Source organism: Methylobacterium sp. CB376, from assembly GCF_029714205.1.
GTDB lineage: Bacteria > Pseudomonadota > Alphaproteobacteria > Rhizobiales > Beijerinckiaceae > Methylobacterium.
Map to the genome: position 1 here is coordinate 5,318,437 of NZ_CP121648.1, position 55,705 is coordinate 5,374,141.

The following is a 55,705-nucleotide window of genomic DNA, read 5'->3' on the forward strand; positions in this document are numbered from 1 at the left end:
TCGGCCTCGTGCGGGCCGGCCGCGCCTGGCGGCGCGCCGCCGACGAGGTCGTCACCGCCTTCGGCCTCACCGAGGCCACCGCCCTGCCGCTCCTGATGGTCGGGCGCCTCGGCGGCGAGCCGCGCCAATCGGCCCTGGCCGAGGCGCTCGGCGTCGAGGGACCGACGCTCGTGCGCCTGCTCGATCAGGTCGAGGAGGCAGGCCTGGTGACCCGGCGGGAGGACCCGACCGACCGGCGCGCCAAGGTGATCAGCCTCACCGAGGAGGGCCGGGCCCGGGTCGGCGCGATCGAGGCGGAGTTCGACCGCCTGCGCGGGCGCCTCTTCGCCGAGGTGCCGGACGAGGACCTGCGCGCGACCCTGCGGGTGCTGAGCGCCCTGCGCGAGGGCGCCGGCGAGCGGCTCGGCCCGGCGATCCTGCCCGCCGCGAGGGCCGCCTCATGACCCTGCCCGGCTGGCGCGCGTGGCTCTTCGCGGGCAAGACCGCGGGCGCCGCCCTGCTCGCGCTCTGGATCGCCCTCTGGGTCGACCTGCCCCGCCCCTACTGGGCGATGGCGACGGTGTTCATCACCGCCCAGGCGCTGTCGGGGGCGACCCGCTCGAAGGCCCTCTACCGGGTCGGCGGCACCCTGATCGGCGTGGCGGCGGCGGTCGCCCTGGTGCCGAACCTCGTCGACGCCCCGGAACTCCTCACCGCCGCCCTCGCCCTCTGGACCGCCGGCTGCCTCTACCTGTCGCTCCTCGACCGGACGCCGCGCAGCTACCTGTTCATGCTCGCCGGCTACACGGCGGCCCTGATCGGCTTCCCGGCGGTGACCGACCCGGGCTCGATCTTCGACACCGCGGTGGCGCGGGCCGAGGAGATCACCCTCGGCATCCTCTGCGCCGCCCTGGTGTCGAGCCTCGTTGTCCCGCAATCGGTCGCGCCGGTGGTGGCGCAGCGCATCGCGGCCTGGCTCGGCGAGGCCGGGCGCTGGACCGCCGAGGTGCTCTCGGGCGCCGCCGAGGACCCGCAGGTGCGCGCCCGGCGCCTGCGCCTCGCGGCCGACGCGGGCGAGATCGACGTGCTCGCCTCCCACCTCGCCTACGACACCTCGCGGCAGGCCGCCGCCGCCCCCTGGGTGGCGACGCTGCGGGCGCGCATGCTCCTGCTCCTGCCGGTGCTCTCCTCCCTGGCCGACCGGATCGCGGCCTTGCGGGCCGTCTCGGGCCTGACCGCGGACCTGCGCGACCTGATGGCGGCGCTCGACGCGTGGTCCGAGGCCGGGGCACCGGCCGAGGGCATGGCCGCGCTGACCGCCCGGATCGAGGCCGCCGAGCGCGGGCTGCCGGCCGATCCCGACTGGACGCTGCTGGTGCGGGCGAGCCTGCTCGACCGGCTGCGCGAGCTCGTCGCCCTGTCGCGGGATTGCCGCACCCTCGAGGGGCACATCGCGCGCGGCGGCGGCCCGCTCGCCGCGCCCCTCGCCCACGGGGGCGAGTTCGCGGCCCGCCCGCCCCGCCACCGCGACCACGGCATGGCGCTGCGCTCGGTCCTCGGCCTGCTGGTCTCGGCGGCACTCTGCGTCGGCCTGTGGATCGCCACGGCGTGGCCGGACGGCGCCACCGCCGCCATGATGGGCTTCGTCCTCTGCTGCCTGTTCGCCGCGCAGGACGACCCCACCCCCTCGATCCTCGGCTTCGCGCAATGGTCGGCCGTGGGCGCGGTCGCGGCGGGCCTGCTGCTGTTCGGGGTTCTGCCCCGGGTCCACGACTTCGTCATGCTGACGCTCGCCGTCGGTCCCCCGCTCCTCCTGTGCGGCCTGCTGATGGCGCATCCGCGCACCGCCGCGGCCGGGATCGCCCTCGGGGTCAACGGCAACGCGCTCCTCGCCATCCAGGACAGGTACGATGCGGAATTCGCCGCCTTCGTGAATTCCAGCGTGGCGCTGATCGCCGGGATCTGGATCGCCGCTCTCGTCACCGGCCTGACCCGGTCGATCGGCGCCGAGCAGGGAGGGTGGCGCCTGCTGCGGGCGAGCCGCCGGGACCTCGCCCGGGCCGCCGCGCGGCGCGGGCGCGGCGACCGGGTCGCCTTCGCGGCCCTGATGCTCGACCGCCTCGGGCTGCTGGTGCCGCGCATCGCCGCCGCGGCGCCGGACAGCGCGCTGCGCCGGGTCGACACCTTGGCGGAACTGCGCGTCGGGATGGTGCTGGTCTTCCTGCGGCGCGCCCGCCACGGGCTCCCGGCCGACCACGTCGCCGCCCTCGACCGGGTGCTCGACGGCGTCGCCCGCCACTATCGCGGCGGCCCGGACACGGCCGATCCGATGCTCCTCGTGGAGATCGACGCGGCCCTGCAGCGGATCGGGGCCGATCCCGGGCCGGAGGGGCGGCGCGACGCCCTGCTCGGCCTCGCGGGCCTGCGGCGCGCCCTGTTCCCCGACGCGGCGCCCTACGGACCACCCCGCCGTCGCCTCTCCCTCCCGGAGGCCGCCTGATGCCCGATCTCGACCTCTACGGCGTCTTCCTGCCGGCGCTCCTGGTCCAGGCCGTGATCGCCTTCGCGCTCAGCCTGGTCCTGCGCCACCTCATCGCCCGGGCCGGGCTCTACCGCCTCGTCTGGCACCGCCCCCTCTTCGACGCCGCCCTCACGGTGACCTGCCTGGGCGCCGTGGTCGCCCTCGCCCCGCGCTTCGCCTGAGTCCCGCCGAGTCCCGCCGAGTCCCGCCATGACCCGCTTCCTCGCCTTCCTCGGCCGCTTCGCCGTCACGGGCCTCCTGGTCCTGGTCGCGCTGGTGGTCGGCGCCGCCCTCTGGGACTATTACCTGGAGGCCCCCTGGACCCGCGACGGGCGCGTGCGCGCCGAGGTGGTCGGCGTCGCCCCGGACGTGTCCGGGCTGGTCCGCGACGTCGACGTGAAGGACAACCAGGAGGTGAAGCGCGGCGACCTCCTGTTCCGCATCGACCCGGAGCGCTTCACCCTGGCCCTGCGCCAGGCCGAGGCGGTGGTGGCGGGGCGCAAGGCGACGCTGACCCAGGCCGAGGCCGACCTCGCCCGCTACCAGCAGCTCAGCGACAACGTCGTGTCGCAGCAGCGGCTCGAACAGGCGCTCGCCACCGAGCAGGGTGCCCGCGCGGCCTACGACCAGGCGGTGGCGGACCGCGACCTCGCCAAGCTCAACCTCGCCCGCTCCGAGGTGCGCGCCTCGGTCAACGGCCGCATCTCGAACCTCGAACTGCGCCCCGGCAGCTACGTGGCCACCGGCAAGGCCGTGCTGGCGCTCGTCGACCGCGACACGCTCCACGTGGAGGGCTACTTCGAGGAGACGAAGCTCGACCGCATCCGGGTCGGCGACCCGGTGAGCATCCACCTGATGGGCGGCGGCCGCGACCTGGCCGGGCGCGTCGAGAGCGTGGCGGCCGGCATCGAGGATCGGGAGCGCAGCGCCGGGGCCAACCTCCTCGCCAACGTGAACCCGACCTTCGCCTGGGTGCGGCTTGCCCAGCGCGTGCCGGTGCGGGTCACCCTCGACCCGTCCCCGGCGCTGGCGCAGCTGACCGTCGGGCGGACCGCGACCGTGGTGGTGCGGGGCCGCGGCGAGGGCGAGCCGCGCCCCCTCGACGGGCTCTGGCAGCGCTGGCAGGCCCTCCGGAGCACGCTCGCCACCAGCCGCAAGGGTTGACGGGCGAGAAGGGTTGACGGGTTAGGCCTTCTCGCATAGGCGGCATCTCAACCCAAAAGGGGGGGGTGCGGCCGCTCGTCGCCCCCTCGGGACAACGGTCCGGGAGGGACGCCCCATGCCTCACGACGCGCCGCAGGCGGCGTCCGACGCGCTCGGCGCGCGCGCGCTCGACCGCATCACCCGCCGACTGATGCCGCTCCTCGGCCTGATGTACCTCATCGCGTATATCGACCGGCAGAACGTCTCCTACGCCAAGCTGCAGATGGTGGGCGATCTCGGCCTCAGCGAGGCCGCCTACGGGCTCGGGGCGTCGCTGTTCTTCATCGCCTACTTCCTGTTCGAGGTGCCCTCCAACGTGATCCTGGAGCGCGTCGGGGCGCGGCTCTGGTTCACCCGCATCATGGCGACCTGGGGCCTGATCACGGTGCTGCTCGGCTTCACCCAGGGCACGGCGATGTTCTACGTGCTGCGCTTCCTGCTCGGCGTGGCGGAGGCGGGATTCTTCCCCGGCGTGCTCTTCGCCCTGACGCTGTGGTTCCCGCAGAGCCACCGCGGCCGGATGGTCGGCTGGTTCATGATCGCGAGTGCGGTGGCCAACATGATCGGCGCGGCGATCGGCGGCGCGCTCCTCGACCTCGACGGCCTGCTCGGCCTGCGCGGCTGGCAATGGGTCTTCGTGGCGACCGGGGTCCCCGCCCTGCTGCTCGCCGTGGTGGTGTTCTTCATCCTGCCGGAGGGGCCGGAGCGGGCGCGCTGGCTGCCGGCCGAGGAGAAGAGGTGGCTGGCGGACGCCCTCGCCCGCGAGGCCGCCGCGACGGCCCATACCGACCATTCCAACCCGTTCCGGATCCTGCTCGACCGCCGGGTGATGATCCTCGCGCTCCTCTACGTGGCCTTCCCGCTCGCGGCCTACGGCCTGAGCTACTGGCTGCCGACCGTCGTGAAGGGCTTCGGCGTCTCCAACACCGTGAACGGCCTCCTCAACGTGATCCCCTGGGCGGTGGTCGGGCTCGCGCTCTGGTGGGTGCCGCGCCACGCGGCGCGGACCGGCGAGACGACCTGGCACATCGCGGGCCCCGCCCTGGTCGGGGCGCTCGCCCTGACGCTCAGCGTGGTGGTGCCGGGCTCGGCCCTGAAATTCGTCTGCCTGTGCGTGGCGGCGGCCGGGATCTTCTCGGGCCAGCCGGTCTTCTGGTCGCTGCCGCCGACCTTCCTGCGCGGCGCCACCGCGGCGGCCGGGATCGCGGCGATCAACTCGGTCGGCAATCTCGGCGGCTTCATCGCCCAGAACGCCGTGCCGTGGATCCGCGACCGCAGCGGCAGCGACCTCACCCCGATGCTGTTCCTGGCCGCCTGCCTGCTCGTCGGGGCCGCGATGGTCTTCGTCGCGCAGGCGATCCTGCGCCGCCCGGCCCCCGAGGCGGCGCCCGCCGCGACCCTGGCGCGCCGCTAGGGCGGCGCCCCGTTATCCCTTTTCGGACGCGAACCGGCCCGCGAAGGGATGATCCCTGTTTTCGCAATCGCTTGCATGCGGCATCGATGATGCGCTCGGCCGCCCGGTCCCCGACATGGACGGGCGACCGGACGGCGAGACGCGCATGCGCGGTGTCATCGCGTGGAGCGGCGAGCAGGCTCGCCAACGCGCGGATGCCGAGCAGGTCTTCTGAGGATCGCGCCCCGCTCAAGCGCGCCCGCGATGCAGCCCAGGCGCGCCTGATCGCGCATTTCCTGGCGACGCGCCTGCCGGGCCCGCGCTTCGACGACCCGGCCCTCGGCGCGATGGCGCGCGCGATGCGGGACCGTGCAGGGCGGATCCTCGCGGAACCGGAGCCCGAGGGCCCGGGACGTCTCGATCCCGACGGGTGATCCGGGCTCCGCTTGATCGCAGCGGATCCCGTATCCCAATCCCGCGCGGCGCCTGAGCGGCGACGACATCCGCCATCCCGAAGGGACCAAGCGGATGTGGCATGACCCCGCCCCTCGCGCGCTCACGGCCCGGCGGCTCGCCACGCCCAGGTGCCGAGAACCAGCACCACCAGCCCCCAGAGCAGCCCGAGCGCCGTCCGATAGAGCGCGAGCGCCCGTTCGATGTCGTCGGCGCCGGCCTCCGCCCGGCCGTCGCCCATCCAGTGATCCTCGACCCGCACCGCGGCGTAGACCCGCGGCCCGGCGAGCGCGAGGCCCAGCGCCCCGGCCATCGCGGCCTCCGGCCAGCCGGCATTGGGCGAGCGGTGGCGCCGCGCGTCCCGGCGCACGGCCCGCAGCGCCCCCCCGGCCGAGCAATCCGTCCGCAGGGCCGCGGCGGCCACGATGAGCGCCGCGGTGAGGCGGGAGGCCGGCAGGTTGACGAGGTCGTCGAGCCGCGCCGCGGCCCAGCCGAAGGCCCGGTGCCGCGCCGTGCGGTGGCCGATCATGCTGTCGGCGGTGTTGACCGCCTTGTAGAGCGCCCCGCCCGCGAGCCCGCCGACCCCGGTCCAGAGGGCGGGCGCGACGATCCCGTCGGAGAAATTCTCCGCCAGGCTCTCGATCGCCGCCCGGCACACCGCCGCCGCGTCGAGGCTCTCGGGGTCGCGCCCGACGATCATCGCGACCGCCCGGCGACCGCCCGGCAGCCCTTCCCGGCGCAGGCCCTCGGCGACGCGGGCGACGTGCTGGTCGAGGCTGCGCTGCGCCGGCAGGCTCGCCGCCAGGAGGCCGCAGGCCAGGAGTCCCGCCCAGCGCCCCGCCCCCGCGGCGGCCAGGGCCAGCGCGAGCGCGGCCGCGCCGGTCGCCGCGAGCACGAGGGCGAGGGCCAGGATCCCGGCCGCCCGCCGCAGGGCCGGCGGATCCTCCTCCCGGTTCAGCCCCCGGTCGAGGGCTGCGATCAGGGCCCCGATCCAGGTGACAGGATGGCCGAGGGCCCGGTAGAGGCGGTCGGGATAGCCGAGGGCCGCCTCCGCCGCGAGGGCGAGGGCGAGCACGAGGAGGCTGTCGGGCGGATGGAGCGTGGCGGGCATGGGGGCTTTCGCGGGGATCCGGCACGGGGGCGACCTCGGCGAGGCGCGGCGGCTCTTCCCCGACGCGCCCCAGCCGTGGTTCGACCTCTCGACCGGGATCAACCCGGTCCCCTATCCGTGCCCGCCCCTCGACGCCAGCCTCCTCACCCGCCTGCCCGCCCCGGCGGACCTCGCCGCCCTCGACGCGGCCGCCGCCGCCGCCTACGGGGCGGACCCGGCCGAGATCGTGGCGGCGCCCGGCACCCAGGCGCTGATCGCGTGGCTGCCGCACCTGCGCCCGGCCGGCCGGGTGGCGGTGGTCGGGCCGACCTACGCCGAGCACGCGGCGGCGTGGCGGCGGGCGGGCCACGCCGTCGCGACCGTGCCGGATCTTCCCGCGGCGGCCGACCACGACGTCGCCGTCGTGGTCAATCCCAACAACCCCGACGGGCGGGTGACGGGGCGCCCGGCCCTCGCGGCCGCGGCCGCCCACCTCGGCGCCCGGGGCGGCCTCCTCGTGGTCGACGAGGCCTTCGCCGACCTGGAGCCGGTCGAGAGCCTCTGCGGCGGCGTGCCGGAGGGCGCCGTGGTGCTGCGCTCCTTCGGCAAGACCTATGGGCTCGCGGGGCTGCGCCTCGGCTTCGCGGTGGCCCCCGCCCCCTTCGCCGCGAGGCTGCGGGCGGCGCTCGGGCCCTGGGCGGTGTCGGGGCCCGCCCTCGCGGCCGGGATCGCCGCCCTGTCCGACCGGCGCTGGCGCGAGGAGGCCGCCGCGGCCCGGCGGGCGGATGCGGCGCGGCTCGACCGGCTGCTCGCGCGCGCGGGCGGGCGACTCGTCGGCGGCACCGCCCTGTTCCGCACGGCGGATTTCCCGGACGCGCCGGCCCTGTTCGACCGGCTCGGCCGGGCGGGGCTGTTCGTGCGCCGCTTCGAGGAGCAGCCGTGCCGGCTGCGCTTCGGCCTTCCCGCCGCGCCGGACGCCTGGGAGCGGCTCGAAGGCGCGCTGGCGTGACACGCCGGACACGCGGGCGCCATCAAAAAGGCCGAAAAAACCGGGATCCCGACCTCGGCCGACAGGGCCGGCCTCGCCCCGCGTCCGGTCCCGGACGCACCTCGTTGACCCCCGCCAGGGTTGGGCCGCATAAGGCCGGCTTGGCCGCAGGAGCGGGTCCGGGACGGCGAGGATCGGCCGGGCGAGCGGAAGCGGGGACCAGACGGGATGAGCGTGGACGAGGTCAAGCGGCGCGACAGGCTCGGCGGCGTCATCGCATTCGCGCGGCGCTCGCTGCCCGAACTGCGCCGGGACGCCGAGACGATCCTGCCGGTCGACGCGCCGCGCTCGCGCCGCGCGCTGCAGCTCCTCAACCCGCTGCGCTGGACCCGGCTCACCCGGCCGGAGGTCGACCCGCGCCCCCGCCGCATCGGCGCCGGCCTCGTGCGCAACTTCGTGATCTTCGTCGTCGCGCCGACCTTCGTGTCAGGAATCTACCTGTTCCTGCTCGCCTCCGACCAGTACGTGGTCGAGAGCCGCTTCGCCGTGCGCGGCGAGACCCTGCCGCTCGGCGAGGTCAGGATCGGCGAGTTCTCCGGGCTCATCCAGAAGAACAACAACCAGGACACCTATATCGTCGCGGAGTACATCCGCAGCACGCCGATGCTGGAGAGCGCCCAGCAGGCCCTCGACGTGCGCGCCATGTTCACCCGCCGCGAGGCCGATTTCTGGGCGCGCTACTCCGGCAAGACGCCGATCGAGGAGCTGCTGAAGTACTGGCGCAAGCACGTCCAAACCAGCATCGACCTGGTCTCGGGCATCATCACCCTGAAGGTCGCGGCCTTCACGCCCGAGGACGGCGTGCGGATCGCGCAGCACATCGTCGGCCGGGCCGAGGCCCTGATCAATGGGATCTCGGAGCGCGCGCAGGAGGACATGCTGCGCCACAGCCGCGAGGAGGTGCAGAAGGCGAGCGACCGGCTCACCCAGGCCTACGTCGCCCTGCGGGAATTCCGCAACCGCTGGGGCATTATCGACCCGATCAAGTCGGCCGAGGCGACCTACACCACGATGATCGAACTCCGGAAGGAGAAGATCAAGCTCGAGAACGACCTCCAGGTCTTGCGGTCCTCCTCCCTCGACGAGAAATCCCGCTCGATCCAGGCGATCGTCGCGAACATCGCGGCCCTCGACCAGCAATTGAAGCACCTGCAGGAGAGCCTGACCAGCGACGCGATGGCGGGGGACGCGCCGAACGCCGCCCGGGCCCTGCTCGAATACGAGCGCCTGGTGATCGAGCGGACCGTGGCCGAGCGCCTGCACGAATCGGCGGTCGGCATGCTGGAGCGCGCCCGCATCGCGGCGGGCAAGCAGTCGGTCTACCTCGCGACCTTCGTGCCGCCGGCGCAGCCCCAGTACGCGACCCTGCCGGAGCGGCCCGAGACGCTGTTCGTCATCTTCTTCTGCCTCCTCGTCGCCTGGGGGAGCGCGACCCTGCTGATCGAGGGTGTGAAGGACCACAACATCTGAGGCCCGAGGTGATGGCGGACTCGGATTTCATCGACCTCGTCGCGCGGGCGATCTCGCCCACGATGAGCCGCGAGGAGCGCGAGGCGGTCTACCAGGTCGTGCGCCAAGCGGTGCAGCGGCTGCAGGCGCGCGAGGGGCTCTGCCGGGGCGACCCGCGCACCGAATTGCAGCTCCACCTGATCGAGGAGACGATCAGCGAGGTGGAGGGGATGGTCACCCGCTTCATCGCCCGCCGCACCATCGACACGGCCGCGGCCAGGACCTGAGGCGGCACCTGACCTGAGGCAGCACCTGCGGCGGGGCGGCCTGCCCGGAGGCGCCGCAGGGGAAAAAATCCGGCCTGGCGGACCCGGGGGGCGGGCGGCGCGTTCAGCGTGCTGTCAGGCTTTGCCCCCGCGACGGATCCCCGCCCACCATGAGCAAGACCAGCCCCGCGACGCCCTCCCTGCCGGAACCCGCCGTTGCGCGCCGCCCGCGGATCCGGGAGGGCCAGCCGTTTCCGCTGGGGGCGACCTGGGACGGGCTCGGCGTCAACTTCGCGCTGTTCTCCGCCCACGCCACCCGCGTCGAACTCTGCCTGTTCGACGATTCCGGCGAGACCGAGATCGCGCGCGTCGACCTGCCCGAGTACACCGACGAGGTCTGGCACGGCTACCTGCCCGACGCGCGCCCGGGCACGATCTACGGCTACCGCGTCCACGGCCCCTACGAGCCCGACGAGGGCCACCGCTTCAACCCCCACAAGCTGCTCCTCGACCCCTACGCCAAGGCCCTGGTCGGGTCGATCACCTGGGACCCGGCCCTGTTCGGCTACCGGCTCGAGAGCGGCGACGACCTCACCTTCGATGACCGCGACAGCGCCCCCTTCACCCGCAAGGGCCGGGTGATCGACCCGGCCTTCACCTGGGGCCGGGACCAGAAGCCCGACGTGCCGTGGGACCGCACGGTCATCTACGAGGCGCACGTGAAGGGCCTCACCAAGCTGCATCCGGGCGTGCCCGAGCGCCTGCGCGGCACCTACGCCGGCCTCGGCCAGCCCGCCGTGCTCGACTACATCCGCAGCCTCGGCGTCACCGCGGTCGAGCTCCTGCCCGTGCACTCCTTCGTGCAGGACGACTACCTGCGCCAGAAGGACCTCTGGAACTACTGGGGCTACAACACGATCTCGTTCTTCGCCCCGGCCCGCCGCTACGCCGCGGTCCCGGACTTCGCCTTCTCCGAGTTCAAGGAGATGGTCGCGCGCCTGCACGGGGCCGGGCTCGAGGTGATCCTCGACGTGGTCTACAACCACACCGCCGAGGGCAACGAGCGCGGGCCGACCCTGTCCTTCAAGGGCATCGACAACGCCTCCTACTACCGGCTGCTGCCGGACCAGAGGCGCTACTACATCAACGACACCGGCACCGGGAACACCGTCAACCTCTCGCATCCGCGGGTGCTGCAGATGGTGACCGATTCCCTGCGCTACTGGGCCACCGAGATGCGGGTCGACGGCTTCCGCTTCGACCTCGCCACCATCCTGGGCCGCGAACCCTACGGCTTCGACGAGGGCGGCGGCTTCCTCGATTCCTGCCGCCAGGACCCGGTGCTGAACTCCGTGAAGCTGATCGCGGAGCCGTGGGATTGCGGGCCGGGGGGCTACCAGGTGGGCGGCTTCCCGCCGGGCTGGGCGGAGTGGAACGACCGCTTCCGGGACGACGTGCGGGCCTATTGGCGCGGCGACGAGGGCCTGCTGCCCGCCCTCGCGGCGCGCTTCACCGCCTCGGCCGACAAGTTCGACAAGCGCGGCCGGCGCCCCTGGGCCTCGGTGAACTTCCTGACGGCACATGACGGGTTCACGCTGGCCGACACGGTCTCGTACGCCGAGAAGCACAACGAGGCGAACGGCGAGGAGAACCGGGACGGTCACTCGCACAATCTCTCGTCGAATTACGGGGTCGAGGGCCCGACCGCGGATCCCGAGATCCGGGCGGTGCGGTTCCGGCAGATGCGCAACATGCTGGCGACGTTGTTCCTGGCGCGGGGCACGCCGATGCTGCTGGCGGGGGACGAGTTCGCGCGCACGCAGCAGGGCAACAACAACGCCTATTGCCAGGACAACGAGATCTCCTGGCTCGACTGGCGGGCGATCGGGCCGGACGAGCGCCAGCAGGCCGAGTTCGCGCGCCGCCTCCTCACCCTGCGCAAGGCCCTGCCGATGCTCGGGCGCGGCCGCTTCCTCACCGGCGCCTTCGACGAGGAACTCGGCGTCAGGGACGTGACCTGGCTCACCCCCTCCGGGGAGGAGATGACCCCGGAGAACTGGAACGACGGCGAGGCGCGGGCGCTCGCGGTGCTGCTCGACGGCCGTGCGCCGATGAGCGGCCTTCGCCGCCGCGGCTCGGAGGCGACGCTGCTGCTCCTCCTCAACGCCCACCACGACCTCGTGCCCTTCACCCTGCCCGAGGTGGTGGGCGGCCATTCCTGGCTGCGCCTGATCGACACCAACCTGCCGGAATCGGAGGAGGCCGAGCGCTTCGAGATCGGCGAGACCTACGAGGTGACCGGGCGCTCGCTGCTCCTCTTCGTGCTCCGGCCCGACGAGGCCGACCACGCCAGCGAGACGTGGCGCTCCTTCCAGCACGTGGTCCAGGCCTTCGAGCGGGCGACCTCGGATTCCGTCGCCTTCCCGCCCGACGAGGACGGGTGAGGCATCCGGCCCGCGCCGGCCGGGTTGCGGCGCGCCGTCGCGCGCGCCCCGCCGGCCCTCGACCGGCGTGGATGCGCATATACTTGGCGGGGAAACGAGTCGGATCGGCAGCCCGGACAGGCGCGCTTCCGTCCTCTGGGGAACGCACCGCACGGCACCGGGAGCCACCGAGACCGCGATGACGACGACGCCCGAGCTGCCGCCGCCCGGACGCGCACCGACCGTGAAGGACGGCCCGACCGTCCAGGACGGCGCGTCCGGCGAGGTCGCGGATCACCGCAGCGACATCTTCTTCGCCGCGGTCGAGACGACCCGGATGCCGATGATCGTCACCGACCCGCGCCAGCCCGACAACCCGATCATCTTCGCCAACCAGGCCTTCCGGGCCCTGACGGGCTACGACCCGTCCGAACTGATCGGCCGCAATTGCCGCTTCCTGCAGGGTCCCGAGACCGACCCGCAGACGATCGCGGAGGTGCGGCGCGCCATCAAGGAGCGGCGCGAGATCTCGACCGAGATCCTGAATTACCGCAAGAACGGCTCCTCCTTCTGGAACGCGCTGTTCGTCTCGCCGGTCTACAACGACGCGGGCGACCTCGTGTACTTCTTCGGCTCGCAGCTCGACGTCTCGCGCCGCCGCGACGCCGAGGACGCCCTGCGGCAGGCGCAGAAGATGAAGGCGCTCGGCCAGCTGACCGGGGGCATCGCGCACGATTTCAACAACCTGCTGCAGGTGGTGGTCGGCTACGCCGACATCATGCAGGCGGGGCTCGCCCATCCGCGGCCGGATCCCGGCCGGCTGCTGCGGGCGGCGGAGAACATCCGCGGCGCCGCCGACCGGGCGACGACGCTGACCCAGCAGCTCCTCGCCTTCGCCCGCAAGCAGCGCCTGGAGGGGCGCACCGTCAACCTCAACGGCCTCGTCGAGGGCATGCGCGACCTCGCCAACCGCACCCTCGGCGACGCGGTCACGGTCGTCACCGAGCTGGCCCCCGAGCTGCGCAACGCCCGGCTCGACCCGACCCAGACCGAGGTCGCGCTCCTCAACGTGCTGATCAACGCCCGCGACGCGATGCCGTCCGGCGGCACGGTCACGATCCGCACGGAGAACCGCGAGATCGGCCCCGACGAGATCGGCCCCGGCCTGCCCCCGGCCGGCCGCTTCGTCGCGATCAGCATCACGGATACCGGCACCGGCATGCCGCCCGAGGTGCTCGCCCGGGTGACGGAGCCGTTCTTCACCACCAAGGAGGAGGGGCGCGGCACCGGCCTCGGCCTGTCGATGGTCTACGGCTTCGCCAAGCAGTCGGGCGGCACCCTCCAGATCGAGTCGCGGGTCGGCGAGGGCACCCGGGTGCGGCTGATGTTCCCGGCCGCCGGCGAGGACGAGCGCCCGGCGCCGGTGCGCCTGCGGGGGACCGAGCGCCCCGGCACCGAGACGATCCTGATCGTCGACGACCGCCAGGACGTGGCCGAACTCGCGCGCACCATCCTGCAGGATTTCGGCTACACGGTCCTGACGGCCGCCAACGGGCGCGAGGCCCTCGACGTGCTCGACGGCCACCGCCGGGTCGACCTGCTGTTCTCCGACCTGATCATGCCGGGGGGCATGAACGGCGTGGTGCTGGCCCGGGAGGCCCGCCGCCGCCAGCCCCGGCTCAAGGTGCTGCTCACCACCGGCTACGCGGAGGCGAGCCTGGAGCGCACCGATGTCGGGGGCAGCGAGTTCGAGGTGATCAACAAGCCCTATCGCCGCCTCGACCTGGTGCGCCGCGTGCGGGCCGTGCTGGACGGCCCGAACGGGGTGAGCTGACGCGGGCCGGTCATCCGACATCCGACGGATCGCGTCACCATGCGGATGTCGGCTTCGCTCAGGCACCGCGCGGGCTTGGCATTTCGGCTTCGCTCAGGCGCCGCGCGGGCGCGTCATGCGCGTCCCGGACGTGATCGTCCGGACAGCGGATCAGCCGATCCGCGGCAGTCGGGCCAGGATCGCCTCGCGGGCCGCCCGCGATCCGGAGAGCCTGTCCCGGACGAGGGCGACGATCTCCGGCGGGGCCTCCCGCGGCGTTCCGGCCGAGAAGGGCGGCGCCGGCGCGTATTCGAGGGCGAGCTGGATCGCCTCCGCCTGGTCCCGGCCGCGCAGGGCCGCCACCAGTGCGAGACCGAAATCGATCCCCGCCGTGACGCCGCCCGCGGTGATGAGGGACCCGTCCCGCACGATCCGCGCCTCGACCGGCGTCGCGCCGAAATGCGCCAGGAGATCGAGGGCGTTCCAGTGCGTGGTGGCCCGCTTGCCGGCGAGGAGCCCGGCCGCGCCGAGGACCAGCGCCCCGGTGCAGACGGAGGTCACGAAGCGCGCCCCCGCGGCCCGGTCGCGCAGGAAGCCGATCACCTCCGCATCCTCCAGGAGCGCGTTCACGCCCGCCCCGCCCGGCACGCAGAGCACGTCGAGGGCCGGACATTCCGCAAGGGTCGTCGTCGGCGCGAGGATCAGGCCCGTGGCGGAGGTCAGGGGCCGGCGATCCTTCCAGAGCAGGTGGACCTCCGCGTCGCCCGCCGAGGCGAAGACCTCGTAGGGACCGGTCAGGTCGAGCTGCTGGACGGCGGGGAAGGCGAGGATTCCGAAGCGCAGGGGCATGGCGGGGCTCCCGGTTGACGCTCGCGATCTTGCCGGGCCAGGATCTGGCGCAGGCGCCATTCATCCCTCCAATCATGCCAATCCCGCGACGCCGCGTCGAGATCCTGGCCTTCCCGGACGTCCAGCTCCTCGACGTCGCCGGGCCGCTCCAGGTCTTCGCCTCCGCCAACGACGAGGCCGGGCCTGACCGGCCCTACGATCCCGTCGTGGTCGCCCGCGAACCCTGCGTGACGGCCTCGGCGGGCCTGGGCCTGGTCGCGGCCCCGCTGCCCCGGGCCGACGCCCCCCTCGACACGCTCGTGGTGGCCGGCGGCCGCGGGGTCGAGGCCGTGAGCCGCGACCCGGCGATGCTCGCCTTCGTCCGGCAGCGCGCCGCGGCGGCCGCCCGCACCGCCTCGGTCTGCACCGGGGCCTTCGTGCTCGCCGCGGCCGGGCTCCTCGACGGGCGCCGGGCCGTCACGCATTGGGACCATTGCGGCCTCTTCGCCGAGCGCTTCCCGCGGGTGCGGCTCGATCCCGATCCGATCTTCGTGCGGGACGGCGCCGTCTGGACCTCGGCCGGCGTCACGGCGGGAATCGATCTCGCCCTCGCGATGGTCGAGGAGGATCTCGGCCGGGCGGCGGCCCTCGCGGTCGCCCGGCGCCTCGTCGTGTTCCTCAAGCGCCCCGGCGGGCAGGCGCAGTTCAGCACCGTGCTGGCCCTCCAGGCCGAGCCGGGCCGCTTCGACGGGCTGCATGCCTGGATCGCCGGCCACCTGCGCGGCGACCTCTCCCTGCCGGTCCTCGCCGCCCGGGCGGGGATGAGCGCCCGCAGCTTCTCGCGCCACTACCGGCAGGCGACCGGCCGCACCCCCGCCCGCGCCGTCGAGGCGATCCGGGTCGAGGCGGCCCGGCGCCTGCTGGAGCAGGGCGCGCCGGTCGCCCGGGCGGCGGCGCGCTGCGGCTTCGGCTCCGAGGAGACGATGCGGCGCGGCTTCCTGCGGGTGCTCGGCACCGCGCCCCGGACCTACCGGGAGCGCTTCGCCGGGCCGTCCGCCTGATCCGGGATCCGCTTGCTCAAGCGGATCCCGGATCACGCGCCTGCGCGGCGCCTGAGCGCGGCGCCTGAGCGAAGCCGACATCCGGATGGCCGAAATGGGAGATGGCGACGCAACCGATCGGATGTCGTACGACGCGCCCGCCTCAGGCGAGGCCGAGCCGCGCGCGCAAGCCCTGCGGCGTCGCGCCCCGCGCCCGCAGGGACGCGAGCGGCTCGGAGCCGCGCGACTTGGCGAGCTTGCCGCCCTCCGGATCGAGGATCAGCCCGTGATGGTGGTAGAGGGGCGCCGGCAGGCCGAGCAGCGCCTGGAGCAGGCGGTGCAGGTCGGTGGCCGCGTCGAGATCGGCGCCCCGCACCACGTGGGTCACGCCCTGGAGGGCGTCGTCGTGGACCACCGCGAGGTGGTAGCTCGCCGGCACGTCCTTGCGGGCGAGGACCGCGTCGCCCCAGCGCTCCGGCCGCGCCTCGCGGTGCGTCACCGCGCCCTCCGGGTCGAAGCTCGCGACGAGGAGCGGCTCCGGGCAGGCGGCGCGGGCGCGCGCCATGTCGAGGCGCCAGGCATGGGGCTCGCCGGCGGCGATCCGTGCCGCCGCGTCCGGGCGCCCGCGGCAGGTGCCCGGATAGAGCGGCGCGCCGTCGGGATCGCGCCCCGTGCTCGTTCCCGCCACCTCCCGGCGCGTGCAGAAGCAGGGATAGACCAGGGAGCGGGCGCGCAGGCGCGCGAGGGCGGCCGCGTACTCGGCGAAATGCGCCGATTGGCGCCGGACCGGCTCCTCGAAGGGGAGGCCGAGCCAGCGCAGATCCTCGATCGTCGCGGCCGCGAGCTCCGGCCGGCAGCGCGTGACATCGATGTCCTCGATCCGCAGGATCAGGCGGCCGCGCATCCGCGCCGCGAGGGCGGCGTTGAGCAGGGCCGAGTAGGCGTGACCGAGATGCAGCCGGCCGTTGGGGCTCGGGGCGAAGCGGAAGACCGGAGGGGACACGGGCGCGATGGGGCGGGTCGAGCGTGAGCCTGAGATGGGGATGGCGGGCCCCCGCGTCGATGCCGGCGGGCCGCCGACGCGGCTCCTCGACTCGGAGGCCGTGCTGCGGGAGGGGGTCGCGGCGCTGACCCGGTGCGACCCGCTGATGGCGCGCCTCGTGGCGGAGGGGGCGACCCCGCCCCTGCGCAAGCGCCCGCCGGGCTACGAGGGGCTCGCCGGCATCATCGTGGCCCAGCAGCTCTCGACGGCGAGCGCGGGCGCGATCTGGGGCCGGCTCAGGGCGCTGCTGCGGGACGTGACCCCCGAGACCGTCGCGGCGGCGGCCGAGGCGGACCTCAGGGCCGCCGGCCTGTCCGGGCCGAAGATCCGCACCCTGCGGGCGGTGGCGGAGGCGGTCGCGGCGGGCGACCTGCCGCTCCCCGCGCTCCACACCCTGCCGGCCGACGAGGCGCATCGCCGGATGGTGGCGGTGCGCGGCATCGGGCCCTGGACCGCGGACGTCTACCTGCTGTTCTGCCTCGGCCACCCGGACGCCTTCCCGGCGGGCGACCTCGCGCTCCAGGAGGCGGCGCGGCTGGCGGAGGGGCTCGACGCGCGCCCGAGTGCCGCGGCGCTCGCCGCGCGGGCGCAGGCGTGGCGGCCCTGGCGCGGGGTCGCCGCCAAGGTGCTCTGGGCGTATTACCGCGTGGCCAAGGCGCGCGACGGCGCGCCCCTCGCTCCCTGAGGCGCCGCGGCGCGCCGGTCACCACCCGACGCGCGACGGCGCGCCGGTCACCACCTGACGCGCGACGGCGCGCTCCTGCTCCCGAGGTGCCACCATGACGACGCTCACCGGCCCGCGCCTGCCTCCCCGCTCCGGCCGGGCGCCGCGCCAGCTCGTGGTCCTGCTGCACGGCTTCGGCGCGGACGGCAACGACCTGATCGACCTCGCCCACGCGTGGCAGCCGCTGCTGCCGGACGCCGCCTTCGTGTCGCCGCACGCGCCCGAGCCCTGCATCCAGGGCTTCGGCCGGCAATGGTTCTCCCTCACCTTCCGGGACCCGCACGAGCGCTGGCGCGGGGTGAACCGGGCGGCGCCCACCCTCGACGCCTTCCTGGACGCCGAACTCGCGCGGGCCGGGCTCGACGAGAGCCGCCTCGCCCTGGTCGGATTCAGCCAGGGCTGCATGATGGCGCTGCATGTGGGGCTGCGCCGGCCGCGCCGCCTCGCCGCCGTGGTCGGCCTGTCGGGCATGCTGGTGATCGAGGAGGGCAAGGGTAGCGAGAGCCTGGGTCCCGAGAGCCTCAAGCCCGCGATCCGCTCCGTGCCGCCGATCCTGCTGGTCCACGGCGACCAGGACGAGGTGATCCCCGTCGAGGCGCTCTTCCTCTCGGCCGATCTCCTGGCGGCCGCGGAGGTGCCGGTGGAGTGGCACCTCTCGGCGGGCACGGGGCACGGCATCGACGAGGGCGCCCTGCAGCATGCGGGGCTGTTCCTCGCGAGCGGCTTCGCCGGAAGGTAGGGAGGACGCGGGAAGTCCCGGTCCCCGCCCGTCTCACCCCCGCACCTCCTTGAGCGCCGCCTGGGCGCCGAGCCGCAGCAGCGCCCCGTCGCCCATCAGCGCGACGAGGTCGAAGCCCTCCTGCACGTTCTCGCGCCCGCGGGCCGGCGAATGGGCGTAGACGCCGATCCGCTTGCCGGCCGCGCGCGCCCGCGCCTTGGCGTGGTCGAGGGCCGCGCGCACCACGCTGCCGCCCGGATCGAGGGCGGCGCCGCCCGAGAGCGCGATCGAGAGGTCGGAGGGGCCGATGAAGATGCCGTCGATGCCCTCGACCGCCAGGATCGCGTCCACCGCGTCCAGGGCCTCGCGGGTCTCGACCATCGCCAGCGTCAGGCAGAAGCCGTTCGCCTCCTTGAGGTAGTGATCGCCCCCGAGACCCGACAGGGCGAGGGCCGGCAGCGGTCCCCAGCTGCGCGCGCCGAGCGGCGGGTACTTGGCGAAGGTGGCGAGCATGGCCGCCTCCTCGGCGCTGTTCACCATCGGGGCGATCACCGCCGAGACGCCCGCGTCGAGCACCCGCGACACCGTGTTGAAGGCCGCCACCGGCACCCGCGCCAGGGTCGGCTTGCCGCGGGCTGCCACGAGCGGAACCGTGCGCGCGACCGCCGCCTCGTCGAAGCCGCCGTGCTGCATGTCGAGCGTGATCGCGTCGAAGCCGGGCTCCGCCGCGAGGAGCCCGGCCACGGCCGGCTCGGGGATCCCGCACCAGGCGGAGACGAGGGGCGTGCCCTCCCGCATCCGCGCCGCGAGCGCCGCCACCGCCCCACCCCGTTCCGCCATGCCGTTCCTCCCCTGCGCCGCCCGCCGCTCCGGGCCGGTCCGGCGGCGAGCTTACGATTGCCCCGCCCGCCCCGTCGAGGCCGGGCGCCCGCCCGCGCCGCGGCTTGATCCGCCGCGACATCCGGCGATTCTTGACAGACGCGGCGCCCGGGACCACATCCCGGAGATTGCAGCGCACGCCAGGGACGGCGGCCCCCTCTCCGCCGGCAGCGAACCCGCAGACCGGCCGCAGAGTCGCGGCCCGGTCGATGCGTTGTGCTGCCTTCCCGCTTCGGGTACTTTGCGACCGGCTGCCGGGACAATGCGTCCCCGGCCCGACCTGGTTTCGGGTCGCCGCGCCGCGGGCCTCACACGTTTTTTGGAGCCACGGCCCCATGGATTTCCTCAAACCACGGTACACGCCTATGAACCGCCGCCGTCGCATCTACGAGGGCAAGGCGAAGGTCCTCTACGAGGGACCGGAGCCGGGCACGCTCATCCAGCACTTCAAGGATGATGCGACCGCCTTCAACGCTAAGAAGCACGAGGTGATCGATGGCAAGGGCGTGCTGAACAACCGGATCTCCGAGTTCGTGTTTCAGCATCTCAACGACATCGGCGTGCCGACTCATTTCATCCGCCGCCTGAATATGCGCGAGCAGCTGATCCGCGAAGTCGAGATCATTCCGCTCGAAGTCGTGGTGCGCAACGTCGCGGCCGGATCCCTGGCGACGCGGCTCGGCCTGGAAGAAGGCACGCAGCTCCCGCGCTCGATCATCGAGTTCTACTACAAGAACGACCAGCTCAACGACCCGATGGTGTCGGAGGAGCACATCACGGCGTTCGGCTGGGCGACGCCTCAGGAGATCGACGACATCATGGCCCTGGCCATCCGGGTCAACGACTTCCTGTCCGGCCTGTTCCTCGGCGTCGGCATCCGCCTCGTCGACTTCAAGATGGAGACGGGCCGGCTCTGGGAAGGCGACCTGATGCGGATCGTCGTCGCCGACGAGATCTCCCCCGATTCGTGCCGCCTCTGGGACATCAAGAGCCAGGACAAGCTCGACAAGGACCGCTTCCGCAAGGATCTGGGCGGCCTGATCGAGGCCTATTCGGAGGTGGCGCGCCGCCTCGGCATCCTGGGCGAGAACGAGAAGGTGCAGAGCGGCGGTCCCCGCCTCGTCCAGTAGGCGACGGCGAGCATCGGCGATCCGGAGCGGGGCCGCCCCTCGGGCGGCCCCGCTTCGCGTTCAGCGGGGGCCGGCGCCGGGCGCGGGGCGCAGCCGCGTGTAGGTCGGGGCCTGCGGGTCGAAGGCCGGATGGTACCAGGGATCGGCGGCGAGCGCCGCCCCCCAGCGCGCCCGCAGGGAGGCGACCTCGGCGGCGTGGCGCCGCGCGGCCTCCGGCGTCCAGCGCCGGCTCGCCGCCTCCCGGTGGTGCAGCACCGCGCCGGGCACGATCAGGGTGCGGTAGCCCGCCCGGTCGAGGCGCAGGCAGAGGTCGACGTCGTTGAAATCGACCGCGAAGGCTGCCTCGTCGAAGCCGCCGACCTCGGCGAATTTGCGCGCCTCGACCACGAGGCAGGCGGCCGTCACGGCGGCGACCCGGTGGGTCGCGGCGAGGCGGTGCAGGTAGCCCGGCGCGTCCCCGGGGAAGTGGCGATGGGCGTGGGTGACGAGCCCGCCCGTGCCGAGCACGATGCCGCCGTGCTGGACGCGGCCGGCCGCGTCGAGGAGCTTCGCCCCGACCGCGCCCACCTCCGGCCGCAGCGCCTCCTCGGCCATCCGCCGCAGCCAGTCCGGCCGGAACGCCTCGACGTCGTTGTTGACGAAGCCGAGGAGCCGCCCGCGGGCGATCCCGGCGGCCCGGTTGTTCATCGCCGCGAAGTTGAACGGCCCCGGGCAGGGCAGCACCCGGGCCGCGCCCGCCTCCTCCAGCGCCCGCAGATAGGCGAGGGTCTCGGGCTCGCGGCTGTCGTTGTCGCAGACGATGATGTCGAGGGCCGGCCAGTCCGTGCGGGCGCGCAGGCTGTCGAGGCAGGTGCGCAGGAGGTCGAGGCGGTCGCGGGTCGGCACGATCAGGCTCACGAGCGGCGGCTCGGGAAGCGGGCGGCGCAGGGTCAGCACGCCGCACGGCCCGGTCTCGATCCCCGCCTCCGGCGCGCGGGCGCGGGCGAGCGCCCGGCGGGCTTGGCGGGAGGCGTCGCCGGAGGCGGCCGCGAAGGGCCGCCACAGGGAGAGCACGCGGGGCAGGTGGCGGACGGCGCCGGGGCCGTGCCGATCGTGCAGCCGCAGCAGGAGCGCCGGGACGTCGTCGCCCGCCTCCCCCCGCACCGCGTCGCGCAGGGCGACGACCGGGCCGACGTAATCGACCGCGAGCAGGAAGTCGGGGTCGAAGGCGGGCCGCAGCAGCGGCAGCAGCGGGCGGTCCCCGGGGCCGAGCACCAGCGCGTCGCCGTAGAGGGCCCTCAGGCCCGGATCGCTCGCGAAGGCCTCGGCGACCGCGGCGGCGGCCCCCTCCGCGAGGCAATGCCCCTCCGGGCACAGGATCACCGGGCCGTGCCCGGCGGGCGCGGCCGCCCGCGCGGCGGGCGCGCCCGCGACGGGGCGCGGGCGCAGGCGCGGGTGCGCCCCGAGGAGCGCGGCGGCGCGGTTGCGGGCGCGCACGCGCTTGCCCGTGAGCCACGCCCAGCCGATGGCGAGGGCCTCGCGCGGGTGCGCCAGCAGCCCCGGCAGCGCCGCGAGGGCGTCCCGCCCGGAGCCGCGCAGCGGCTCGGCGAAGCGCAGGGCGTCGAGGGCCGGGGATGGGGGGAAGCGGCGCGCGCGCGTCACGCGGGCCGCCCCGGCGCCCCGGTCCGGGGAGAGCGGGCCTTCCTCACTCCAGATCCTCCCCGAAGGTCGTGACCGAGAAGGCCGGATGATAGTACGGGTCGTCGCGGATGACCGCCCGCCAGCGCGCCGTGAAGCGGGCCGCCTCCGCCTCGAACCGCGCCCGCGCCGGCCCGACCGAGGGGCCGCGGCTCACCGATTCGTGGTGGTCGAGCACCGCGTGCGGGCACCAGAGGTTGCGCAACCCCGCCTCCCGCAGGCGCAGGCAGAAGTCGATGTCGTTGAAATCGACCGCGAAGGCGGCCTCGTCGAATCCGCCGACCCGCTCGAAACCGGCGCGCGTCACCGCGAGGCAGGCCGCGGTGACGCCCGCCACCTCGTGGGTCACGCGGAGCCGCCCGAGATGGCCGGGCGTGTCGGCGGGCCGGTTGCGCAGCGTGTGGCCGGCCCGCCCGCCGAGGCCGACGACCACGCCGGCATGCTGCAGGCGCCCGTTGCCGTAGAGGAGCTTGGCCCCGACGGCGCCGATCCCGGGCCGCACGGCGAGGCGGACCATCTCGGCGAGCCAGCGCGGGTCGCGCACCGCCACGTCGTTGTTGAGGAGCACCACGACGCTGCCGCGCGCGGCCGCCACCCCGGCATTGACCAGGCTGGAGAAGTTGAAGGGGCCGGGCCGGTCGATCCGGCGCACCCGGGGATCGCCCGACAGGTCCGCGTAGAAGGCGTGGACGGCGGGATCGACCGAGCCGTTATCGACGAGGACGAGGTCGAGGGCCGGGTAATCGGTCTCCTCCAGCACGCCGCGCACGGCGGTGCGGATCAGGTCCGGCCGGTCCCGGGTCGGGATCACCACCGAGGCGAGGGGCGGCGGATCGGGGAGCGGCCAGAGCAGATCGGGGGCGCCGCCCTCCTCGCGCACCCGGGCGGGGGAGCCGGCGCGCCGCAACGCCTCGCGCAGCAATCCGGGCTCCGCCGCCTCGGGGCCGGCCGGCCGGCGGCACAGGATGCGGGGGACGTGGCGCACCCGCTCGGGCGCGACGGCCAGGAAGGCGGCGGGGGCCAGCGCGCGCGTCCCCTGCGCCTCCTCCCAGCCGCAGCGCGCGAGGAGGTCGCGGGCGAGCAGCATCGGCCGGCCCGGATAGCCGGTCGCGAGGGCGAGGTCGGGGCTCCAGGCCGGCTTCAGGCGCGGCGCGAGGCCGGAGGGCGTCTCGACCTCCTCGTCCGCGTAGGCGAGGTCGGCGCCGTCGAGGGCGCGGGCGAGCTGGGCGAGGGCGTCCGGGGCGAGCACGTCGCCCGGGTGCAGGAGGCCCACGGCCTCGACCTCCTCCGGGAAGGCCGCGCCCTCGCCGATCCGGGGATCGCGCGGCAGCCCGGCCGGCGGCGCGCCGCGCCAGGACAGGGCGAGGCGCCAGTCGCGGTGGCTCTGGGCGAGGAGCGAGGACAGGCTCGCGCGCAGCGCGGCCTCCTCGCCGGGCGCGGCCGCGAGCAGGAGGCCGATCCGCCGCGGCACCGGGACGAGGCGGTCGAGGGCGGGCTCGAAGGGCCGGGCGCGCTCGGCCCGCCAGGCCGGGTAGGCGGAGAGCGGCGTCACCGCCGCGGCGATGCGCAGGGTGTTGCGGAAGCGCCGCCCGTCGCGCTGGGCGGCGCGGAGCAGCGCGACCGCGAGGGTCGCGGGCCGCCGCCGCGCCGCGCGGGCGAGCACGGCCGGGAGCCCGAGGAGCCGCGCCGCCTCGACCCGGAACCCCGCGGGCGGGGCGGCGAGCAGGATCGCCGTCGTGCCCGGCGGCACCGGCCCGAGCCACGCGGCGCGGCCGAGCACCGGCCCGGGCAGCAGCGCCTCCGACGGGTCGGGGCCGAGGAAGCGCAGCATCGGCCGCGGCGCCGGGGCGAAGCGGTCGGCCGCGTAGGTGAGCGAGAGCCAGCGCCCGCCGGGCGCGCCCGGCAGGACCAGGCGGCGCGCGAAATCGGGGTCGTCGTGGGGTTCGAGGCGAACAGGGGGCGGGGACACGTGGCCGGCGGCTCAGCCCGCCGGTGCGGAGCCGGCCCCGCGGCCGCGCTTGGCGGGCTTGCCCGCGCCGCCGAGCCCGACCTCGATCTCGAACTCGTTCGCCGCGCGGGCCGGCACCGTGATGCCGTCCTCCACGACGGCGAAGCTCGCGCTGGCGGCGCCTGCCGGGATCGTCACGCTCGCCCGCCGGGTGCGGCGGGCGAAGACGGTGCCGCCCTGCTTGACCGTGACGGTCACGGGCGCCTCGAACCGCCCCGGCGCGCCGGCCGGGCCGAGGAGCACCCGTCCCTGGACGCCGACCTTGACCAGGACGGAGCCGCCCGGCCCGGGGCCGCATTCGCGGCTCACCTGCGCCAGGGAGATCTGGTGGCGGATGCCGGTCCCCGTGCCCGACTGGATCGAGGAGCCGCCCTCGGTGATGTCGATGATCGGGCAATAGACGTCGTCGGGGTTCGCCGGCGCCTCGGGCGGCTTGGTGGTGCCGCCGTAGCGGAAGATGTTGAGGAGCGGGTTGCTCCCGTCATCCTCCTGGGCCGCGGCCGGCCCGGCCAGGGCGACGGCGCAGAGCAGGACCGCGCAGCCTCTCAGGGATGTGCCTGCTGTCACGATGGCGGCTCCCGGCTATTGCAGCTTGTCGAACCCGGCCGCGAAGCCCTTGAGCGAGAGCGGGATGCCCACGCCCTCCTCGGGCGTCTGGAAGACGATGAAGGTGGCCTGCTGGCCGGTCTTGAGCTGCCGGATCAGGTTCTCGTCCATCACCACCTCGGCGACGCAGCCGGTGGTCAGGCAACGCACGAACAGGGTGCGGCCGATATCGGCCTGATCGATCTTCAGGCCGAGGCCGGAGGGAAGCAGGATGCCGAGGGGCGCCACCACGCGCAGCAGGGTGCCGCGGTTGTCGGCCGTCCTCAGCACGATGACCGCGAGGGTGAGGTTCGGCCGGTCCTCGGCGGCGACGTACTGGACGAGGGCGCATTGCTCGGCCTTGGCGCCGGCGGGCGTCTCGCAGCGCAGCTGCCAATCCTCGAAGGTCTGCTTGACCGCACCCTGGGCGGCGGCCCGGCCGGCCGGGAGGCCCGCCGCGAGCAGGAGGGCCGCCAGGAGTACGGCCCGTCGCACCATGTCTCGCACCCTCGCCGGCTCCTTCCAGCGCCCCCGTCGAGCGCCACGACCCGCGGCTTCCGACCACGGGGAGTCGTGGCTGTCAAGCGACGCCGCGTCACGGCCCCGAAGACACAGGCGGGCCGCGACCCGTCCCGGTCGCCGCGGAACGGCTTCCTCCCGGGCCGGCTCGGCCCTAGATTTGCCGGGATCCGTCCGACCGAAGGACCGCCGATGCGCCCGCCCCTGAGTGCCGTCTCCCTCGCCCTGCTGCTCCTCGCCCCGCTCGCGGCGCGGGCCGAGCCCCTGCCGATGGAGGAGACCACCTACGTCGAGCGCTCGGTCAACCGCTACGGCCCGCTGACGATCGAGCACCCGCCGGTGCAGCGCAACCCGCGCGGGCGGCGCGCCTCCCGCTCGGCCGCGATCGCCGGCTTCTGCCGCGAGGGCGGCGTGATCCGCCGCCACGACGAGGCCGGCGTGGTGATCATCCGGCAGCGCGAGGTCTGCGACGCGATCGCGCCGCGCACCCTCGCCCCGGGCCAGGTCGATCCGCGCCCGACCTGGCCGGCGGTCACGCGGGTGGTGGTGCGCAGCAGGGGCTGAGCCCGGCGCGGCGCCGGGGGCGGTTTCGCCGAGGCGCCTCCCCCTCACCCGTAGCGGTGCAGCTCGGTCCCGTGCCGCTTGAGCCAGCGCTCGGCCTCCTCGACGCGGGGGTAGAGGCGGTCGAGCAGGGACCAGAAGCGGTCCGAGTGGTTCATCTCCGCGAGATGGGCCACCTCGTGGGCGGCGAGGTAGTCGAGCACGAAGGGCGGCGCCAGGATCAGCCGCCAGGAGAAGTTGAGGTGCCCGCTCGCCGAGCAGGAGCCCCAGCGGCTGCGCGTGTCGCGGACGGTGAGGCGCCTCGGGCCGCGGCCGAGGGCCCGGGCATGCCGGGCCACGGCCTCGCGCAGGTCGCCGCGCGCCTCGGCTTCCAGGTAGTCGCGCACCCGGCGCCCCACATGCGGCACCTGGCAGGCCACCGCGATCACCGGCGCCTCCTCGGCGTCCCGGGTGGCGACCGTCGCGCCCCCGGCCAGCGACCAGTGCAGGATCCGGTGCGGCACGCCCCGCAGCGGAACCAGGGCCCCCGGCTCCAGGGCGACCCGGGCCGGCACCCTGGCGACGCGGGCCGCGACCCAGTCCGCGTGCGCGTCGGCGAAGCGCTGGGCCACCGACACCGCCGTGCGCTCGGGCAGCGTCAGCACGACCTCCCCGGTCGCGCTCGACACCCTGAGCGTGATCCGCCGGGCGCTGGCGCGCCGCCGCATCGCCACCCGGAAGGTGGTTCCGTCGTGCGCGACCGTCAGGTGAGTGGGATCGGGCGCCGACCGGCGCAGCAACGCGACTCGCATGGCGCCACTCTAGGCGGTCGGCGGGCCTGCTGCCAGCGTGCCGGTCGCGCTCCCTTCGCCGCCTCAGCTCGCCTGAAGCAGCCGCGGCGGCGCCATCGTGGTGCCCTGCATCTCGTGCATGAAGGCGGAGATCCGCGGCAGGATCTGCGCCCGGAAGCGCGAGCCGTTGAACACCCCGTAATGCCCCACCCCCTGCTGCAGGTGGTAGAGCTTGCGCGGGTCCGGCAGGTTCGGGGTGAGGTCCAGGGCCGCCTTGGTCTGGCCGACGCCGGAAATGTCGTCCTTCTCGCCCTCGACCGCCATGATGGCGCAGCGGCGGATCGCCGTCGGGTCGACCGGCGCACCGTGATGGCGCATCTCGCCCTTCGGCAGGGCGTGCTGGACGAACACCGTCTCGACCGTCTGCAGGTAGAAATCCGCCGTGAGATCCATCACGGACAGGTACTCGTCGTAGAATTCGCGGTGCTTCTCGGCCGAGTCGCCGTCGTTGCGCACGAGGTGCTTGAACATGTCCCAGTGCGCCGTCAGGTGACGGTCGAGGTTCATGCCCATGAAGCCCGAGAGCTGGAAGAAGCCGGGATAGACCTGGCGCCAGGTGCCGGGATAGCCCGGCGGCACGACCGTGATGCAGTTGCGCTTGAACCACTCGATGCCGCGCTCGGCCGCGAGGCAGTTCACCGCGGTCGGCGAGCGGCGGGTGTCGATCGGGCCGCCCATCAGGGTCATGGAGGTCGGCACGCCGGGCATGCCCTCCGCCTCCATCCGGGCCACCGCCGCGAAGACCGGGACCGCGGGCTGGCACACCGCCATCACGTGCAGGTCGGGACCGAGATGCTGGAAGATCTCGATCAGGTAGTCGATGTAGCTGTCGAGGTCGAAGCGCCCGACCTCGAGCGGCACCATGCGGGCGTCGATCCAGTCGGTGATGAAGACCTCGTGGCCGGGCAGCAGCGCCTCGACGGTGCCGCGCAGCAGCGTCGCGTAGTGGCCCGACATCGGGGCGACGACCAGCACCTTCGGCTGGGCCTGGGCGGGCGGGAGGCGCAGCGCCCGCTCGAAGGCGACGAGCCGGCAGAAGGGCTTCTCCCAGACCACGCGCTCGCTCACCGCGACCGTCATGCCCTCGACCACCGTCGTCGGGAGCCCGAAGGCGGGCTTCCCGTAGCGCCGGGTGGTGCGCTCGAACATCTCGCAGGCCGCCGAGACCGTGCGGCCGTAGGGCGTGTAGGAGATCGGATTCACCGGGTTCTGGAACACGAGCTGCGTCGCGTCCGCCGCGACCCGCGCCGGCGTCAGCATCCAATGCGCCGCTTCGTACAAGAAATAAGACAGATCCATGCCGCACCGCCCGTTCTCGGATCCGGCGGCGCCGCAGCGCCGCGGGAGACGCCCGCATCCAACCGACTGTCAGAGGTTATGGTTCCGGTCGGCGCACGCAAGGGCATCCCGTTGACCCAAAGTGCAATATGATACCAAAGAAAGCGGGCTGTGCCATTTTGGTCGCAGGGCTGCCCGGAAAAGTGGCATTATCTTGCAGGGGGCGCGGGGGGCCGGGGCCTGGGCAGAGCCCCGTCGCGCGCTATCGTGGTGGCATGACGAATGAGGCTTCGCCGATCGACCTCGTGCACGACGCGCGTCACCTGCGCCTGGACACGCTCGTGCGCCTGCGCTGGCTCGCCATCACGGGCCAGAGCGCCGCGGTGGCGGGCGCGCATCTCGGGCTCGGCCTGCCCCTGCCCTTCGGCTGGTGCTTCCTCGTCATCGCGGCCTCCTCCTGGCTGAACCTCATCCTGCGGGTGCGCTTCCCGGCGAGCTACCGGCTGAGCGACACGTCGGCGGCGCTGCTGCTCGCCTTCGACATCGTCCAGCTCGCCGCGCTCCTGTTCCTCACCGGCGGGCTGCAGAATCCCTTCTCGCTCCTCTTCCTCGCCCCGGTCCTGATCTCCGCGACGGCCCTGCCCCCGGCCCACACCCTGGCCCTCGGCCTGTTCGCGGTCGGCCTGTCGACGCTGCTCGCCCTCGTCCACCGGCCGCTGCCGTGGTTCTCGGCGGAGCGGATGGAGATCCCCTTCCTCTACGTCTCGGGGGTCTGGACCGCGATCCTGCTCGGCATCGCCTTCACGGGCGTCTACGCGTGGCGGGTCGCCGAGGAGGCGCGCCAGCTCGCCCAGGCGCTCGCCGCGACCGAGCTGGTCCTCGCCCGCGAGCAGCACCTGTCGCAGCTCGACGGGCTCGCGGCGGCGGCCGCGCACGAACTCGGCACGCCGCTCGCCACCATCACGGTGGTGGTCAGCGAACTCGACCGGGCGCTCGGCCCCGCCGCCACGCCCGCGGTCGCCGAGGACCTGAAGCTCCTGCGCGAGCAGGTCGAGCGCTGCCGGGGCATCCTGTCGAAGCTCACCTCCCTGGACGAGGACCAGTCGAGCTTCCTGGAGACGATCTCGCTCAGCCACCTCGTAGAGGAGCTGGTGGCGCCCCAGCGGGCGCTCGGGATCATCCTCGACGTCTCGACCCGCGGCGAGGGGACGGAGCCCCGCTGCCGGCGCAATCCCGGCGTGCTCTACGGGCTCTCGAACATCGTCGACAACGCGGTGGACTTCGCCGAGAGCCGCGTCGTCATCGAGGCGCGCTGGAGCGCGGACCGGGTCTGGCTGGAGATCCGCGACGACGGCCCGGGCTTCGCCCCCGACGTGCTGCTGCGGGTCGGCGAGCCCTACGTCACGACGCGGGGCGCCGGGCGCTCGGGCAGCGGCGAGGAGGGCGGATCGGGGCTCGGGCTCGGCCTGTTCATCGCCAAGACCCTGATCGAGCGCTCGGGCGCCCAGATCGCCCTCGCCAACGCGGCCGATCCCTCGACCGGCGCCGTGGTGCGCATCGCCTGGCCGCGTCACGTTTTCGAGAGGGACGTGGCGGCGCGCAAATTCGGGGGAACGAGCGGCGCTCTCCCCCTGACGACGGCCCGCGACGTTCCTATATAACGTTTTGAAGAGACTGAACGAATAGTGAGGAGCGTCTCTTGATGACGCAGTACGGAACCCAGACTCCACCGAGCTCCGGACTCGTACCGGAAGGCGATCCGCTCGCGGCACACGCGGATCGCAGCCTGCTGATCGTGGACGACGACAAGCCGTTCTCGACGCGGCTCGCCCGCGCGATGGAGGCCCGCGGCTACCAGGTGCAGGTGGCCGAGAGCGTGGCGGAGGGCGTCTCGCTCGTGGACGCGCATCCGCCGGCCTTCGCGGTGATCGACATGCGGCTCGCCGACGGCAACGGCCTCGACGTGATCGCCCGGCTCAAGGAGCGCCGCCCGGAGGCGCGGGGCGTGATCCTGACGGGCTACGGCAACATCGCGACGGCGGTGACGGCCGTGAAGCTCGGCGCCTTCGACTACCTAGCCAAGCCCGCCGACGCGGACGAGATCCACGGCACGCTGATGGCCCAGCCGGGCGAGCGGGCGGACCCGCCCGAGAACCCGATGTCCGCCGACCGGGTGCGCTGGGAACACATCCAGCGCGTCTACGAGCTGTGCAACCGCAACGTCTCCGAGACGGCCCGCCGCCTCAACATGCACCGCCGCACCCTGCAGCGGATCCTCGCCAAGCGCGCGCCGCGGTAGGCGCGCGTGACTCCGGGGGACGAGCCACCCCGCTCCCGCGCGCGCCAGTTCCGCGCGCGGGAGCGGGGTTTTTGGTGCCGGCGGCGAGGCGGCGCACCCTCCTCATCCGAGATCCGCACGGACGCGTCGCGCGGGCCTGCCCCGCGTCAGATCCCGGCCGCCCCGCCGTCCGAGCGCGGATCATGGGTCGCCTCCACCCGCCCGTTGCCGGGATGGCGCACCAGCAGCCCGGCATGGCCGAGGGAATCGACGTAGGCGCCGCCGAGCTCCTCGATCTCGTGGCCGCGGCGGCGGAGCTCCGCGATGCAGGACGGGTCGAAGCGGTCCTCGACCTTGACGGTCATCGACTCGGCGCCCCAGGTGCGGCCGAACAGGAGCCGCGGCGCGTCGACCGCCTCGGCCACGCCCATCCGGTGGCCGGCGTAGCGGGTGAAGATCTGGGCCTGGAATTGCGGCTGACCGTCCCCGCCCATGCTGCCGTAGGAGAGCACCCGCCCGTCGTCGAGCACGGCGAGCGCCGGGTTGAGGGTGTGGAAGGGCTTGCGGCCTGGCTCGAGCGGGTTCGTGGCCTTGGGATCGAGCGAGAAGGAGGTGCCGCGGTTCTGCCACGCGATGCCGGTCGCCGGCAGGACGAGGCCGGAGCCGAATTCCCAGTAGACCGACTGGATGTAGGAGACGGCGAGGCCCGACCCGTCGATCGCCCCCATCCAGACCGTGTCGCCGTCGCCGAGCGGGCGCAGGGGGTAGGGGGCGGCCCGGTCCATCGCGATCGCGGCGGCCTCGCGGGCGAGGCGGTCGGGGGTCAGGAAGGCGGCGGGATCGTGCCGCAGCCGGTCGAAGTCGGTGACGACGCCGTCGCGCACCCGGAAGGCGCGCTTCGTCGCCTCGATCAGGGCGTGGCACCAGGCGGGTGATTCGGGCGGCAGCCTGCCGAGCCGCTCGACGATCCCGAGGATCATCAGGGCCGCGAGCCCCTGGGTCGGCGGCGGGCAATTGAAGACGGTGCCCTGGGCGAGCCGCACCGACAGCGGGGCCCGCCGCACCGCCCGGTAGGCGTCGAGGTCGGCGCGGGTCACCGGGCTGCCGGCCCGGTCGAGATCGGCGGCGATCTCGCGCCCGACGTCGCCCCGGTAGAAGTCGTCGAGCCCCGCATGGGCGAGCTGGTCCAGGGTCGCGGCCAGGGCCGGCAGGGCGCGGACCGCGCCGGCGGCGGGCGCCTTCCCGCCGATCAGGAAGGTCCCGGCGAAGCCCGGCTGATCGTAGAGCGTGTCGAGTTCCTTGGGGACGTAGCGGGCCTCCGAGGCCGACACCGCGACGCCCTCCCGGGCGAGGCGGATCGCGTCGCCGAGCAGGACCGGGAGGGGCAGCCTGCCGCCGAGGGCGGCGGCGAGATCGCGCGCCAGGGCCCAGCCGCCGACCGCGCCCGCGACCGTGACGGCGGCATCCGCCCCGCGGTCGGGGATCCGCTCGTGGCCCTTGTCGCGGTAGCGCCGGATCGTGGCGAGCCGGCCGGCGGGCCCGCAGGCCTCGATGGCGTGGACCCGCCCGCCGGGCTCGCGCACGAGCCAGAATCCATCGCCGCCGATGCCGTTCATGTGGGGGTAGACGACCGCGATCGTGGCCGCCATGGCGAGCATGGCTTCGACGGCGTTGCCGCCCTCCGCCAGCACGGCGCGGCCGCTCGCGGCGGCGAGGTGGTGGGGAGCCGCGCAGGCGGCGTGGTCGAAGACGGGGGTCTCGGGCATCGGGCTCGGGGGATGGCGTGACGACGGGGCCGGTTGCGCCCCGGGGGGCCTTCAGGCTATCGCCCGCGGGCGCCGAACGGAATATGGTCCGGCCCCCTCGTCCCACAGCCAAGGTCCCGCCCGTGCCCGCCAGCTCCGGCTCCCTCAGCACCCGCAACCTCGTCACGCTCCTCAGCATCATGGTGCTGGTCGGCACGGAGGTGTTCGGCGTCGCGATCGCGGCCGGCTGGGCCATCGCCGGCCTGTTCGAGCTCGGCGACCTCGTCGGCCACGTCCTGATGGGCGCCTTCAGCCTGGTCGCGCTCTCCATCATGGTCCAGCTCTGGCGCCGCGCCTCCAGCATCGAGCCGGTCCGCCCCCGGCGCTGAGACCGTCATGCTCGACCGCCGCCGCTTCCTCGCCGCCGCCGCGCTCCTGGCCGGCGGCCTCCCCGCCCGCGCGGCCGGCCTGCCGCTCGGGGCGCCGAGCCCCTTCGACTTCGAGGCGCTGAAGGCCCGCGCCCGCGACCTCGCCGCCGCGCCCTACCGGCCCCCGGCGATCCCCGACCGGGAGGTGCTGCAGGCGATCGACTACGACGCCCACGGCAAGCTGCGCTTCAAGCCCGACCACGCCCTCTGGGCCGAGGGCCCGGGCGCCTTCCCGGTGACCTTCTTCCATCTCGGCCGCTACTTCCAGAAGCCGGTGCGGATGCACCTGGTCGAGGGGGGCGAGGCCCGCGAGATCGTCTACGTCCAGGACGCCTTCGAGATGCCGGCGGATTCGCCCGCCCGGCGCCTGCCGCCGAATCCCGGCTTCGCGGGTTTCCGCTTCCAGGAGCGGCGCGGCGGCGCCCTCGACTGGCGGCGCAACGACTGGGTGGCGTTCCTCGGCGCCTCCTATTTCCGGGCGATCGGCGAACTCTACCAGTACGGACTCTCGGCGCGGGGCCTCGCCCTCGACACCGTGATGCCGGACCGGCCGGAGGAGTTTCCCGACTTCACTCATGTCTGGTTCGAGACGCCGGCGCCGGATTCCGACACCGTCACGGTGATGACGCTCCTCGACGGCCCCTCGGTGGCGGGCGCCTACCGGTTCCGGATGCGGCGCGGCAAGGCCGTGGTGATGGAGATCGAGGCGCGGCTGCACCTGCGCCGGGACGTCGGCCGCTTCGGGCTGGCGCCGCTCACCTCGATGTACTGGTTCTCCGAGACGGCCAAGCCCAGCGCCGTCGACTGGCGCCCCGAGGTGCACGATTCGGACGGGCTGGCCCTGTGGACCGGGAGCGGCGAGCGCCTCTGGCGGCCCCTGCGCAACCCGCCCCGGACCATGGTCTCGGCCTTCGTGGACGCGCGGCCGCGCGGCTTCGGGCTGATGCAGCGCGACCGCCTGTTCGACCATTACCAGGACGGGGTCTACTACGACCGCCGGCCCTCGCTCTGGGTCGAGCCGCTCGGGGATTGGGGCCGGGGCAGCGTGCAGCTCATCGAGAACCCGACCGACGACGAGATCCACGACAACGTCGTGGCCATGTGGGTGCCGGAGGAGCCGGCCCGGGCCGGCTCCGTGCACGACCTCGCCTACCGGCTGCACTGGGTGGCCGACGAGCCCTATCCGTCCGCGCTCGCGCGCTGCGTCGCGACCCGCGAGGGCAATGGCGGGCAGGCCGGGACGGAGCGCCCGAAGGGCCTGCGCAAGTTCGTGGTGGAGTTCCTGGGCGGGCCGCTGGCGCAGCTCCCCGCGGGCGTGAAGCCCGAGCCGGTGCTCAGCGCCTCCCGCGGCAGCTTCCCGCTCGCCCGCACGGAGGCGGTGCCGGACGACGTGCCGGGCCATTGGCGCGCCGAGTTCGACCTCGCGGTCACCGGGTCCGAGCCGGTGGAATTGCGGCTCTTCCTGCGCCAGGGCGACCGCACGCTCAGCGAGACCTGGACCTACCAGGTCATCCCGGCGGCCTGACCGCGGGATCGGGGCGATCCTGCGCCCCTCGATCGACCGCCGCGCGTCGCGGCCTCCGGGAAAGGTTGCGCCGCGGGCGCGCGGGGGGGGCCGCCCGTCCGGGCGCTACCCGAGTTCGGCGAGCGGCACCGGATAGGCGTGCGGCCGCCCCGCCAGCATCGAGTCGATCAGGGCCAGCACCTCGCGCCGGCCGACATTCGCGGCCTGCTCGAAGGGCGTCCAGGTCTGGACGAAGTCGAGGCCGGCGAAGACCTCCCGGTAGCGCAGCAGCTCGGCCGGGGTGAGCGGCACGCCGCGCACGAAGGCCTTGTGGGCGGAGATCGTCAGCGCCCGGCGCGGATCCTCCGGATCGAGTTCGAACTTGAGCGCGTCGCCGCAGAACAGGATCCCGCGGGCGCGGTCGAACAGCACGGCGTGGCCGTCGAAATGGCCGGCCGTGCGGTGCAGGACGAGGCCCGGCAGCGGCTCCAGCTGGTCGTCGTAGGGCCAGGACACCCGGAGGGCGGCGCTCCAGGCGAAATCCGCCGCCGGCAGGGCGAGTTCGGGGTCGAAGCGGTCCTGGAGCTGCGGCAGCGCGGCGTAGCTGTGGGGATGCGAGGCGGAGAGCACCGCCACGCCGCCGAGCGCCGCGACGTGGTCGAGCGCCGCGTCGCTGAGCACGGTGCAGCCCTCGAAGCCCAGATTCCCGTGCGGGGTGGTCACCAGATAGGCGCTCGGCCCGATCCCGGTCACCGGGTCGTTCCAGAACTTCCACACGCCGGGCTCGACCTCGGCCCAGTGACACGGGAAGGCGGCCTGCGCCTCCGCGACGGTGCGGAAGCGCCAGCCCTGCTGCGGCACGACGTGGCGGGCGTCCAGGCAGAGCGGGCAGGCGGGCGGGGCCGCGAAGTGCCGCTGCCAGAAACCGCAATTGTCGCACAGGAAGGCCGGGAGCTTGAGCGCGCCCGCGAAGGGCAGGTAGCCGGGCAAGGTCGGGTCCTGGTCAAGAGGGCTGGGCAGACAGCAGGGCTGGGCAGACAGCGCTCGGCGGGAGATAGTGCGGCGGCCGCACGGGTCGATCTCCGGCGGGTTCTCGAAGCCGCGGCGTAACCGCCGGGCGGGCGGCGGCGAAACACGGGGCAACGGTCAAGGCGGCGGGCGGGCGCCCGGCGGCACGATCGGGGGGACCCGCATGACGCTTCTTCGCCGACGCCTCCTCCTCAGCCTCCCGCTCCTCTCGCTGGCCGCCGCCAAGCCCCAGAGCAAGCCCCAGAGTTCGGGAGGAGAGGTCACCACCACCGACCTCGTCCTCAACTGCGACACGGCCCTGGGCCCGGTCCTCGCCCGGGCGGCGGAGAGGTTCCGGTCCGTCTCGGGCGTCACGGTCCGGGTCTTCCCGACCAGCCCCGGCCTCCTGGTCCCGCAGCTCGCCCGCAAGGTCCAGAACGACCTCCTGGTCACCCAGGACGGGATCGTGGCGCAGGCGGCCGCCGCCGGGCTGATCGACGGGGCGCCGGTCGGGGCGTGGCGCAACCGCCTCGTCGTCGCGGCCCGCAAGGGCGCCGCCGCCGACGCGCTGAGGGGCCGGATCGCGGTCTGCGACCCGACCCCGGCCGCCGACATGGACGGGCCCGGGATCCTGCGAGCCCTGCAGCTCGGCGAGAGGAGCGTCGTCGGCGTCCTCGACACGGACGAGGTGCTGGACCTCGTCCTGCGCGGCGAGGCGGAGGCGGGGTTGCTGCACGCGAGCGACCTCGCGCAGCGCCCCGCGCTCGAGGTGATCCGCCCGGTCCCGGAGCGCGTCGCGCCGCCGATCACCTACCGGGCGGCCGTGACGCGCCTCGCCCGTCGGCCGAATCCGCGGGCCTTCCTCGACTTCCTGACCTCGCCCGCCGGAAGCGGAGCGCTCGCCGCGCAGGGACTGGAGACGACCGCATGAGCATGCACGGCGTTCAGACCCATGCCTGGCCGGTGCGGATCGCGCACTGGACCATGGCGGGCGCGATCCTGGTGATGATCGGCAGCGGCTGGCGCATCTACAACGCCGAGCCGATCCTGCCCTTCCGCTTCCCGCTCTTCGCCACGCTCGGCGGCGACGTCGAGGCGGCCCTCGCCCGGCACGGAGACCCGGGCGTCGCCACCGCGATCGCGTGGCACTTCGCCGGCATGTGGGTCCTCGCCGGCGCCTACCTGCTCTTCGTCGGCTACGGCCTCGCCTCGGGCCATTTCCGCCGCGACTTCCTGCCGGTGGGGCCGCGCAGCGTCCTGCGCGACCTCGCAGCGGCGCTGCGCTTCCGGCTGGAGCACCGGCTCGGCGAGTACAACGCCGTGCAGAAGCTGTTCTACTGGGGCGTCCTCGCGGCGGTCCTGGTCGTCATCCTGTCGGGCGTCGCGATCTGGAAGCCGGTGCAGACCTACCCGCTCGAACTCGCCTTCGGCGGGTTCCAGGGCGCGCGCGTCGTCCACTTCCTGGCGATGACGGCGATCGTCGGCTTCCTCGTCATCCACCTCGCCCTGGTCGCCCTCGTGCCGAGCACGCTCGTGGCCATGATCACCGGCCGCTCCGGCCGGCCCGCTTCGGACACGTCCCACGGGACCGGAGACGCGGCATGACCCTGCTCCCGCGCGACTTCACCTTCGACCGGCGCCGCCTCCTCGGCGGCAGCCTCACGCTCGGCGCGCTCACCCTGCTCACCGGCTGCGACGTGAGCGACGGCGGCGCGGTCCAGGCGGCGCTCGCCCGGGTCTCGGCCTGGAACGACCGCGTGCAGGCGAGCCTGTTCGGCCCCGACCGGCTCGCCCCGATCTTCCCGGATGCCCTGGCGGTGAAGGATTTCCGCTACAACGCCTGGTACGGGCCGCAGGATGCGCCCCGCCTGGACCCGGCGACCTATCGCCTGCACCTCGCGGGCCGGATCGCCGACAAGCGGCCCTGGACCGTGGATGCCCTGGCGGCGCTCCCCCAGGTCACCCAGGTGACGCGCCACGTCTGCGTGGAGGGCTGGAGCATGATCGGCCAGTGGAGCGGCACGCCGCTGCGCACCTTCCTGGAGCGCGTCGGCGCCGACCTGACGGCCCGCTACGTCGGCTTCGAGTGCGCGGACGGCTACTACGAGGGCCTGGACATGCCGACGGCGCTGCACCCGCAGACGCTGATGGCCTTCCGCCTCCACGGCGAGACGCTTCCGGTCCGCCACGGCTTCCCGTTCAAGCTGCGGGTGCCGACCAAGCTCGGCTTCAAGAACCCGAAATTCGTCACCACGGTCTACGTCACCGACAAGCAGCCGCGGGGCTACTGGCCGGACCGGGGCTACAATTGGTTCAGCGGGCTCTGAACATGGGCCGCCCCGCCTCCTCCACCTGCGCCGTCGGCGTCATGGCGAAGGCGCCGCAGGCAGGCCGCTCGAAGACCCGCCTCTGCCCGCCGCTCACGCCCGCGCAGGCCGCCGCCCTCTCGGCCGCCTTCCTGCGCGACACGACCGCCGCGCTCGCGCGCGCCGCCGCGCGGGCGCCGATCGCGCCCTACGCGGCCTACGCGCCCCGCGGCGCGGAGGATGCCGTGCGGGCCGGGATCGCCCCCGGCACCGCGCTGATCCTGGCGGACGGCTCGCCCCCGATGCCGCCCGGCGTCGAGGGGTTCGGGCGCTGCCTGCTCCACGCCGTCGACGGGATGCTGGCGCGGGGGCACCCGGCCGTGGGCGTGCTGAGCTCCGACTGCCCGACCCTGCCCGCCTCCGTCCTGGTCGAGGCCGCGCGGCTGCTGCTCGCTCCCGGCGAGCGGGCCGTGCTCGGGCCCTGCGCGGATGGCGGCTACTACTTCCTGGGGCTGAAGGGACGGCACCCGGCGCTCTTCGCGAACATCGCCTGGAGCACCGGGACCGTGGCGCAGGCGACCCGGGCGCAGGCGCGGCGGATCGGCCTCGCCCTCGTCGAACTGCCCGAATGGTACGATGTCGACGACGCCGACGCGCTCGCGCGGCTGCGCGGCGAGGCGGGCGCCGGGTCCCCGGCGACGGCGGCGGCGCTCGCGCGGCTCGCCGCCGCCCCGCGGGCGGAGCCGGCCGCGTGAGGACCCCGCTCGCCCGCCTCGCCCTGCTCGCCGGGCTCCTCGTCGCGCTCACCCTCGGCGGCCTGTCCCTCCATGTTCCAGGCGCCGACACGGTGGGCACGCCGCTGCGGGCGCAGATCCTGGTCGGGCTGCTCGCCGTCTCGGTGGGGATCTACCTCCTGGCGGTGCGGCTCGTCCTGCGGGAGAGCGTGCCGGCGCGGGCCCTCTGGCTGGTGATCGGCGTCGCCCTCCTGCTGCGGCTCGCGCTTCTGCCCGCCCCGCCCTTCCTGTCGAGCGACATCTACCGCTACGTCTGGGACGGGCAGGTCCAGGCCGCCGGGATCAACCCCTACCTGTACGTCCCGGCGGACCCGGCCCTGGCGCAGCTGCGCGACCCCGCCATCTTCCCGCTCATCAACCGGGCCGACTACGCCCGGACGATCTACCTGCCCGCCGCGCAGCTCGCCTTCGCGGCGGTCGGGCGGCTGAGCGCGAGCGTCACCGGCATGAAGGCGGCGATGCTCCTGTGCGACGGCGTCGCGATCCTGTGCGTCCTGCGCCTCCTCGGGGGCGCCGGCCTGCCCCCCGCCCGCGTGCTCATCTACGCCTGGAATCCGCTGGTCCTGTGGTCCTTCGCCCTCGACGGCCACGTGGACGCGCTCGCGGTCGGCCTCCTCGCCCTCGCGCTCCTCGCCCGGGCGCGGCACCGGGAGGGCCTCGCGGGCGCGCTCCTCGCCGCCGCGAGCCTCGTGAAGGTGCTGCCCGTCGTGGTGGCGCCGGCCTTCCTGCGCGGGGGCGGCTTCGGGCGCCCGGCCGCGGCGGGCCTCGCGACCCTGGTCGTCCTCTCCCTGCACTACCTTTCGGCCGGCCCGCTGATCCTCGGCTTCCTGCCCGCCTACGGGGCCGAGGAGGGTTTCGACACCGGCCGGGGCTTCTGGCTGCTCGCCGGACTGGCGCATCTCGTGCCGCTCCCGGCGGCGGCGGGCCGCCTCTACGGCCTGTGCGCGGCGCTCGGCTTCGCGGCGCTCGCCGCCTTCGTGGCCACGCGGCGCGCCGGGCCGCCCGACGCCGTCCGCCTCTGCCGCGACGCCGGCCTGCTGGCGGCCGTCGCCACCGCGGCGGCGAACCCGCACTACGCCTGGTACTATCCGTGGCTCGCGCTGCCGGCCGCGATCGCCCCGACGCCCGCCGTGATCTGGCTCTCGGCGGCGCCGGTGCTGTTCTTCATCGACCCCTTCAACGAGCGCTTCGTCTGGCCGGGCCTGGTCTTCGGTCCGGCCGTCATCCTCGCCCTGCGCGACCTGCGCCGGGCCCGCAGCACGGCGCTCGCCCTCGCGCCGAAAGGAGCGTCCTGATGTCGGCCTCCCCCGGGATCGCGAATCCGCGCCGCTACTTCGAGGCGGTCGGCGACGCCCGCGACGCGGTCGCGACCGCGCCGCCCGTCTGCCTCTACCTGGAGGTGACGAACCGCTGCAATCTCCTCTGCGAGACCTGCCCGCGCACGTTCGAGACGCTCGAACCCCCGGCCGACATGAGCTGGGACCTGTTCACCCGCATCGTCGATCAGGTCCCCGGCATCGCCCGGGTTGTGCTGCACGGGGTCGGCGAGCCGATGCTGGTCGACGACCTGCCGCGGATGATCCGCCACCTCAAGGCGCGGGGCACCTACGTGCTGTTCAACACGAACGGCACCCTGATGCAGCCCAAGCGGTTCCGGGACCTGATCGAGACCGGGCTCGACGAGCTGCGCGTCTCCCTCGACGCGGCCGACCGCGCCTCCTACAGGCGGGTGCGCGGCAAGGACTTCTTCGATCGCATCGTGCGCGACGTCGGCCGGTTCACGGCCTTCCAGAGGGAGGCGGGCGCCGCGACCCCGAGGGTCTCGCTCTGGCTCACCGGTCTCAAGGAGACGATCGACCAGTTGCCGGACTTCGTGCGCCTCGCCGCCCGGATGGGGGTGCGCGAGGTCCACCTGCAGCGGCTCGTCTTCGACGAGGCCGGCTACGGCATGGCCCGCGCCGACCTCTCGCTGTTCGAGCGCGCGCGGGAGGAGGAGCATGCCGCCATCGCGGCCGCGCAGGCGATCGGGGCCGAACTCGGCGTCAGCCTGGACGCGTCGGGCGCCACCGAGCCCGGCCTCAGCCTCAGGCGGCAGGCCGAGGACCGGCCCTGGGCGACCTGCCGGCGGCCGTGGTCGCTGATGTACATCACCGCCCACGGCCGCGCCCTGCCCTGCTGCATCGCGCCCTTCTCGGTGCGGGGCTACGACAGCTACACGCTCGGCGACGCGACGCAGGCGAGCCTGCGCGAGATCTGGAACGGCGAGGCCTACCGGGACTTCCGCCGCGCCCTGCTGTCCGAGGCGCCCCCGGCGCCGTGCCGGAATTGCGGGCTGCGATGGAGCCTGTGAGCGTCGTCATCCCGACCCTCGACGAGGGGGAGACGATCGGCGCCGTGCTGCGCGAGATCCCGCGCGCCTACGCGGGCGACCTCATCGTGGCGGATGGCGGCAGCCGCGACGACACCCGGGCGATCGCGGCGGCGGCCGGCGCCCGGGTGATCGAGGCCGGGCGCGGCTACGGCCGGGCCTGCGCGGCGGGTGCGGCGGCGGCGCGGCCGGAGAGCCGGGTCATCGCCTTCCTCGACGGGGACGGCGCCGACCGGGGCGACCTGATCGCGCGGATCGCCGACCCGGTCCTGCGGGGGGAGCGGGACCTCGTCCTCGCCTCGCGCACCCGCGGCGCGCGCGAGCCCGGCGCGATGCTCTGGCACCAAGTGCTGGCCGGGCGGCTCGCCGGCCTCGGCATCGGGGCGCTCTACGGGGTGCGCTACAGCGACATGTGCGCCTTCCGGGCGATCGGCCGGGACGCCCTCGCGCGGCTGAACCTGCGGGAGATGACCTATGGCTGGAACATCGAGATGCAGATGCAGGCGGCCCGCGCCGGCTACCGCATCGCCGAGGTGCCGGTTCCCTATCGGTGCCGGGCGGGCGGCCGGTCGAAGGTGGCGGGATCCCTGACCGGGACGCTTCGGGCGGGCAGCCGGATCGTCTCGACCTTCCTGCGCGTCGCGGCCGGGCCGGCGCCGCCGCCATGACCGAGGCCTTCCTCCTCGCGGACTACCTTGCGCGCTGGTCCGGCGAGGCGCCGAACGACCTCGCCGCCTCGGATTCCGAGACGCTGCCGGTGGCCTCGCTCCTGGCCCTCGCGGACGAGGAGGATCGGCGCCGCTGGAACGCCCTCGATCTCGGCTACGCGGATCCGCGGGGCGCCCCCTGGCTCCGGGCCGCCGTCGCCTCCCGCTACGCGGGTCTCGCCCCCGAGGCGGTGCTGGCCTGCGCGGGGGCGCAGGAGGCGGCGACCTGCGTGCTGCGGGCCCTGCTCGGCCCGCAGGACCACGCGGTGATCGTCCTGCCGCTCTACCAGCCCTCCGAGCGGGTGGTGACGGCACTCTGCGCGGCGACCGGCGTGCCGCTCGCCGAGACGGGCGGGAGCTGGGCCCTCCGGGTCGACCGGGTGGCCACCGCCCTGCGGCCGAACACCCGGGTGGTGCTGACGAACTTCCCCAACAGCCCGACCGGCGCCACCCTCGACGGCGGGACCCTGCGCGACCTCGTCGGGCTGTGCCGGGCCCGCGGCCTCTGGCTCGTCAACGACGAGGTCTACCGCGAGACCGCCACCGACGAGGGCCCGCCCGCCTGCGTGGAGGCCTACGAGCGGGGCGTGTCGGTCGACGGGCTCTCGAAGGGGTTCGGCCTGCCGGGCCTGCGCGTCGGCTGGGTGGCCTGCCGCGACCCGATCCTCATGGCGCGCACGCTCGCGGTGAAGAGCACCCTGTCGAGCTGCCTCTCCGCCACCAGCGAGGTGCTGGCCCACATCGCCCTTCGCCACCGGGCGCGGATCCTGGCGCGGACGCGGGCGATCGGCCTGCGCAACCGGGCCCGCCTGGACGACCTCCTGGCGCGGCACCGGGGCCGCCTCGCGGAGGACGGCTCGCGCAATCTCGCCTTCGGCTTCCCGCGCTATCTCGGGCCGGAGGGGGCGGAGCGTTTCGCCGTCGACCTCGCGCGGCGGGGCCGCTGCCTCGTGCTGCCCTCGACGCTGTGGCGCTCGCCCCTCGCGCCGCTCCCCGCCGACCGCCTGCGCATCGGCCTCGGCCAGGCGCGGGCCGGGGCGGCGCTCGACGCCCTCGACGCGCATCTGGAGGAGGTGCGGGCGTGATCCGGGATCCGGTTGATCACCGTGGATCCCGTCTCACGAGCCCGCGCGGCGCTTCACGGGTCGCGCCCGCGCGCCCTCCGGTCCTGGTCGGGACGGTCAGCGCCGATTCGCCGCCAGGAACCCGCCCATCCGCTCCAGGGCGCGGGCGATGTTCTCCGCCGAGTTGGCGTAGGACAGCCGGAGGTAGCCCTCGCCGTGGACCCCGAAATCCGGGCCGCCGATCGCGGCGATCCCGGCCTCCTCCAGCAGCGCCGAGGCCAGGGCCTTGGCCTTCCAGCCGGTCCGCGCGATGTTCGGGAAGGCGTAGAAGGCGCCCTTCGGGGTGATGCAGGAGACCCCCGGCAGGCGGTTCAGCCCCTCGACCACCAGGAGGCGGCGCCGGTCGAACTCCGCCATCATGGCGGCCACCGCGTCCTGCGGCCCGTCCAGGGCCGCGATGCCGGCCCATTGCGTCGCCGCGTTCACGCAGGAGAAGGAATTCACCGCGAGCTTGCGCGCCGCCTCGTAGAGGGGCGCGGGCCAGACCGACCAGCCGAGCCGCCAGCCCGTCATCGCGTAGGTCTTGGACGCGCCGTCGAGGTAGATCAGCCGGTCGCGAATCTCCGGATAGGCGAGCAGCGTGTGGTGCCGCGCGCCGTCGTAGGTCATGGTGCCGTAGATCTCGTCCGAGAGCACCGCCACGTCGGGATGCGCCGCGAGCCCCGCCACCAGGCGGTCGATCTCCGCCTTCGGAGTCACGCCGCCGGTCGGGTTGGCCGGCGAGTTCACGATCAGCAGCCGGGTGCGCGGCGAGATCAGCGCCAGCGTCTCCTCGGCCGAGAAGGCGAAGCCGTTCGCCTCGCGGATCGGGATCGGCACCGGGGTCGCGCCGGTGAACTCGATCATCGAGCGGTAGATCGGGAAACCCGGATCCGGATAGAGGATCTCGGCCCCCGGCTCGCCGAACATCAGGATCGCGGCGAACATCGTGACCTTGCCGCCCGGCACGATCATGACGCTGTCGGGCGAGACCTCGACCTCGAGCCGGCGATGGAGGTCGCGCGCCACGGCCTCGCGCAGGGGCAGGATGCCGGTCGCGGGCGTGTAGCCGTGATGGCCGTCGCGCAGGGCCTTGATCGCCGCCTCGACCACGTGGGGCGGGGTCGGCATGTCGGGCTGGCCGATACCGAGATTGATCACGTCCCGCCCGGCCTGCGCCAGGGCCGTGGCCCTGGCCAGCACCGCGAAGGCGTTCTCCTCGCCGATGCGCGCGAAGGCCGGAACCGGGGTCGGCATCGCGGCCGTCGCGCCCGTCAGCGCTCGCTCTTGGCGGCCAGCCGGCTCGCGCCGTAGGACAGGGCGCCGCCGAGCACGATGAGCAGGATCCCGACCTTGACCGCCGCCCACAGGAGCGAGCGGTTGACGCCCTCGTCGGTGAGCATGATCAGCAGGCAGGCCAGCACCGGCAGCGACACCACGATGCCGATCGGAATCAACGGGTTGGTGCTCTTCTCGGTCATGAATCCGGTCCCACGGGTCGACGTTGCGCCGGCGTCATAGCACCCTCGTGCGGCGGTGGGGACACCCGGCCCGAGGATTCTTTCGTCCTGCGACGACGCGCGCGGCCCGCGCGCCACGCGGCCCGACTCTGTTGCCTTCCCGCACCGGCCGGGTCCAATGTCCGCCGCCAATCGTGAATGGAGGAACGCCCGATGGCCCCCACGCCCCGCCCCCGGATCGATCCGAGCCGTCTGCGGTCGCGGCTGTGGTTCGACAATCCCGACAATCCCGGCATGACCGCGCTGTACCTGGAGCGCTACCTGAACTACGGCCTCACCCTGGCCGAGCTGCAGGCGGGCAAGCCCCTGATCGGCATCGCGCAGACCGGATCCGACCTCTCGCCCTGCAACCGCCATCACATGGAACTCGCCAAACGCGTGCGCGACGGCATCACGGCGGCGGGCGGCGTCGCCTTCGAGTTCCCCTGCCACCCGATCCAGGAGACCGGCAAGCGCCCGACCGCCGCCCTCGATCGCAACCTCGCCTACCTGTCGCTGGTCGAGGTGCTGTACGGCTACCCGCTCGACGGCGTCGTGCTGCTCACCGGCTGCGACAAGACCATGCCGGCCTGCCTGATGGCGGCCGCCACGGTGAACATCCCGGCGATCTCGCTCAATGTCGGGCCGATGCTGAACGGCTGGAGCCGCGGCGAGCGCACGGGCTCGGGCACCGTCGTCTGGAAGGCCCGCGAGCGCCACGCGGCGGGCGACATCGACTACCAGCAATTCCTCGACATCGTGGCCTCCTCGGCGCCCTCCACGGGCCATTGCAACACGATGGGCACCGCCTCGACCATGAACGCCCTGGCGGAGGCGCTCGGCATGGCGCTGCCCGGCTCGGCGGCGATTCCCGCCCCCTATCGCGAGCGCGGCCAGGCCGCCTACGCCACCGGCCAGCGCATCGTCGAGATGGTCTGGGAGGACCTGAAGCCCTCCGACATCCTCACCCGCGAGGCCTTCGAGAACGCCATCGTGGCCAACACCGCCATCGGCGGCTCGACCAATGCGCCCATCCACATCAACGCCATCGCCAAGCTGATCGGCGTGCCGCTGAGCTGCGACGACTGGGAGCGCGTCGGCTACGACATCCCGCTGCTCGTCAACATGCAGCCGGCCGGGGCCTATCTGGGCGAGGAATATTATCGTGCGGGCGGCCTGCCGGCGGTGCTGGCCGAGCTGATCGAGGCCGGCAAGATCCACGCGGACGCGCTCACCTGCAACGGCCGCACCGTCGGGGAGAATTGCCGCGAGGCCAGGACCTGGGACCGCGAGGTGATCAAGCCCTATTCCGAGCCCCTGCGCGAGCGGGCCGGCTTCCTCAACCTCAAGGGCACGCTGTTCGACTCGGCGATCATGAAGACGAGCGTGATCAGCCGCGAGTTCTACGACCGCTACCTGTCGAACCCGGGGGATCCCTACGCGTTCGAGGGCCGGGTCGTGGTGTTCGACGGGCCCGAGGATTACCACCACCGGATCGACGACCCCGCCCTCGACATCGACGAGAACACGGTGCTGATCATGCGCGGGGCGGGCCCGATCGGCTATCCGGGCGCGGCCGAGGTGGTGAACATGCAGCCGCCGGGGGCGCTGATCCGGCGCGGCGTGCTCTCGCTGCCCTGCATCGGCGACGGGCGCCAGTCGGGCACCTCGGGCACGCCCTCGATCCTCAACGCCTCCCCGGAAGCGGCGGCGGGCGGCGGGCTGGCGCTGCTGCAGAACGGCGACCGCGTCCGCATCGACCTCAACACGCGGCGGGCGGACATCCTGCTGCCCGACGAGGAGCTGGCGCGGCGGCGCGAGGACCTGGCGGCGCGGGGCGGCTACCCGTTCCCGGCGAGCCAGACGCCCTGGCAGGCGATCCAGCGGGCGATGGTCGAGCAGCTCTCCGAGGGCATGATCCTGCGCGGGTCGGACGCGTTCCAGAAGGTCGCCCAGACCATGGGGCCGCCGCGGGACAACCACTGATCCGCGGTGCAGAGGCCGCGAGGGGCCGCGCCCCTCGCGGGAGACCGCGCCCTACGCCTCGGGGACGTTCCGCTCCAGCTCCTCCAGCCAGGCGCGCGCGTTGCCGTCCGAGGGCGCGCGCCAATCGCCGCGGGGCGAGAGGGAGCCGCCCGCCGCCACCTTCGGGCCGTTCGGCAGGGCCGAGCGCTTGAACTGGCTGAAGCCGAAGAAGCGCTGCAGGAACACCTTCATCCAGGCGCGGATCTCCGGCAGGGCGTAGGCGCCCCGGCTCGCCTCGGGGAAGCCGGGCGGCCAGGGGCCGCGCGCGGGGTCCTCCCAGGCGCGGGCCGCCAGGAAGGCGATCTTGGAGGGCCGGAACCCGTAGCGCAGCGTGTAGAACAGGGTGAAATCCTGCAGCGCGTAGGGGCCGATCTTGGCCTCGGTGCTCTGGAGCTTCTCGCCCTCCTTCACGGGCACGAGTTCGGGCGAGATCTCGGTGGCGAGGATCGCCTCCAGGGTGCGGTTCACCTCCGCGTCGAACTGGCCGGAGGCGACCACCCAGCGGATCAGGTGCTGGATCAGGGTCTTGGGCACCCCGGCATTGACCCCGTAATGGGACATCTGGTCGCCGACGCCGTAGGTGCACCAGCCGAGGGCCAGCTCCGACAGGTCCCCGGTGCCGACCACGATCGCGTCGTTCTGGTTGGCGAGGCGGAACAGGAAGTCGGTGCGCAGGCCCGCCTGCACGTTCTCGAAGGTCACGTCGTAGACCGGCTCGCCGCGCCCGAACGGGTGGCCCATGTCGGCGAGCATCTGGCGGGCCGCCGGGCGGATGTCGAGCTCGACCGCCGCCGTGCCGAGGGCCGCCATCAGCCGATGGGCATTGCCCTTCGTCTCCGCCGAGGTGGCGAAGCCCGGCATCGTGTAGGTCAGGATGTTGGTGCGCGGAAGACCAAGCCGGTCGAAGGCCTTGGCGGCCACGATGAGGGCGTGGGTCGAATCGAGGCCGCCGGAGATGCCGATCACCACCTTCTCGGTGCGGATGGCGCGCAGGCGCTGGGCGAGGCCCGCGACCTGGATGTTGTAGCCCTCGTAGCAATCCTGCGCGAGGCGGGCGGGATCGGCCGGCACGAAGGGGAAGCGCTCGACCGTGCGGGCGAGGCCGAGATCCGCCGAGGGCGGCGAGACCGTGAAGGGGACGCGCCGCCAGGGCCGCTCGCCCAGCACCGCGCGGGCATTGTCGTCGAAGCTGCCCATCTGCGCCCGCTCCTGGCGCAGGCGGTCGAGGTCGATGTCGGCCAGGGTGACGAGGGGGCCGGCCGGGAAGCGCTCGCCCTCGGCGATCAGCGTGCCGTCCTCGTAGATCACGGTCTGGCCGTCCCAGGCGAGGTCGGTGGTCGATTCGCCCGGGCCGGCCGCCGCGTAGACGTAGGCCGCGAGGCAGCGGGCGGAGGCCGACTGGCACAGGAGCTTGCGGCTCTCGGCCCGCCCGATGGTGATCGGGCTCCCGGACAGGTTCACGAGCACGCTCGCCCCCGCGAGCGCCGCCAGCGCCCCGGGCGGGACCGGGATCCACATGTCCTCGCAGACGTCGACGCCGATGACGAGGCCCGGCAGATCCTCCGCGCCGAACAGCAGGTCGGTGCCGAACGGCACCTCCTCGCCGCCGAGCCGGATCGCCGCCCCGGCGATCCCGGCGCCGGGGGCGAAGTGGCGCTTCTCGTAGAATTCCCGGTAGTTCGGCAGGTAGCTCTTCGGCACCACCCCGAGCACGCGCCCGCGATGCACGAACACCGCCGCATTGTAGACCCGGTTGCGGTGTCGCAGCGGGGCGCCGACCACGAGGAGCGGCAGCAGGTCCCGGGTCCGCGCCGCGAGGTCGGCGAGGGCCGCCTCGACCGCGTCGAGCAGGGTGTCCTGCAGGAGCAGGTCCTCGATCGCGTAGGCGGAGAGGCAGAGTTCCGGAAACACCGCCAGCGCGACGCCCTGGTCGTGGCAGCGCCGCGCCAGCGCCAGGATCTCGTCCGCGTTGGCGGCGGGCTCCGCGATGTGGCTCTGCCCGACGCAGGCCGCGACCCGGACGAAGCCGTGCTGGTAGAGGGAGCGGAACATCGAGGATGAACCTCCGGCGATGACGACGCTTCGTTAATGCGGCGAGACCGGGCGCGGTGCCAGCGTCTCCCGTGATCAGGCCGCGGGACGACGCGCATCGGCGCGCCGGAGCAGGCCGCCCATCCCGACGAACAGGGCGGCGGAGGCGGCCGCGTTGGCCAGGAAACCGGGATCGGCGGCGTAGAGGGCGGCGCCGGCGAGCGCGCCGACCGCGCCGCCGAGCTGAAAGGTGGCGTTCAGGATCGCGCCGAGGCTGCCGCGCTCCGCCGCCGGCACGACGGCCATCGCCCCCTGGAGCAGCAGCGCCGTGATCATGTCCCGGCCGAACGCGTAGGCCGCGTAGGCCAGCGTCTGGAAGGGCAGATTGCCCTGGCCGAAGGGGACGGAGGCGACGATGAGCGCGGTCGCGAGAACGACGCCGGTGCAGAGGCCGAGCGGCCTCGCGACGCGCTTGGCGACCCAGCCGGAGACCATCGCGCCCGCGAAGCCTCCGACCTCGCCCACGAACAGCATCGCCCCGATCACCGCCGGCCCCCGGTCCGGCAGGCCGTCTCGGAGGATCCAGGTCGGATAGAGGCCGATGAACGCGAAGGTGCCTGCGCTGCGTGCGACATAGGCCATGAGCAGCGGGCCCGTGCCGCTCGCGAGGGACAGGACGCGTTCGCGGTAGGTCGCGAGCGTGACCCGGCTCGCGGCGCGCCCCTCGCGCGGCGTCGAAGGAAGACGCGTCGCCGCGAGACAGAAGCCGCTCGCGAGGAGCGCGGCCGGAACGAGGGGCAGCTGCCAGGCCACGGCGCCGGCGAGCCGCACGCCGAGCGACATGGCGCTCATCAGGGCGACCGAGGCGGCGGTGATCGCGGCGTTGAAATTGATGAGGAAGAACGCTCCCCACAGCACGGCCACGGCGCGCATCGATGCGTCCTTCCCGCTGCGATCCCGCGGCCACGCGAGTCGTTCATCTTCCCTAACGTCAATAACATATCATGAACGTGGACCGGCGCACGGGTCGGACGACCGGACCGGCGATCCCGCCCTGCGTCATGGTGGGAGGCGGCGCGGGACAGGTCCCGCCCGGCTGCCTAATCGGGTGTTAACGATACCCCGCCTAACTGGTGGAGAGCAGCGGCCGCGGGCGGCGCGGCCCGCCTCCAACCAGCCAGCATCATGAGATCTTCGGGACGGCCCCCCTACCTCGAACCATCCGCTCGCCCGCTGCAGTCGATGCGCGGCGCGCCCGCTCCGGTTGCCCGCCGCGGGTTCTCGCTCGCGGCGGTCGCCGAGACCCTGATCCGCCTGAGGGCGCTGATCGCCCGGCGCCTCCTGGTGCCGGCGGCGCCGCAGCGCCTCGCCCTGCCGCCGCCGCCCAAACCCGCGGCGCTGAGCCCGCGCGCGACGCCGAGCTGGATGACGGAGCCCGCCCCGCGCCAAGCGCCGCCCTCGTGGTCGCCCGACCTCGTGCGCGCGGCGCCGCCCGCGCCGGCCGAGGCGCCGCCGGTCGCGACCCCGCCCGCCGTCGCGCCGCGGCAGGAGGTCGCCGAGGTCCCGCCCCCGCCGCGTCCTGCGGCGCCCCTCGACCATCTCCCCGCGCCGGCCGCCTTCGTCCCGGCACCGGCGCCCCCGTCATGGCCGCGCCGCCCCCGCCGGCTCCCCCGCCGCGGCCTGTCGACCTGCCGCGGCACGCCGGGCCGGGCCCCGACATGGAGGATGCCTGGCTCGCGATCCCGCCCGCCGGTCCGGCCCGGACCGTGCTGACGCGGGTGCGCCGACAGGCCGAGGCCGCGCGGCGCGGCGAGGAGGCGCGGCCCGCGAGCCCGGCCCCGCAATCCGAGCAGCCCGCCGAGGCGCCGGTCCTGCGCTTCACCCGCACGCCCGACCACGTGCTGCAGGCGCGCCGCCGCAAGCGCGAGGAGGAGGCGCGGGCGCGCGAGGCCGAGCGCCTCGCCGCCGAGGAGCGCGACGCGGCCGCGCGCGAGGCGGCGCGCGCCGCCGCGGAGGCCGCCGCCGAGGCGGAGCGCCTCGCCGCCGAGGCCGCGTCGGTGCCGCCGGTCCCGCGCTGGCGCCAGCCCTACGTCCTGCCGCCCGGGGTGAAGTTCACCCGGACGCCGGACCACCTGCTGCGCCACGCCCCCGACGAGACCCCGCCCCCGTCGCCGCCCGCCTTAACGCCGGACGAATCGGCGCCGTGCGATTCCGCGCCGGACGAGCTGGCCGCCGAGCCCGCCGCGCCGGCGGAGGCCGCACCGGAAGCCGCGACCGCGCCCGAGGAGGCGCGGCCCGCCCCCGAGTCTCCCGCCGAGCCCGAGGCGGCCGCCCTCGCGGCGACCGATCCGGCTTGCGTCGCGCCGCCGGCCGTCCCGACCGGGGCGCCCGCCGAGGAGCCGGCTCCGGTCACGGCGGCGCAGGAGGAGACCGCCCCCGCTCACGAGCCCGCGCGGGCCGAGGAGCAAGCCCCGCCCGAGGAGCAGGCCCCGCCCGAGGAGTCGATCCAGGCCGAGGAGTCGATCCAGGCCGAAGGGGCGGCCCCGGAACCGCTCGGGCGAATCACGTTCCCCCTCGACATCTCCTACCTGCGCGCGCTGCCGCGGCGGCCGCTCTATTCCCTGGACGGGCTGCTGCGCCACGACTGGTCCATGCCCCTCGGGGTGGCGGAGGTGCAGGACAACCGCCCGGAGCCGGACGCCGCCGACCTCGCGGCGACCGAAGCCTCTCCCGAGGCGACGAGTGCCGCCGTCGCGGAGCCTCTGGCGGCGCCCGCGCCGGAGCCGGCCGGGGCCGCGCCGGCCGCCGGGATCGCCCCGGACCTCGCCGATCCAGCCCCGACGGAGCCGGTCCCGGCCGCCGTCGCGCCGGCCCCGGCCGCGCCCGCGGCGGAGATTCCGGCGCCGGCCGCACTCGTGCCGGTCCCGGCGCCCGCGATCGTCCCGGCCCTCCCGGCCGCGGAGGAGCCGGCCGCGGCCGAGATCCTGCCCGCGCCGCAGATTGCCGCGGTCGCGGAGCCCGTCGCCCTCCCCCTGCCGAGAGCCAGGCAGCGACGCCCGAGGCCGCGACCGCGGCCGAGGCGCCCGCCCCGGCGGCCTCGGCGTTCGACCCGGCGGCCGCGGTCGCGGCCGCGCCCGAGGAGGCGCCGCCCCTCGCGCCCCTCGCCCTCACCCTCGTCCCCGCCGGCCCGGTGGAGCCGATCGTGCCCGGACGCCCGTGCGCGGCCGAGGCGCCGAGCGTGGTGATCGGCAACGAGGGCCTGGATTCGGATCTCGGCCTCGACGCGGAGGATCCGGAGGACGAGGACGACATCCTGGCCCTGGTACCGCTGCCGCCGCCGCCCAAGCGGCTCGTCGCGGCCGAGCCGGACGCGCCCTACGAGTTCCCGTCCCTGGCGCTCCTGGCCGAGGCGCGGGCCTCCGACGGGAGCAGCCTCGACGCGGACGTGCTCCAGGCCAACGCCGTGCAGTTGCAGCAGGTGATCCACGATTTCGGGGTGCGCGGCGAGATCCTGGCCGTGCGACCCGGCCCCGTCGTCACCCTCTACGAGATGGAGCCGGCGCCGGGCACCAAGTCGTCGCGGGTGATCTCGCTCGCCGACGACATCGCCCGCTCGATGTCGGCGATCTCCGCCCGCGTCGCCGTCGTCCAGGGCCGCAACGCCATCGGCATCGAGCTCCCCAACGCCAAGCGCGAGACCGTCTACCTGCGCGAGATCCTCAGCAGCCCCGCCTTCGCCGAGACCAAGCAGAAGCTCGCCCTCTGCCTGGGCAAGAACATCGGCGGCGAGGCGATCATCGCCGACCTCGCCCGCATGCCCCACCTGCTCGTCGCCGGCACCACCGGCTCGGGCAAGTCGGTGGCCATCAACACCATGATCCTCTCCCTCCTCTACCGCATGAAGCCCGAGGAGTGCCGCCTGATCATGGTCGATCCCAAGATGCTCGAACTCTCCGTCTACGACGGCATCCCCCACCTGCTCTCGCCCGTGGTGACCGACCCCAAGAAGGCGGTGATCGCCCTGAAATGGGCGGTGCGCGAGATGGAGGAGCGCTACAAGAAGATGGCGCGCCTGGGCGTGCGCAACATCGACGGGTTCAACGCGCGGGTGGCGGAGGCGCGCGAGCGGGGCGAGGTGATCACCCGGACGGTGCAGACCGGCTTCGACCGGGAGACCGGGGAGGCGGTGTACGAGGACGAGGTGATGGACCTCGGGGCGCTTCCCTACATCGTGGTGATCGTGGACGAGATGGCCGACCTGATGATGGTGGCCGGCAAGGACATCGAGGGGGCGATCCAGCGGCTGGCGCAGATGGCGCGGGCGGCGGGGATCCACCTGATCATGGCCACGCAGCGCCCGTCGGTGGACGTGATCACGGGGACGATCAAGGCGAACTTCCCGACCCGGATCAGCTTCCAGGTGACGAGCAAGATCGACTCGCGCACGATCCTGGGCGAGATGGGGGCCGAGCAGCTGCTGGGCCAGGGCGACATGCTGTTCATGGCCGGGGGCGGGCGCACGACGCGGGTGCACGGCCCGTTCGTGTCGGACGACGAGGTCGAGGCGGTGGTCGCCCACCTCAAGCGCCAGGGCCGCCCCGCCTACCTCGACGCCGTCACGGCGGACGAGGAGGAGGCGGCCGAGGCCGCCGCGGCCGAGACCGCAGTGTTCGACCAGGGCAGCTTCGCCGATCCGGCGGCCGACCTCTACGAGCAGGCGGTGGCGGTGGTGCTGCGGGACAAGAAGGCGTCGACGAGCTACATCCAGCGTCGGCTGCAGATCGGCTACAACCGGGCGGCCTCGCTGATGGAGCGGATGGAGAAGGAGGGCATCGTCGGCCCCGCCAACCACGCCGGCAAGCGCGAGATCCTGGTCGAGGCCCAGGCTCAGGCGGAGGAGGCATGAGGCGCCACCCGCAACGGCGGCCCGGCGTCCCATATTCGCCACAGGGTCCGTCTCTAACGGCGGGGCCTCGGCCGCGCCGCCCCACCGGCCTGCGCGCCGCCCCCGCCCTCAGGGAGACACCTGCCGATGACCGGCCGCCCCCGCTCCGGCCCGCTCGCCCTCCTCGCGGCGCTCCTCTGCCTCGCCGGCGCGGCGCCTGCCCAGGCGCAGGTGACGTCCTTCCTCGACAGCCTGTTCGGGACCAAGCGTGACCAGGGCCCGCAGGCGCAGCCCGATCCGGCCCAGGCCGCTCCGAGCGGCGCGCCGGGTGCCGCGGGCGGCGCACCGACGCTGTCGCGCGCGCCGCTGCCGCCGCGGCGCCCCACGGCGCTCGGGGGCGCGAAGGCGCCCGTGGAGGGCGGCGAGACGGTGGCGGTCCCCGCGGCCGCGCCGGCCCCGGCCGCGCCGCCGCAGCAGGTCGCCGCCGTGACCACGCCGGCCGCCGTCGACCTCAGCAACCCCGCCGCGGTGGTCGAGCGGGCCAACGGCTACTTCAACAGCGTCTCGACGCTGACCGGCAACTTCGTGCAGATCGCGGCGGACGGCCGCAAGATCGGCGGCAAGCTCTACCTCGCCAAGCCCGGCCGCCTGCGCTTCGACTACGACCAGCCCTCGCCGCTCGAAGTGGTGGCGGACGGCACCTCGGTGGCGGTGCGCGACCGCAAGCTCGCGACCCAGGACCTCTACTTCATCTCGCAGACGCCGCTGAAATTCCTGCTGCGGGACAGGATCGACCTCGCCCGCGACCTCTCGGTCACGGATGTCTCGACGGAGCCCGGCGGCGTGCGCATCAGCCTGGAGGACCGCTCGACGCTGGGCGGCACCTCCCGCATCGTCCTCGTGTTCGACGAGGCGATGAAGAGCCTGAGCCAGTGGCGGATCACCGACCCGCAGGGCTACCAGACCACCGTGCTGCTCTCGAACCTGCAGCGCGGCCGGCCGATCGACGGCATGATGTTCGTGATCAATTACGGCCGGCCCGAGGACAAGGAGCTGGAGCAGCGCATGCGGCAGACGCAGCAGCGCTGAGCCCCCACCCGAAGAGCTGATCCGGTGCGCCTCACCGTCTCGACCTGGAACATCAATTCGGTGCGCCTGCGCATCGACCTCGTGCGGCGCTTCCTGGACGAGGCGCGGCCCGACGTGCTGTGCCTGCAGGAAACGAAGTGCCCGAACGACCGCTTCCCGCTGAAGGAGCTGCAGGGCTTCGGCTACCCGCACGTCGTGTTCGCCGGGCAGAAGGGCTACAACGGCGTCGCGATCCTGTCGCGGCTGCCGCTCCTGTCGCAGGAGGTGATGAGCTTCTGCGACCGGCCGGACGCGCGCCACATCTCGGCGGTGCTGGGGCCGGAGGCGGGCGAGGCGGCGGGGATCGTGCTGCACGACTTCTACGTCCCGGCCGGCGGCGACGTGCCGGACGCCGCGCTCAACGACAAGTTCGCCCACAAGCTCGCCTTCATGGACGAGCTGCGGGCCTGGGGCGGGAAGCGCCCGACCGGCCCGGCGATCCTGGTCGGGGACCTCAACGTGGCGCCCCTCGAACACGACGTCTGGTCGCACCGGCAGCTGCTCGACGTGGTGAGCCACACGCCGGTGGAGACCGAGCGGCTGGAGACGCTGCGGGGCGAGGCCGGATGGGTCGACACGATGCGCCATCTGCGGCCGGAGCCGGAGAAGATCTACACGTGGTGGAGCTACCGCTCCCCGGACTGGGCCGCCGCCGACAAGGGACGGCGCCTCGACCACATCTGGGTGACGGCCGATCTGGCCGGCAGCGTGAAGGCCGTGACGGTGGCGCGGCACGCGCGCGCCTGGGAGCGGCCGTCCGACCACGTGCCGGTGACCGTGGAACTCGACCTGTGATCCGGGAGCCGCTTGATCGCAGCGGATCCCGGATCACGAGCCCGCGCGGCGCCTGAGCGAAGACAACATCCGCCTTGCCGAAATGGGAGATGGCGAAGCAATCAGTCGGATTTCGTAGAAGACGCGCGGTCCAGTCCTCCCGTCCGCGGCCGCCCGCCGTCCCAGCCCAGCGCCCGGCTGATCGCGTCCGCCGCCTCCCGCACGGCGGCGGCGAGCGGCGGCACCCGCGCGTCGTCGAGGTACTGCATCGTGCTCGACACGCTCAGCGCCGCCACGATCGCCCCGCTCGCCGCGCGGATCGGGGCGGCGACGCAGCGCACCTCCGGCTCGTTCTCCTCCTCGTCGAAGGCGATCCCGTCCGCCGCGTAGGCGCGCATGCGGGCGAGCCAGGCCGCGAGGTCGCGGTCGCGCCGCGCCCCGCGCGCCTCCCCCACCGCGAAGAAGCCGCGCCAGCCCGCCTCGTCGAGGTCGAGGATCAGCGCCTTGCCGAGCCCCGTCGACCAGACCGGCTGGCGCTCGCCCACCCGCGAACTGATCTCGATCCGCCGCCGCCCGGGGATCTTGTCGAGGTAGAGCGCGAAGCTGCCGTCGAGCACGCCGAGATGGATCGTGTCCTCGCAGATGGCGGAGAGCCGCTCGAGATGGGGCCGCGCCACCCGCGTCAGCGCCACCGATTGCTGCGCCCGGAACCCGAGCTCCAGCAGCTTCGGCCCGAGGCTGTAGCCCTCGCGCGGCACGAAATTGAGGTAGCGCCGCTCGACCAGGCTCGCGGCGAGGCGATGGGTGGTGCTGCGGGTCGTGCCGAGCGCCGCCGACAGGGCCGCCAGATCCGTGGCCCCCGCCGCCACCGCCTCCAGGACGTCGAGGCCGCGAAGCAGCGTCTGACTTCCCGGCGCCGGCCCGCGGCCCGGCGTTGACGCCTTCCCGGTCATCCGCGTATGATCCCACATAAAGAAACTGAATCCCAATATATGGGATTTTGTACCGCCCGCCATCGGGCATCGGGAGGAGATCGCGACCGTGATGTCGCAGGCCGGCGGGTTCCGCCAGCCCCTCCTGGCGCCGGGCGGGCTCCCGCGCCACCAGCCAGGATCACCGCGCCATGAAGCTCTTGCGTTACGGCCCCGCGGGCCAGGAGAAGCCCGGCCTCCTCGATGCGGAGGGCCGCCTGCGCGACCTGTCGGGACACGTCGCCGAGATCGGTCCCGACACGCTCTCGCCCGCCGGCCTCGCGGCGCTCGCCAAGCTCGACCCGGCCGGCCTGCCCCGCGTCGAGGGCTCGCCGCGGCTCGGCGTGCCGCTCGCCGGGGTCGGCAAGTTCATCGCCATCGGCCTGAACTACGCGGACCACGCGGCCGAATCGAACCTGCCGATCCCCAAGGAGCCGGTGGTGTTCACCAAGGCGATCAGCTCGCTCTCCGGTCCCAACGACCCGGTGATGCTGCCGCGCGACTCGGTGAAGAGCGACTGGGAGGTCGAGCTCGGGATCGTGATCGGTCGCCGCGCCGCCTACGTCGAGCAGGCGGAGGCGCTCGACTACGTCGCCGGCTACTGCGTGGTGAACGACGTCAGCGAGCGCGAGTACCAGATCGAGCGCGGCGGTACCTGGGACAAGGGCAAGGGCTGCGACACGTTCGGGCCGGT

The 55,705-nt window shown here is 74.1% G+C and carries 50 protein-coding genes and 1 pseudogene (2 of these 51 running past the window's edge); 34 read left to right on the forward strand and 17 right to left on the reverse strand.

All coding sequences use genetic code 11. From position 1 onward, the window contains the following. From QA634_RS24445 to QA634_RS24470, 6 genes are all read left to right on the forward strand, one after another. Window positions 1-443, forward strand: the 3' portion of a protein-coding gene (locus QA634_RS24445) for a MarR family winged helix-turn-helix transcriptional regulator (protein ID WP_012334579.1). It extends 31 nt beyond the left edge of the window; the window shows 443 of its 474 coding nt (coding positions 32-474); its start codon lies off the left edge, out of view; its stop codon occupies window positions 441-443. Beyond that, the gene (locus QA634_RS24450; RefSeq protein ID WP_012334580.1) at window positions 440-2,479 is read left to right on the forward strand and encodes an FUSC family protein; all 2,040 of its coding nucleotides are present in this window, start codon (window positions 440-442) and stop codon (window positions 2,477-2,479) included. The genes QA634_RS24445 and QA634_RS24450 overlap by 4 nt, the downstream gene beginning before the upstream one ends. Next, a complete protein-coding gene (locus QA634_RS24455; RefSeq protein WP_012334581.1) occupies window positions 2,479-2,682 on the forward strand; it encodes a DUF1656 domain-containing protein in 204 nt (67 codons plus the stop codon). The genes QA634_RS24450 and QA634_RS24455 overlap by 1 nt, the downstream gene beginning before the upstream one ends. A 28-nt stretch (window positions 2,683-2,710) precedes the next feature. Further along, on the forward strand, window positions 2,711-3,664 hold the full coding sequence (locus tag QA634_RS24460; protein ID WP_012334582.1) for an efflux RND transporter periplasmic adaptor subunit: 954 nt from the start codon (window positions 2,711-2,713) through the stop codon (window positions 3,662-3,664). 115 nt (window positions 3,665-3,779) lie between these two features. Then, entirely contained in the window at window positions 3,780-5,117 is a 1,338-nt protein-coding gene (locus QA634_RS24465) for an MFS transporter (RefSeq protein WP_012334583.1), read from the forward strand. 152 nt (window positions 5,118-5,269) lie between these two features. Beyond that, entirely contained in the window at window positions 5,270-5,530 is a 261-nt protein-coding gene (locus QA634_RS24470) for a hypothetical protein (RefSeq protein ID WP_265576416.1), read from the forward strand. A gap of 122 nt (window positions 5,531-5,652) precedes the next feature. Here QA634_RS24470 and cbiB read toward each other — a convergent pair whose 3' ends face one another. Next, complete coding sequence (gene cbiB / locus QA634_RS24475) at window positions 5,653-6,660, reverse strand: adenosylcobinamide-phosphate synthase CbiB (protein WP_043701563.1); 1,008 nt, start codon at window positions 6,658-6,660, stop codon at window positions 5,653-5,655. Here cbiB and cobD point away from each other — a divergent pair. From cobD to QA634_RS24500, 5 genes are all read left to right on the forward strand, one after another. Then, window positions 6,659-7,648 (forward strand): threonine-phosphate decarboxylase CobD, encoded by a 990-nt coding sequence (gene cobD / locus QA634_RS24480; protein ID WP_012334586.1) that lies wholly within the window; start codon window positions 6,659-6,661, stop codon window positions 7,646-7,648. The genes cbiB and cobD overlap by 2 nt on opposite strands. A gap of 207 nt (window positions 7,649-7,855) precedes the next feature. Then, window positions 7,856-9,157, forward strand: a complete 1,302-nt coding sequence (locus tag QA634_RS24485; protein WP_012334587.1) for a capsule polysaccharide transporter — start codon at window positions 7,856-7,858, stop codon at window positions 9,155-9,157. 11 nt (window positions 9,158-9,168) lie between these two features. Next, window positions 9,169-9,423: a hypothetical protein gene (locus tag QA634_RS24490; protein ID WP_012334588.1), complete on the forward strand. Its 255-nt coding sequence runs from the start codon at window positions 9,169-9,171 to the stop codon at window positions 9,421-9,423. A gap of 149 nt (window positions 9,424-9,572) precedes the next feature. Then, window positions 9,573-11,846 (forward strand): glycogen debranching protein GlgX, encoded by a 2,274-nt coding sequence (glgX, locus tag QA634_RS24495; RefSeq protein WP_012334589.1) that lies wholly within the window; start codon window positions 9,573-9,575, stop codon window positions 11,844-11,846. Window positions 11,847-12,024: 178 nt separating this feature from the next. Further along, the gene (locus tag QA634_RS24500; RefSeq protein ID WP_012334590.1) at window positions 12,025-13,659 is read left to right on the forward strand and encodes a hybrid sensor histidine kinase/response regulator; all 1,635 of its coding nucleotides are present in this window, start codon (window positions 12,025-12,027) and stop codon (window positions 13,657-13,659) included. Window positions 13,660-13,809: 150 nt separating this feature from the next. Here the strand turns inward: QA634_RS24500 and QA634_RS24505 are convergent, their stop codons facing one another. After that, complete coding sequence (locus QA634_RS24505) at window positions 13,810-14,487, reverse strand: DJ-1/PfpI family protein (RefSeq protein WP_012334591.1); 678 nt, start codon at window positions 14,485-14,487, stop codon at window positions 13,810-13,812. A gap of 74 nt (window positions 14,488-14,561) precedes the next feature. Between QA634_RS24505 and QA634_RS24510 the strand changes: the two genes are divergently transcribed. Further along, window positions 14,562-15,527: a GlxA family transcriptional regulator gene (locus QA634_RS24510; protein WP_012334592.1), complete on the forward strand. Its 966-nt coding sequence runs from the start codon at window positions 14,562-14,564 to the stop codon at window positions 15,525-15,527. A gap of 142 nt (window positions 15,528-15,669) precedes the next feature. On the opposite strand, the gene gluQRS is transcribed toward QA634_RS24510, so the two are convergent. Next, complete coding sequence (gene gluQRS / locus QA634_RS24515; RefSeq protein WP_012334593.1) at window positions 15,670-16,509, reverse strand: tRNA glutamyl-Q(34) synthetase GluQRS; 840 nt, start codon at window positions 16,507-16,509, stop codon at window positions 15,670-15,672. 40 nt (window positions 16,510-16,549) lie between these two features. Between gluQRS and QA634_RS24520 the strand changes: the two genes are divergently transcribed. Beyond that, window positions 16,550-17,233 carry a DNA-3-methyladenine glycosylase family protein gene (locus QA634_RS24520; protein ID WP_012334594.1) on the forward strand — a complete coding sequence of 228 codons (684 nt, stop codon included), beginning with the start codon at window positions 16,550-16,552 and terminating at the stop codon, window positions 17,231-17,233. Window positions 17,234-17,327: 94 nt separating this feature from the next. Next, window positions 17,328-18,011 (forward strand): alpha/beta hydrolase, encoded by a 684-nt coding sequence (locus QA634_RS24525; protein WP_012334595.1) that lies wholly within the window; start codon window positions 17,328-17,330, stop codon window positions 18,009-18,011. 33 nt (window positions 18,012-18,044) lie between these two features. Here the strand turns inward: QA634_RS24525 and QA634_RS24530 are convergent, their stop codons facing one another. Then, window positions 18,045-18,830: an HpcH/HpaI aldolase family protein gene (locus QA634_RS24530; RefSeq protein ID WP_012334596.1), complete on the reverse strand. Its 786-nt coding sequence runs from the start codon at window positions 18,828-18,830 to the stop codon at window positions 18,045-18,047. A 374-nt stretch (window positions 18,831-19,204) separates the two neighbouring features. Here QA634_RS24530 and purC point away from each other — a divergent pair, with 374 nt between their 5' ends. Beyond that, window positions 19,205-19,999 carry a phosphoribosylaminoimidazolesuccinocarboxamide synthase gene (purC, locus tag QA634_RS24535; RefSeq protein WP_026190434.1) on the forward strand — a complete coding sequence of 265 codons (795 nt, stop codon included), beginning with the start codon at window positions 19,205-19,207 and terminating at the stop codon, window positions 19,997-19,999. A gap of 60 nt (window positions 20,000-20,059) precedes the next feature. On the opposite strand, the gene QA634_RS24540 is transcribed toward purC, so the two are convergent. The 4 genes from QA634_RS24540 to QA634_RS24555 are packed head-to-tail and all read right to left on the reverse strand — an operon-like array spanning window position 20,060 to window position 24,767. Further along, entirely contained in the window at window positions 20,060-21,640 is a 1,581-nt protein-coding gene (locus tag QA634_RS24540; RefSeq protein ID WP_012334598.1) for a glycosyltransferase family 2 protein, read from the reverse strand. A gap of 43 nt (window positions 21,641-21,683) precedes the next feature. Continuing rightward, a complete protein-coding gene (locus QA634_RS24545; RefSeq protein WP_012334599.1) occupies window positions 21,684-23,645 on the reverse strand; it encodes a glycosyltransferase family 2 protein in 1,962 nt (653 codons plus the stop codon). Window positions 23,646-23,657: 12 nt separating this feature from the next. After that, window positions 23,658-24,251, reverse strand: a complete 594-nt coding sequence (locus tag QA634_RS24550) for a hypothetical protein (protein ID WP_012334600.1) — start codon at window positions 24,249-24,251, stop codon at window positions 23,658-23,660. 15 nt (window positions 24,252-24,266) lie between these two features. Beyond that, on the reverse strand, window positions 24,267-24,767 hold the full coding sequence (locus tag QA634_RS24555; protein WP_012334601.1) for an invasion associated locus B family protein: 501 nt from the start codon (window positions 24,765-24,767) through the stop codon (window positions 24,267-24,269). 213 nt (window positions 24,768-24,980) lie between these two features. Between QA634_RS24555 and QA634_RS24560 the strand changes: the two genes are divergently transcribed. Beyond that, window positions 24,981-25,352, forward strand: coding sequence for a hypothetical protein (locus tag QA634_RS24560; protein WP_012334602.1), 372 nt, complete (start codon window positions 24,981-24,983; stop codon window positions 25,350-25,352). 44 nt (window positions 25,353-25,396) lie between these two features. Here the strand turns inward: QA634_RS24560 and QA634_RS24565 are convergent, their stop codons facing one another. Both QA634_RS24565 and QA634_RS24570 read right to left on the reverse strand, forming a co-directional pair. Beyond that, a complete protein-coding gene (locus tag QA634_RS24565) occupies window positions 25,397-26,140 on the reverse strand; it encodes a M48 family metallopeptidase (protein ID WP_026190433.1) in 744 nt (247 codons plus the stop codon). A 63-nt stretch (window positions 26,141-26,203) separates the two neighbouring features. Further along, on the reverse strand, window positions 26,204-27,478 hold the full coding sequence (locus QA634_RS24570) for a polyhydroxyalkanoate depolymerase (RefSeq protein WP_012334604.1): 1,275 nt from the start codon (window positions 27,476-27,478) through the stop codon (window positions 26,204-26,206). 254 nt (window positions 27,479-27,732) lie between these two features. On the opposite strand from QA634_RS24570, the gene QA634_RS24575 reads away from it, so the two are divergent. Both QA634_RS24575 and QA634_RS24580 read left to right on the forward strand, forming a co-directional pair. Further along, window positions 27,733-29,118 (forward strand): ActS/PrrB/RegB family redox-sensitive histidine kinase, encoded by a 1,386-nt coding sequence (locus tag QA634_RS24575; protein WP_012334605.1) that lies wholly within the window; start codon window positions 27,733-27,735, stop codon window positions 29,116-29,118. Window positions 29,119-29,159: 41 nt separating this feature from the next. Further along, window positions 29,160-29,756 (forward strand): ActR/PrrA/RegA family redox response regulator transcription factor, encoded by a 597-nt coding sequence (locus QA634_RS24580; RefSeq protein WP_012334606.1) that lies wholly within the window; start codon window positions 29,160-29,162, stop codon window positions 29,754-29,756. A 146-nt stretch (window positions 29,757-29,902) separates the two neighbouring features. Here QA634_RS24580 and QA634_RS24585 read toward each other — a convergent pair whose 3' ends face one another. Next, window positions 29,903-31,501: a gamma-glutamyltransferase family protein gene (locus tag QA634_RS24585; RefSeq protein ID WP_012334607.1), complete on the reverse strand. Its 1,599-nt coding sequence runs from the start codon at window positions 31,499-31,501 to the stop codon at window positions 29,903-29,905. A gap of 179 nt (window positions 31,502-31,680) precedes the next feature. Between QA634_RS24585 and QA634_RS24590 the strand changes: the two genes are divergently transcribed. After that, window positions 31,681-31,869 carry a hypothetical protein gene (locus tag QA634_RS24590; protein ID WP_198293045.1) on the forward strand — a complete coding sequence of 63 codons (189 nt, stop codon included), beginning with the start codon at window positions 31,681-31,683 and terminating at the stop codon, window positions 31,867-31,869. 7 nt (window positions 31,870-31,876) lie between these two features. Next, on the forward strand, window positions 31,877-33,433 hold the full coding sequence (locus QA634_RS24595) for a glucan biosynthesis protein (protein WP_012334609.1): 1,557 nt from the start codon (window positions 31,877-31,879) through the stop codon (window positions 33,431-33,433). 105 nt (window positions 33,434-33,538) lie between these two features. Here the strand turns inward: QA634_RS24595 and QA634_RS24600 are convergent, their stop codons facing one another. Beyond that, complete coding sequence (locus tag QA634_RS24600; protein ID WP_012334610.1) at window positions 33,539-34,402, reverse strand: MBL fold metallo-hydrolase; 864 nt, start codon at window positions 34,400-34,402, stop codon at window positions 33,539-33,541. Between the two features lie 202 nt (window positions 34,403-34,604). Between QA634_RS24600 and QA634_RS24605 the strand changes: the two genes are divergently transcribed. Genes QA634_RS24605 through QA634_RS24640 form a run of 8 tightly spaced genes read left to right on the forward strand, consistent with a single transcriptional unit; the run spans window position 34,605 to window position 41,680 of the window. Beyond that, window positions 34,605-35,351, forward strand: a complete 747-nt coding sequence (locus tag QA634_RS24605; protein WP_012334611.1) for a substrate-binding domain-containing protein — start codon at window positions 34,605-34,607, stop codon at window positions 35,349-35,351. Then, window positions 35,348-36,025, forward strand: coding sequence for a cytochrome b/b6 domain-containing protein (locus tag QA634_RS24610; protein WP_012334612.1), 678 nt, complete (start codon window positions 35,348-35,350; stop codon window positions 36,023-36,025). Before QA634_RS24605 ends, QA634_RS24610 begins: the two co-directional genes overlap by 4 nt. After that, entirely contained in the window at window positions 36,022-36,747 is a 726-nt protein-coding gene (locus tag QA634_RS24615; RefSeq protein WP_012334613.1) for a molybdopterin-dependent oxidoreductase, read from the forward strand. The genes QA634_RS24610 and QA634_RS24615 overlap by 4 nt, the downstream gene beginning before the upstream one ends. 2 nt (window positions 36,748-36,749) lie before the next feature. Further along, window positions 36,750-37,481, forward strand: coding sequence for a TIGR04282 family arsenosugar biosynthesis glycosyltransferase (locus QA634_RS24620; protein WP_012334614.1), 732 nt, complete (start codon window positions 36,750-36,752; stop codon window positions 37,479-37,481). After that, a complete protein-coding gene (locus tag QA634_RS24625) occupies window positions 37,478-38,815 on the forward strand; it encodes a hypothetical protein (protein ID WP_012334615.1) in 1,338 nt (445 codons plus the stop codon). The genes QA634_RS24620 and QA634_RS24625 overlap by 4 nt, the downstream gene beginning before the upstream one ends. Further along, window positions 38,815-39,870 (forward strand): radical SAM/SPASM domain-containing protein, encoded by a 1,056-nt coding sequence (locus QA634_RS24630; RefSeq protein WP_012334616.1) that lies wholly within the window; start codon window positions 38,815-38,817, stop codon window positions 39,868-39,870. Before QA634_RS24625 ends, QA634_RS24630 begins: the two co-directional genes overlap by 1 nt. Next, window positions 39,867-40,556 carry a glycosyltransferase gene (locus QA634_RS24635; protein ID WP_012334617.1) on the forward strand — a complete coding sequence of 230 codons (690 nt, stop codon included), beginning with the start codon at window positions 39,867-39,869 and terminating at the stop codon, window positions 40,554-40,556. The genes QA634_RS24630 and QA634_RS24635 overlap by 4 nt, the downstream gene beginning before the upstream one ends. Further along, complete coding sequence (locus QA634_RS24640) at window positions 40,553-41,680, forward strand: pyridoxal phosphate-dependent aminotransferase (protein ID WP_012334618.1); 1,128 nt, start codon at window positions 40,553-40,555, stop codon at window positions 41,678-41,680. The genes QA634_RS24635 and QA634_RS24640 overlap by 4 nt, the downstream gene beginning before the upstream one ends. Before the next feature lie 96 nt (window positions 41,681-41,776). On the opposite strand, the gene QA634_RS24645 is transcribed toward QA634_RS24640, so the two are convergent. Next, the gene (locus tag QA634_RS24645) at window positions 41,777-42,955 is read right to left on the reverse strand and encodes a pyridoxal phosphate-dependent aminotransferase (RefSeq protein WP_012334619.1); all 1,179 of its coding nucleotides are present in this window, start codon (window positions 42,953-42,955) and stop codon (window positions 41,777-41,779) included. Window positions 42,956-42,972: 17 nt separating this feature from the next. Further along, on the reverse strand, window positions 42,973-43,179 hold the full coding sequence (locus QA634_RS24650; protein ID WP_012334620.1) for a hypothetical protein: 207 nt from the start codon (window positions 43,177-43,179) through the stop codon (window positions 42,973-42,975). A gap of 192 nt (window positions 43,180-43,371) precedes the next feature. Between QA634_RS24650 and QA634_RS24655 the strand changes: the two genes are divergently transcribed. Next, window positions 43,372-45,183 (forward strand): IlvD/Edd family dehydratase, encoded by a 1,812-nt coding sequence (locus QA634_RS24655; protein ID WP_012334621.1) that lies wholly within the window; start codon window positions 43,372-43,374, stop codon window positions 45,181-45,183. A 51-nt stretch (window positions 45,184-45,234) separates the two neighbouring features. Here QA634_RS24655 and QA634_RS24660 read toward each other — a convergent pair whose 3' ends face one another. Both QA634_RS24660 and QA634_RS24665 read right to left on the reverse strand, forming a co-directional pair. Further along, window positions 45,235-47,274 (reverse strand): NAD(+) synthase, encoded by a 2,040-nt coding sequence (locus tag QA634_RS24660; RefSeq protein ID WP_012334622.1) that lies wholly within the window; start codon window positions 47,272-47,274, stop codon window positions 45,235-45,237. A 75-nt stretch (window positions 47,275-47,349) separates the two neighbouring features. Then, window positions 47,350-48,186, reverse strand: coding sequence for an MFS transporter (locus tag QA634_RS24665; protein ID WP_012334623.1), 837 nt, complete (start codon window positions 48,184-48,186; stop codon window positions 47,350-47,352). A gap of 252 nt (window positions 48,187-48,438) precedes the next feature. Here QA634_RS24665 and QA634_RS24670 point away from each other — a divergent pair, with 252 nt between their 5' ends. From QA634_RS24670 to QA634_RS24690, 4 genes and pseudogenes are all read left to right on the forward strand, one after another. Continuing rightward, a complete protein-coding gene (locus QA634_RS24670; protein WP_283026832.1) occupies window positions 48,439-49,026 on the forward strand; it encodes a hypothetical protein in 588 nt (195 codons plus the stop codon). Window positions 49,027-50,257: 1,231 nt separating this feature from the next. Beyond that, a pseudogene (locus QA634_RS24680) lies at window positions 50,258-52,159 on the forward strand (DNA translocase FtsK); the annotation flags it as partial. 126 nt (window positions 52,160-52,285) lie between these two features. Beyond that, window positions 52,286-53,227, forward strand: coding sequence for an outer-membrane lipoprotein carrier protein LolA (locus tag QA634_RS24685; protein WP_012334625.1), 942 nt, complete (start codon window positions 52,286-52,288; stop codon window positions 53,225-53,227). A gap of 24 nt (window positions 53,228-53,251) precedes the next feature. Then, window positions 53,252-54,061 (forward strand): exodeoxyribonuclease III, encoded by an 810-nt coding sequence (locus QA634_RS24690; RefSeq protein ID WP_012334626.1) that lies wholly within the window; start codon window positions 53,252-53,254, stop codon window positions 54,059-54,061. 101 nt (window positions 54,062-54,162) lie between these two features. Here the strand turns inward: QA634_RS24690 and QA634_RS24695 are convergent, their stop codons facing one another. Further along, a complete protein-coding gene (locus tag QA634_RS24695) occupies window positions 54,163-54,993 on the reverse strand; it encodes an IclR family transcriptional regulator (protein ID WP_012334627.1) in 831 nt (276 codons plus the stop codon). 170 nt (window positions 54,994-55,163) lie between these two features. Between QA634_RS24695 and QA634_RS24700 the strand changes: the two genes are divergently transcribed. Continuing rightward, window positions 55,164-55,705, forward strand: partial view of a fumarylacetoacetate hydrolase family protein gene (locus QA634_RS24700; protein WP_012334628.1) — the 5' portion only. 319 nt of this gene lie beyond the right edge of the window; 542 of the gene's 861 nt are visible here — the first part of the coding sequence; it begins with the start codon at window positions 55,164-55,166; the stop codon falls past the right edge of the window.

Excerpts from the sequence above, each read along its gene's own strand:
- QA634_RS24530 (WP_012334596.1), bottom strand. The coding sequence starts at position 18,830 with ATGGCGGAACGGGGTGGGGCGGTGGCGGCGCTCGCGGCGCGGATGCGG.
- QA634_RS24510 (WP_012334592.1), top strand. The coding sequence starts at position 14,562 with ATGCCAATCCCGCGACGCCGCGTCGAGATCCTGGCCTTCCCGGACGTC.
- QA634_RS24575 (WP_012334605.1), top strand. The coding sequence starts at position 27,733 with ATGACGAATGAGGCTTCGCCGATCGACCTCGTGCACGACGCGCGTCAC.
- QA634_RS24650 (WP_012334620.1), bottom strand. The coding sequence starts at position 43,179 with ATGACCGAGAAGAGCACCAACCCGTTGATTCCGATCGGCATCGTGGTG.
- QA634_RS24460 (WP_012334582.1), top strand. The coding sequence starts at position 2,711 with ATGACCCGCTTCCTCGCCTTCCTCGGCCGCTTCGCCGTCACGGGCCTC.
- QA634_RS24590 (WP_198293045.1), top strand. The coding sequence starts at position 31,681 with ATGGTGCTGGTCGGCACGGAGGTGTTCGGCGTCGCGATCGCGGCCGGC.
- QA634_RS24520 (WP_012334594.1), top strand. The coding sequence starts at position 16,550 with ATGGCGGGCCCCCGCGTCGATGCCGGCGGGCCGCCGACGCGGCTCCTC.
- QA634_RS24565 (WP_026190433.1), bottom strand. The coding sequence starts at position 26,140 with ATGCGAGTCGCGTTGCTGCGCCGGTCGGCGCCCGATCCCACTCACCTG.
- QA634_RS24645 (WP_012334619.1), bottom strand. The coding sequence starts at position 42,955 with ATGCCGACCCCGGTTCCGGCCTTCGCGCGCATCGGCGAGGAGAACGCC.
- QA634_RS24570 (WP_012334604.1), bottom strand. The coding sequence starts at position 27,478 with ATGGATCTGTCTTATTTCTTGTACGAAGCGGCGCATTGGATGCTGACG.
- QA634_RS24685 (WP_012334625.1), top strand. The coding sequence starts at position 52,286 with ATGACCGGCCGCCCCCGCTCCGGCCCGCTCGCCCTCCTCGCGGCGCTC.
- QA634_RS24610 (WP_012334612.1), top strand. The coding sequence starts at position 35,348 with ATGAGCATGCACGGCGTTCAGACCCATGCCTGGCCGGTGCGGATCGCG.
- cobD (WP_012334586.1), top strand. The coding sequence starts at position 6,659 with ATGGGGGCTTTCGCGGGGATCCGGCACGGGGGCGACCTCGGCGAGGCG.
- QA634_RS24620 (WP_012334614.1), top strand. The coding sequence starts at position 36,750 with ATGGGCCGCCCCGCCTCCTCCACCTGCGCCGTCGGCGTCATGGCGAAG.
- QA634_RS24660 (WP_012334622.1), bottom strand. The coding sequence starts at position 47,274 with ATGTTCCGCTCCCTCTACCAGCACGGCTTCGTCCGGGTCGCGGCCTGC.
- QA634_RS24605 (WP_012334611.1), top strand. The coding sequence starts at position 34,605 with ATGACGCTTCTTCGCCGACGCCTCCTCCTCAGCCTCCCGCTCCTCTCG.
- QA634_RS24500 (WP_012334590.1), top strand. The coding sequence starts at position 12,025 with ATGACGACGACGCCCGAGCTGCCGCCGCCCGGACGCGCACCGACCGTG.
- QA634_RS24560 (WP_012334602.1), top strand. The coding sequence starts at position 24,981 with ATGCGCCCGCCCCTGAGTGCCGTCTCCCTCGCCCTGCTGCTCCTCGCC.
- QA634_RS24585 (WP_012334607.1), bottom strand. The coding sequence starts at position 31,501 with ATGCCCGAGACCCCCGTCTTCGACCACGCCGCCTGCGCGGCTCCCCAC.
- QA634_RS24655 (WP_012334621.1), top strand. The coding sequence starts at position 43,372 with ATGGCCCCCACGCCCCGCCCCCGGATCGATCCGAGCCGTCTGCGGTCG.
- QA634_RS24630 (WP_012334616.1), top strand. The coding sequence starts at position 38,815 with ATGTCGGCCTCCCCCGGGATCGCGAATCCGCGCCGCTACTTCGAGGCG.
- QA634_RS24615 (WP_012334613.1), top strand. The coding sequence starts at position 36,022 with ATGACCCTGCTCCCGCGCGACTTCACCTTCGACCGGCGCCGCCTCCTC.
- QA634_RS24695 (WP_012334627.1), bottom strand. The coding sequence starts at position 54,993 with ATGACCGGGAAGGCGTCAACGCCGGGCCGCGGGCCGGCGCCGGGAAGT.
- QA634_RS24490 (WP_012334588.1), top strand. The coding sequence starts at position 9,169 with ATGGCGGACTCGGATTTCATCGACCTCGTCGCGCGGGCGATCTCGCCC.
- QA634_RS24485 (WP_012334587.1), top strand. The coding sequence starts at position 7,856 with ATGAGCGTGGACGAGGTCAAGCGGCGCGACAGGCTCGGCGGCGTCATC.
- QA634_RS24525 (WP_012334595.1), top strand. The coding sequence starts at position 17,328 with ATGACGACGCTCACCGGCCCGCGCCTGCCTCCCCGCTCCGGCCGGGCG.
- QA634_RS24455 (WP_012334581.1), top strand. The coding sequence starts at position 2,479 with ATGCCCGATCTCGACCTCTACGGCGTCTTCCTGCCGGCGCTCCTGGTC.
- glgX (WP_012334589.1), top strand. The coding sequence starts at position 9,573 with ATGAGCAAGACCAGCCCCGCGACGCCCTCCCTGCCGGAACCCGCCGTT.
- QA634_RS24640 (WP_012334618.1), top strand. The coding sequence starts at position 40,553 with ATGACCGAGGCCTTCCTCCTCGCGGACTACCTTGCGCGCTGGTCCGGC.
- QA634_RS24505 (WP_012334591.1), bottom strand. The coding sequence starts at position 14,487 with ATGCCCCTGCGCTTCGGAATCCTCGCCTTCCCCGCCGTCCAGCAGCTC.
- QA634_RS24450 (WP_012334580.1), top strand. The coding sequence starts at position 440 with ATGACCCTGCCCGGCTGGCGCGCGTGGCTCTTCGCGGGCAAGACCGCG.
- QA634_RS24555 (WP_012334601.1), bottom strand. The coding sequence starts at position 24,767 with ATGGTGCGACGGGCCGTACTCCTGGCGGCCCTCCTGCTCGCGGCGGGC.
- QA634_RS24580 (WP_012334606.1), top strand. The coding sequence starts at position 29,160 with ATGACGCAGTACGGAACCCAGACTCCACCGAGCTCCGGACTCGTACCG.
- purC (WP_026190434.1), top strand. The coding sequence starts at position 19,205 with ATGGATTTCCTCAAACCACGGTACACGCCTATGAACCGCCGCCGTCGC.
- cbiB (WP_043701563.1), bottom strand. The coding sequence starts at position 6,660 with ATGCCCGCCACGCTCCATCCGCCCGACAGCCTCCTCGTGCTCGCCCTC.
- QA634_RS24595 (WP_012334609.1), top strand. The coding sequence starts at position 31,877 with ATGCTCGACCGCCGCCGCTTCCTCGCCGCCGCCGCGCTCCTGGCCGGC.
- QA634_RS24670 (WP_283026832.1), top strand. The coding sequence starts at position 48,439 with ATGAGATCTTCGGGACGGCCCCCCTACCTCGAACCATCCGCTCGCCCG.
- QA634_RS24665 (WP_012334623.1), bottom strand. The coding sequence starts at position 48,186 with ATGCGCGCCGTGGCCGTGCTGTGGGGAGCGTTCTTCCTCATCAATTTC.
- QA634_RS24465 (WP_012334583.1), top strand. The coding sequence starts at position 3,780 with ATGCCTCACGACGCGCCGCAGGCGGCGTCCGACGCGCTCGGCGCGCGC.